General features: G+C 70.0%; 51 protein-coding genes (2 of these 51 cut by a window edge). 25 read left to right on the plus strand and 26 right to left on the minus strand.

Annotated elements, in window-relative coordinates; all coding sequences use genetic code 11:
- Positions 1–953: the 3' portion of a phage tail sheath subtilisin-like domain-containing protein gene (locus GA707_RS11700; RefSeq protein ID WP_152178598.1), read on the plus strand. It extends 541 nt beyond the left edge of the window; only the last 953 of its 1494 coding nucleotides appear in the window; its start codon lies beyond the left edge, outside the window; its stop codon occupies positions 951–953.
- 24 nt (positions 954–977) lie between these two features.
- Here GA707_RS11700 and GA707_RS11705 read toward each other — a convergent pair whose 3' ends face one another.
- Positions 978–1376: a PGPGW domain-containing protein gene (locus GA707_RS11705; protein ID WP_152178599.1), complete on the minus strand. Its 399-nt coding sequence runs from the start codon at positions 1374–1376 to the stop codon at positions 978–980.
- Positions 1377–1498: 122 nt separating this feature from the next.
- Here GA707_RS11705 and GA707_RS11710 point away from each other — a divergent pair, with 122 nt between their 5' ends.
- Positions 1499–1999, plus strand: coding sequence for a hypothetical protein (locus tag GA707_RS11710; protein WP_152178600.1), 501 nt, complete (start codon positions 1499–1501; stop codon positions 1997–1999).
- A 32-nt stretch (positions 2000–2031) separates the two neighbouring features.
- Here the strand turns inward: GA707_RS11710 and GA707_RS11715 are convergent, their stop codons facing one another.
- The 5 genes from GA707_RS11715 to GA707_RS11735 form a co-directional block, all read right to left on the minus strand.
- Positions 2032–2769, minus strand: a complete 738-nt coding sequence (locus GA707_RS11715; protein WP_152178601.1) for a maleylpyruvate isomerase family mycothiol-dependent enzyme — start codon at positions 2767–2769, stop codon at positions 2032–2034.
- A complete protein-coding gene (locus tag GA707_RS11720; protein WP_152178602.1) occupies positions 2766–3380 on the minus strand; it encodes a TetR/AcrR family transcriptional regulator in 615 nt (204 codons plus the stop codon). The genes GA707_RS11715 and GA707_RS11720 overlap by 4 nt, the downstream gene beginning before the upstream one ends.
- A 172-nt stretch (positions 3381–3552) precedes the next feature.
- Positions 3553–6588: a S8 family serine peptidase gene (locus GA707_RS11725; protein ID WP_193315303.1), complete on the minus strand. Its 3036-nt coding sequence runs from the start codon at positions 6586–6588 to the stop codon at positions 3553–3555.
- 261 nt (positions 6589–6849) lie between these two features.
- On the minus strand, positions 6850–7233 hold the full coding sequence (locus GA707_RS11730; protein WP_152178604.1) for a hypothetical protein: 384 nt from the start codon (positions 7231–7233) through the stop codon (positions 6850–6852).
- On the minus strand, positions 7233–8240 hold the full coding sequence (locus GA707_RS11735; RefSeq protein WP_152178605.1) for an NAD(P)-dependent alcohol dehydrogenase: 1008 nt from the start codon (positions 8238–8240) through the stop codon (positions 7233–7235). Before GA707_RS11735 ends, GA707_RS11730 begins: the two co-directional genes overlap by 1 nt.
- Positions 8241–8444: 204 nt before the next feature.
- Between GA707_RS11735 and GA707_RS11740 the strand changes: the two genes are divergently transcribed.
- The 6 genes from GA707_RS11740 to GA707_RS11765 all read left to right on the plus strand — a co-directional run bounded on the left by GA707_RS11740 (position 8445) and on the right by GA707_RS11765 (position 15487).
- Positions 8445–12548 carry a right-handed parallel beta-helix repeat-containing protein gene (locus GA707_RS11740; protein WP_193315304.1) on the plus strand — a complete coding sequence of 1368 codons (4104 nt, stop codon included), beginning with the start codon at positions 8445–8447 and terminating at the stop codon, positions 12546–12548.
- Between the two features lie 96 nt (positions 12549–12644).
- On the plus strand, positions 12645–13151 hold the full coding sequence (locus GA707_RS11745; protein ID WP_152178607.1) for a phage tail protein: 507 nt from the start codon (positions 12645–12647) through the stop codon (positions 13149–13151).
- 8 nt (positions 13152–13159) lie between these two features.
- Positions 13160–13681: a phage tail protein gene (locus GA707_RS11750; protein ID WP_152178608.1), complete on the plus strand. Its 522-nt coding sequence runs from the start codon at positions 13160–13162 to the stop codon at positions 13679–13681.
- Between the two features lie 25 nt (positions 13682–13706).
- Positions 13707–14225 (plus strand): phage tail protein, encoded by a 519-nt coding sequence (locus tag GA707_RS11755; RefSeq protein WP_152178609.1) that lies wholly within the window; start codon positions 13707–13709, stop codon positions 14223–14225.
- Positions 14222–14713: a GNAT family N-acetyltransferase gene (locus GA707_RS11760; RefSeq protein WP_152178610.1), complete on the plus strand. Its 492-nt coding sequence runs from the start codon at positions 14222–14224 to the stop codon at positions 14711–14713. The genes GA707_RS11755 and GA707_RS11760 overlap by 4 nt, the downstream gene beginning before the upstream one ends.
- 30 nt (positions 14714–14743) lie before the next feature.
- Positions 14744–15487, plus strand: a complete 744-nt coding sequence (locus GA707_RS11765) for a Pr6Pr family membrane protein (RefSeq protein ID WP_152178611.1) — start codon at positions 14744–14746, stop codon at positions 15485–15487.
- 24 nt (positions 15488–15511) lie between these two features.
- On the opposite strand, the gene GA707_RS11770 is transcribed toward GA707_RS11765, so the two are convergent.
- A complete protein-coding gene (locus tag GA707_RS11770) occupies positions 15512–16864 on the minus strand; it encodes an HNH endonuclease signature motif containing protein (RefSeq protein ID WP_152178612.1) in 1353 nt (450 codons plus the stop codon).
- 129 nt (positions 16865–16993) lie between these two features.
- On the opposite strand from GA707_RS11770, the gene GA707_RS11775 reads away from it, so the two are divergent.
- Positions 16994–17488 (plus strand): GNAT family N-acetyltransferase, encoded by a 495-nt coding sequence (locus tag GA707_RS11775; protein WP_193315305.1) that lies wholly within the window; start codon positions 16994–16996, stop codon positions 17486–17488.
- Between the two features lie 29 nt (positions 17489–17517).
- Positions 17518–17658 (plus strand): hypothetical protein, encoded by a 141-nt coding sequence (locus tag GA707_RS20875; RefSeq protein WP_193315306.1) that lies wholly within the window; start codon positions 17518–17520, stop codon positions 17656–17658.
- Positions 17659–17928: 270 nt separating this feature from the next.
- Here the strand turns inward: GA707_RS20875 and GA707_RS11780 are convergent, their stop codons facing one another.
- The 3 genes from GA707_RS11780 to GA707_RS11790 all read right to left on the minus strand — a co-directional run bounded on the left by GA707_RS11780 (position 17929) and on the right by GA707_RS11790 (position 21861).
- Positions 17929–19533 carry a cyclic nucleotide-binding domain-containing protein gene (locus GA707_RS11780; RefSeq protein ID WP_152178614.1) on the minus strand — a complete coding sequence of 535 codons (1605 nt, stop codon included), beginning with the start codon at positions 19531–19533 and terminating at the stop codon, positions 17929–17931.
- Between the two features lie 82 nt (positions 19534–19615).
- Entirely contained in the window at positions 19616–20260 is a 645-nt protein-coding gene (locus GA707_RS11785; RefSeq protein WP_152178615.1) for a response regulator transcription factor, read from the minus strand.
- Positions 20257–21861, minus strand: coding sequence for a sensor histidine kinase (locus GA707_RS11790; RefSeq protein ID WP_152178616.1), 1605 nt, complete (start codon positions 21859–21861; stop codon positions 20257–20259). Before GA707_RS11790 ends, GA707_RS11785 begins: the two co-directional genes overlap by 4 nt.
- Before the next feature lie 170 nt (positions 21862–22031).
- Here GA707_RS11790 and GA707_RS11795 point away from each other — a divergent pair, with 170 nt between their 5' ends.
- Entirely contained in the window at positions 22032–22664 is a 633-nt protein-coding gene (locus GA707_RS11795; RefSeq protein ID WP_152178617.1) for a hypothetical protein, read from the plus strand.
- Positions 22665–22734: 70 nt separating this feature from the next.
- Complete coding sequence (locus tag GA707_RS11800) at positions 22735–23121, plus strand: DUF488 domain-containing protein (protein WP_152178618.1); 387 nt, start codon at positions 22735–22737, stop codon at positions 23119–23121.
- A 3-nt stretch (positions 23122–23124) separates the two neighbouring features.
- Here the strand turns inward: GA707_RS11800 and GA707_RS11805 are convergent, their stop codons facing one another.
- Positions 23125–23520 carry a nuclear transport factor 2 family protein gene (locus GA707_RS11805; RefSeq protein ID WP_226963739.1) on the minus strand — a complete coding sequence of 132 codons (396 nt, stop codon included), beginning with the start codon at positions 23518–23520 and terminating at the stop codon, positions 23125–23127.
- Between the two features lie 293 nt (positions 23521–23813).
- Here GA707_RS11805 and GA707_RS11810 point away from each other — a divergent pair, with 293 nt between their 5' ends.
- Positions 23814–24905 (plus strand): TerC family protein, encoded by a 1092-nt coding sequence (locus tag GA707_RS11810; RefSeq protein WP_152178619.1) that lies wholly within the window; start codon positions 23814–23816, stop codon positions 24903–24905.
- A 57-nt stretch (positions 24906–24962) separates the two neighbouring features.
- Here the strand turns inward: GA707_RS11810 and GA707_RS11815 are convergent, their stop codons facing one another.
- Both GA707_RS11815 and GA707_RS11820 read right to left on the minus strand, forming a co-directional pair.
- Positions 24963–26525, minus strand: a complete 1563-nt coding sequence (locus GA707_RS11815) for a cell wall metabolism sensor histidine kinase WalK (RefSeq protein WP_152178620.1) — start codon at positions 26523–26525, stop codon at positions 24963–24965.
- Complete coding sequence (locus GA707_RS11820) at positions 26522–27277, minus strand: response regulator transcription factor (protein WP_152178786.1); 756 nt, start codon at positions 27275–27277, stop codon at positions 26522–26524. Before GA707_RS11820 ends, GA707_RS11815 begins: the two co-directional genes overlap by 4 nt.
- A gap of 199 nt (positions 27278–27476) precedes the next feature.
- Here GA707_RS11820 and GA707_RS11825 point away from each other — a divergent pair, with 199 nt between their 5' ends.
- Positions 27477–28211, plus strand: a complete 735-nt coding sequence (locus GA707_RS11825) for a hypothetical protein (RefSeq protein ID WP_152178621.1) — start codon at positions 27477–27479, stop codon at positions 28209–28211.
- Here the strand turns inward: GA707_RS11825 and GA707_RS11830 are convergent.
- Positions 28188–28436: a hypothetical protein gene (locus GA707_RS11830; RefSeq protein WP_152178622.1), complete on the minus strand. Its 249-nt coding sequence runs from the start codon at positions 28434–28436 to the stop codon at positions 28188–28190. The two genes, GA707_RS11825 and GA707_RS11830, sit on opposite strands and share 24 nt — an antisense overlap.
- Positions 28437–28581: 145 nt before the next feature.
- Complete coding sequence (locus GA707_RS11835) at positions 28582–28914, minus strand: hypothetical protein (RefSeq protein WP_152178623.1); 333 nt, start codon at positions 28912–28914, stop codon at positions 28582–28584.
- A gap of 410 nt (positions 28915–29324) precedes the next feature.
- Here GA707_RS11835 and GA707_RS20880 point away from each other — a divergent pair, with 410 nt between their 5' ends.
- From GA707_RS20880 to GA707_RS11850, 4 genes are read left to right on the plus strand one after another with little or no spacing between them, the layout of a single operon-like run.
- The gene (locus tag GA707_RS20880; RefSeq protein ID WP_193315307.1) at positions 29325–29492 is read left to right on the plus strand and encodes a hypothetical protein; all 168 of its coding nucleotides are present in this window, start codon (positions 29325–29327) and stop codon (positions 29490–29492) included.
- Positions 29489–34564, plus strand: a complete 5076-nt coding sequence (locus GA707_RS11840) for a 2-oxoacid:acceptor oxidoreductase family protein (protein WP_152178624.1) — start codon at positions 29489–29491, stop codon at positions 34562–34564. Before GA707_RS20880 ends, GA707_RS11840 begins: the two co-directional genes overlap by 4 nt.
- Positions 34561–37350, plus strand: a complete 2790-nt coding sequence (locus GA707_RS11845) for a sulfide/dihydroorotate dehydrogenase-like FAD/NAD-binding protein (protein ID WP_226963740.1) — start codon at positions 34561–34563, stop codon at positions 37348–37350. Before GA707_RS11840 ends, GA707_RS11845 begins: the two co-directional genes overlap by 4 nt.
- A gap of 7 nt (positions 37351–37357) precedes the next feature.
- Positions 37358–38092 (plus strand): VIT family protein, encoded by a 735-nt coding sequence (locus GA707_RS11850; protein WP_152178626.1) that lies wholly within the window; start codon positions 37358–37360, stop codon positions 38090–38092.
- Between the two features lie 42 nt (positions 38093–38134).
- On the opposite strand, the gene GA707_RS11855 is transcribed toward GA707_RS11850, so the two are convergent.
- Positions 38135–38815 carry a GTP pyrophosphokinase family protein gene (locus tag GA707_RS11855; RefSeq protein ID WP_152178627.1) on the minus strand — a complete coding sequence of 227 codons (681 nt, stop codon included), beginning with the start codon at positions 38813–38815 and terminating at the stop codon, positions 38135–38137.
- Between the two features lie 256 nt (positions 38816–39071).
- Between GA707_RS11855 and GA707_RS11860 the strand changes: the two genes are divergently transcribed.
- A complete protein-coding gene (locus tag GA707_RS11860) occupies positions 39072–39437 on the plus strand; it encodes a hypothetical protein (RefSeq protein WP_152178628.1) in 366 nt (121 codons plus the stop codon).
- Between the two features lie 122 nt (positions 39438–39559).
- Here the strand turns inward: GA707_RS11860 and lpdA are convergent, their stop codons facing one another.
- From lpdA to GA707_RS11875, 3 genes are read right to left on the minus strand one after another with little or no spacing between them, the layout of a single operon-like run.
- The gene (gene lpdA / locus GA707_RS11865) at positions 39560–40927 is read right to left on the minus strand and encodes a dihydrolipoyl dehydrogenase (protein WP_152178629.1); all 1368 of its coding nucleotides are present in this window, start codon (positions 40925–40927) and stop codon (positions 39560–39562) included.
- A 43-nt stretch (positions 40928–40970) separates the two neighbouring features.
- The gene (locus GA707_RS11870) at positions 40971–42227 is read right to left on the minus strand and encodes a dihydrolipoamide acetyltransferase family protein (RefSeq protein WP_152178630.1); all 1257 of its coding nucleotides are present in this window, start codon (positions 42225–42227) and stop codon (positions 40971–40973) included.
- A gap of 26 nt (positions 42228–42253) precedes the next feature.
- Entirely contained in the window at positions 42254–44434 is a 2181-nt protein-coding gene (locus tag GA707_RS11875) for a thiamine pyrophosphate-dependent enzyme (protein WP_152178631.1), read from the minus strand.
- 118 nt (positions 44435–44552) lie between these two features.
- Between GA707_RS11875 and GA707_RS11880 the strand changes: the two genes are divergently transcribed.
- On the plus strand, positions 44553–45065 hold the full coding sequence (locus GA707_RS11880) for a VOC family protein (RefSeq protein ID WP_152178632.1): 513 nt from the start codon (positions 44553–44555) through the stop codon (positions 45063–45065).
- A gap of 21 nt (positions 45066–45086) precedes the next feature.
- Positions 45087–45743 carry a GntR family transcriptional regulator gene (locus GA707_RS11885; protein ID WP_152178633.1) on the plus strand — a complete coding sequence of 219 codons (657 nt, stop codon included), beginning with the start codon at positions 45087–45089 and terminating at the stop codon, positions 45741–45743.
- Positions 45744–45775: 32 nt separating this feature from the next.
- Here GA707_RS11885 and GA707_RS11890 read toward each other — a convergent pair whose 3' ends face one another.
- The 7 genes from GA707_RS11890 to GA707_RS11920 form a co-directional block, all read right to left on the minus strand.
- Positions 45776–47209, minus strand: coding sequence for an NAD-dependent succinate-semialdehyde dehydrogenase (locus GA707_RS11890; protein WP_226963741.1), 1434 nt, complete (start codon positions 47207–47209; stop codon positions 45776–45778).
- 55 nt (positions 47210–47264) lie between these two features.
- Positions 47265–48068 carry an SDR family NAD(P)-dependent oxidoreductase gene (locus GA707_RS11895; protein WP_152178635.1) on the minus strand — a complete coding sequence of 268 codons (804 nt, stop codon included), beginning with the start codon at positions 48066–48068 and terminating at the stop codon, positions 47265–47267.
- Between the two features lie 79 nt (positions 48069–48147).
- Positions 48148–49434, minus strand: coding sequence for a Xaa-Pro peptidase family protein (locus tag GA707_RS11900; RefSeq protein ID WP_152178636.1), 1287 nt, complete (start codon positions 49432–49434; stop codon positions 48148–48150).
- A 111-nt stretch (positions 49435–49545) separates the two neighbouring features.
- Positions 49546–50538: a sugar ABC transporter substrate-binding protein gene (locus GA707_RS11905; RefSeq protein WP_152178637.1), complete on the minus strand. Its 993-nt coding sequence runs from the start codon at positions 50536–50538 to the stop codon at positions 49546–49548.
- Positions 50539–50588: 50 nt separating this feature from the next.
- The gene (locus GA707_RS11910) at positions 50589–51617 is read right to left on the minus strand and encodes an ABC transporter permease (RefSeq protein ID WP_152178638.1); all 1029 of its coding nucleotides are present in this window, start codon (positions 51615–51617) and stop codon (positions 50589–50591) included.
- Complete coding sequence (locus GA707_RS11915) at positions 51617–52630, minus strand: ABC transporter permease (protein WP_152178639.1); 1014 nt, start codon at positions 52628–52630, stop codon at positions 51617–51619. Before GA707_RS11915 ends, GA707_RS11910 begins: the two co-directional genes overlap by 1 nt.
- Entirely contained in the window at positions 52627–54156 is a 1530-nt protein-coding gene (locus GA707_RS11920; protein ID WP_152178640.1) for a sugar ABC transporter ATP-binding protein, read from the minus strand. Before GA707_RS11920 ends, GA707_RS11915 begins: the two co-directional genes overlap by 4 nt.
- A 440-nt stretch (positions 54157–54596) precedes the next feature.
- Between GA707_RS11920 and GA707_RS11925 the strand changes: the two genes are divergently transcribed.
- From GA707_RS11925 to GA707_RS11940, 4 genes are all read left to right on the plus strand, one after another.
- Positions 54597–55307 carry a helix-turn-helix domain-containing protein gene (locus GA707_RS11925; protein ID WP_226963742.1) on the plus strand — a complete coding sequence of 237 codons (711 nt, stop codon included), beginning with the start codon at positions 54597–54599 and terminating at the stop codon, positions 55305–55307.
- A 197-nt stretch (positions 55308–55504) separates the two neighbouring features.
- Positions 55505–56359 (plus strand): ABC transporter ATP-binding protein, encoded by an 855-nt coding sequence (locus GA707_RS11930; protein ID WP_152178642.1) that lies wholly within the window; start codon positions 55505–55507, stop codon positions 56357–56359.
- Positions 56356–57597, plus strand: a complete 1242-nt coding sequence (locus GA707_RS11935) for an ABC transporter permease (protein WP_152178643.1) — start codon at positions 56356–56358, stop codon at positions 57595–57597. The genes GA707_RS11930 and GA707_RS11935 overlap by 4 nt, the downstream gene beginning before the upstream one ends.
- Positions 57594–57671: the start of an ABC transporter permease gene (locus GA707_RS11940; protein ID WP_152178644.1), read on the plus strand. 987 nt of this gene lie beyond the right edge of the window; the window shows 78 of its 1065 coding nt (coding positions 1–78); the start codon lies at positions 57594–57596; its stop codon lies off the right edge, out of view. The genes GA707_RS11935 and GA707_RS11940 overlap by 4 nt, the downstream gene beginning before the upstream one ends.

Below are 57671 nucleotides of genomic sequence, written 5' to 3' on the forward strand. Positions count from 1 at the left end.
CGTTCCCGCTCGCCCGGCCGACGGCCGGGTCGTTCCCGGTGACCACCGCGGGGGCGGAGGGCACAACGCCGGGGAGCGACGCATACCTCTCGGAATCACATGGGATCCGGGCGCTCGACGCGGTCCCGACGGTCAACCTGCTCGTCCTGCCGCCGGTGACGCGCGACCAGTCACTGCCGGACGAGGTGTGGCCGGAGGCACTCGCCTATGTCCGCGAGCGCAGGGCGTTCCTCCTCGTCGACCCGCCGCCGTCTCTCGCCTGGGACGAGGTCGCCGGATGGCTGGCTGACGTGGGTCTGAGCGGAAGGGGTGGCCGGGACGCGGCCGTGTACTACCCGCGGCTGAACGGGACCGACCCGCTCGACGGCGCGGCCCGTGCGATCGCCCCCTCCGGTGCGGTCGCCGGGGTCTATGCGCGCACCGACGCGAGCCGCGGGGTGTGGAAGGCGCCGGCGGGCACCGACGCAGGCGTACGCGACGTCGCGGGGCCGGCGGCGGCGCTCGCCGACAGCCAGTCCGGCGTCCTGAACCCGTTGGGGATCAACGCGATCCGGTCGTTCCCGGGATTCGGCACCGTTGTGTGGGGAAGCCGCACGCTCGCGGGGTCGGACGCGCTCGGTGACGAGTACAAGTACGTCCCGGTGCGCCGGCTGGCCCTGCACATCGAGGAGTCGCTGCAGCGCGGTCTGGCCTGGGCGGTCTTCGAGCCCAACGACGAGCCGCTGTGGGCCCAGCTCCGGCTGTCAGTCGGAGCATTCCTGCACGACCTGTTCCGGCGGGGCGCATTCGCGGGACAGAGGGCCGAGGAGGCCTTCTTCGTCCGGTGCGACCGGTCGACGATGTCGCAGGTGGACATCGACTCGGGCTGGACCACGCTCCTCGTCGGATTCGCACCGCTCAAGCCGGCCGAGTTCGTCATCCTGCGCATCCGGCAGCGGACGGCCAGTCGATGAGCAGGCCGGTGCCGCGGCGGCTCGCTAGAGCAGAACCACCGTTCCGACGTAGCCGCTGATGGCGGCGGTGAGGAGCGTCGTGACCGCGACCGCCGCCCCGGCGGAGGCGACCCCGATGATCCGACGGAGACCGGACGCGTCAGGGGGAAGGACGGCGCGGCGGGCACGGCCGAGACTGCTGCCGATCAGGCCGAGCGAGGTGCGCGCCCACGGGTACTCGAGCGCGAGGAGCGCCACGCCGAGCGTGATGACGACGAGGCCCGGTCCCGGGAGCACGAGCATCGCGATCCCTGCCAGGACGACGAGCGGGCCGGCGATGCTGACGCACAGCTTGAGGACGACGGAGCGAACCCGGCCACGGCGGGCCCACGACTCGAGGCCGCTGATCAGCGCCTGTGCGCGGGGCGGGACGTGACGGCTCATCTGGCTCCTGCTCGAGCGGACGGACGTCTCAGTGTCCCGTCCCTTCCTGAGAGCATCCTGGGAACCTCCTGCGATATGAGCACACATCGAGCACGGGCGAGGGCAGGAGGAGAATGCCCGATGTGGATGAGACCGCGACGACGACCCGGCACGAGCGAGAACAGCTCCGCGAGGGCATCACGATGGCGCTCTACATCGGCTTCTCGCTGCTCGCCGTGCTGCTCGCGACGCCGACCGACTACGTCGACGACTCCCGAACTCGGGTCGCCACCACCGTCGCACTGACGGCGCTCGGCCTCGTCCTCGCGCATCAGGTCGCGTACCGGCTCTCGACCAGGCTGCTCAACCGGGGCGTGCTCGACGCGGAGAGCCTGGCGATCCTGCGGGCCCAGCTGCTCGGAGGCCTGCCCGTCGTGGCCGTCGCCGCTGTGCCGGTGCTGCTGTTCGGCGGGCGGACCGGCGTCCTGGTCGCCGAGCTGCTGCTGCTCGCGATCGTGGCGTCCGTCGGCTATCTCACCGCCCGGTCGGCAGGAGCCTCCTCACGCAGCGTCCTGCTCAACGTCGTCGGGGTGATGGTCGTCGTCGGAGCGGTCCTCGCCCTGAAGATCGCGGTCGGCCACTGACGAGGCGCCATCCTGCCGTCCGTCGCCCTCGGTCAGAACATCGCCGGCTCGGCGAGCAGCCCGGAGCCCACGGAGCGACCGGATATCGTCCGACAGAACTCGACGGCGTCCAGCTCGATGCGTTCGCCGAATGCTGGGCCGACGCCGAAAGCACCGCCTGCCGGTCCGGTGAGCTCGAGCTCGAACGGCCGGCCGTGCCGGCCCGCCCACTCGGCGACGACGTCGGCGACGAGGGCGCCGTCGTGATCCGAGGTGAGCACGAGGTCCCGTCCGGTGGCGCGGGAGATATCGACCCGGTGCATCCACACGTCGCGGGTCAGGACATAGGCGTAGAGGTCGACCAGAGGCATGGTCATACCCATCCCCTTGGCGGGGATCCGACGCATCGGCCGCGGCACGGAGAAGCGCGCCTCGACGACGCGCGGCGCCCACTCCTCGATGAACGAGATCAGCTGCGGCACTGGCAGGTCCGCGGTCTCGCGGATCTGCAGCTCATTGACCCCGTCGAGCGGCTCGCCGAGGCCGAGCCTGCGCGCGACCAGCCACCCGTTCAGCTGCGCGGCCAGGGTGCGGGTGACCGACGCATACATCTTGGCGGCGCCCGCCACGTGGTCGGCGACGGCGCGCACGTCCCAACGGTCGCAGTCGGTCGGGCGGGTCCAGTCCTGCGGGTCGAGGGCACGGAGCAGGTCCGTGAAGCGGGCGTACTCGGTCAGCGCGAGGAGGCGCGCCTGCTCGGTGCTCATCCGCGGTAGGGCTGACGTGGTCATGGGGTCCTCCTGGGTGCGTGGTCGAGGATGAGGTCGGCGGCCCGGTCGACGAGGCGGGTCCAGCGGTCACCGCCGGGGTCGTTGGCGAGCTGCTGTGCGGCCAGGCCGGCACCGACCGCGGTCGCGAGGTCGACGGCGGCCTGGTCGGTCACGCCGATCTCCGCCAGCGGTGCGCGGACGGCGAGCTCGTAGGCTTGCTCGGCCAGCGCATACGACTCCGGCGACGGCTCGAAGCCGGGGATGGCGCGCTGGAACAGCAACTGGTAGCGCGCCGGGTCGGCGACACAGAAGTCGACGAAACCGCGGAGGTATGCGCGGGCCCGCTCGTGCGTGTCCGCGGGCTGGTCGAGGGCCTCGAAGTGCGAGATGAGGGCCCGGTTGCCGGCGGCGAACATCGCGTCGTAGAGGTCGTGCTTGGAGGCGAAGTACGAGTAGAGGGACGGCGTGCGCAGACCGACCCGCGCGGCCACCTCCCGCAGCGACAGGCCCGCGATGCCATGGTCCGCGGCCACCTGCCAGGCGGCGTCGAGGATCTCCGTGCGGGTGCGTTCCTGGCGGCGAGCGACGCGTTCGGAGGTTGTCCGAACTGTCTTCGCATTCCCGAACGCCATTCGGACATTGTGCTGTGGCTGCGCGACGGCGTCAAGGGTCGTGGCCTGCGAGTGGTCCCGAGGCCACTGGCCGCCCGCGCCCGGCAGCGCATCCGGTCGATCGTGCTCCGAGGTACGACGGAGCGGGAGCCCCCTACTCGGGACTCCCGCTCGTCGTGGGTTTCAGCGGTTGTCAGCGCTGCAGGAGGAAGGTCTCCTCACCCTCCGGAGCACCACCGCGCACCATCACCATGGCGCCCTTGGTGAACCGGTTGTTGGCGAAGAGCCGGGCGTTGACGGTCTCGCCGGCGCCCAGCTCGAGGAACCGGACGGGCGTGTTGCCCACCCGCAGGGGCGGCTGCATGTTGCCCGCACCGAAGTCGAGCTCCACGCTGTCGCCGGGCCCACCGAAGTAGATGTCGGCTGCGAAGGCGACACCCACCTGGCGCTTCTTGATCGACTGGGCGTCGAGACCGATCTGCTCACCACAGGCGTTGAGCACCGTGTTGGCGCTGTTCGTCTCATGGTCGGTGTAGAAGAACACCGAGCCGGATCCGGTGGCGAGGTCCTGGGCGATGACGAGGTTGCGCCCGTCGCCCAGGGTGAGGGCCCCGCCGAGGAACGACTGGTCGACGTTGAAGACGGCGTAGTCGGGCGCGCCGTCGTTGTCCACGTCGAGGTTGAACTCGAAGAGCGCCGGTGCGACCGCGTGGGTCTGTCGCTCCCAGGTGTTCACCGCGAAGCTCGCCAGGAGCCCGCTCTCACAGAACTCGGTCGGCACCTCGGTGAAGGCCACACCCGCCGCCCGGAAGTCCGGGGTCGGAGCCTGACCGCCGCGACCACCCTCGGGGAGGTCCTCGCTGGTGGCGAGCAGGTTGTAGACCTCGAGTGACGCGGAGTTCACACTCTCGTTGCTCAGCGTGAACGCCTGGCCTCGGCCCTGCTCGACGTCGATGTCCGCCGCCTTGCGCGGCAGGACGTGCCACGGCAGGTGCAGGTCGGACGTCTCACCCGCACCGGTCAGGGTGACGTAGCCGTCGTACTCGAGCAGGTCGAGCCACGCCGGGTCCGCACCCGCGGCACCTGAGTTGGCGGTCCACTCGCGCAGCTTGGCCCCGTCGACCGTCAGGGTGACGTCGAAGGTGGCAGAGCCGCCCGCCGGGACGGTGAGCTGGTCGGTCGACAGGCTCGGAGTGACGGCACCGTTCGCCTCGTCGTCCGCGTACCGGAAGGACGCGGCGATCGAGTAGCTCGCGGCTTCATCGCCGTAGTTCTCGACCGTGACCGTCTTGGTCGCGGTCCAGGTGTCCGGCACGTCGGCGAAGCCGAAGGAGAGCGTGGGCGTGACGCCCTCGGTCTCCCACGCGGAGCCGCTGGCCGCGATGGCGCGGTCGACCCGCACCTCGCCGCCGCCGATTCGGGTGATCGGCGCCAGCCCGGCTCCGGGTTCGGTGTCGATGTCGGTCTCGGCCGTGTTGACGAGCTTGGCCTTGACCTGCGCCGGGACCAGCTCAGGGTCTTCGGCGAGCACGAGTGCGGCGGAACCGGCCACCATCGGAGCAGCACCGGAGGTGCCGCCGAACGGCGCGGTGTCGTCACCGGTTCCGGCGACGGCGGATACCGAGGCGCCGGGGGCGCCGATCTCGGGCTTGATCGCGTTGTTGAAGTTCATCGACGGGCCGCGCGACGAGGAGCCGACCACGGTGCCGACGAGCGCCAAGCCGTCGGTCGGGTCGATGACCACACGGAGTCCGTCGGGAATGCCCTCCTTGAGCTGGTTGCTGTCGGCCTGGCTGATCATGTAGCCGGGGATCTCCTGGCAGTCCAGCGAGCCGTCGCTGTCGGAGTCGCAGGCCACCGGGTCGTAGGCGCCGCTGAAGGGCGCCTCCGGGGTGACCAGTCCGATGATCCCGGCCACGCCGCCGGCGTTGGCGATCGTGGCGATCTTCTGGGTGAACGAGCAGGTCCCGCGGTCGACGAGGACGATCGTGCCGGGCGCGAAGTCCTGGGCGAACTCCTCGCAGCCCAAGAGGTTCCCGCCGTTGCCGTCGCCGTAGACGAGGTCACCCTCGACGACGTCGTCGGGCTCGGCCGACCACTCCTGGAACACCCCGTTGATGACGAGGGCGGTCTCGCCTGCGCCGTTGATCACGTTGAGCTGTGGAAGCACCGCGCCCGGAACCTGTGTCTGGGCGACGCTGAGCGCCGTCGGGGCGGCGGCAGGCGTGCCGGTGACGTAGGGCTTGTTGGAGCCGTTGCCCGCCGATGCCACGGTCAGAACGCCCTCCTCGGTGGCCGCGTCGGTCGCCGCGGCGAGGTCGTCGTCGAAGGCCTGGCCGTAGTTCGAGCCGAGCGACATGTTGATGATGTCGACGTCCTGGTCGACGGCGTACTCGATGCCGAGGATGAGTGCCTCACCGTTGCACGACGGCGAGACCGCAGAGCAAACCTTGACGCCGATGATCGAGGCACCGGGTGCGACGCCGAGCGCGCCGGCGATGATGTCGGCGACGTGCGTGCCGTGACCCTCGAAGTCGATCGGGTCGTCGTCCTCGGTGCGTGGGCCGTTCGGCCAGGTCTCGCCGACGAAGTCGAAACCTTCGACCACCTTGTCCGTCGGAAAGAGACCGTCGCGGGACTCCGGGTCGTCGTATGCGGCCTCGTAGTCGGCCACGGTTCCGCCACCGCCGAGCCCGACGTGCGTGTAGTCCACACCCGAGTCGAGCACGGCCACGGTGATGCCCTCGCCGGTGTTGCCGGACTCCTGCACCGCGGTCGCACCGATGTAGGGCACCGTCTCGCTCAGGTCGAGCTGGTAGTCGGCGACCTCCTTGACCGAGCGGATCACGCCGGTCTCGACGAGCCCGTCGACCTTCGCGCCGTCGATCGTCGCGAAGACGCCGTTCAGCACCCGGTCGACGGTGCTCGTGACGGTGCCGCCGGCGGCCTCGACCGCCGCGGTGACCGCGGCCTGCTCGGCGGCGATGGTGCCGGCGTCCCCGCCGACGGCGAGGGCGGGCTCGGTGAGTCGGATGCTCACCCGGACCTCGCCCTCGGTGCCGACCAGGCCGTCGTCGACGACGAGCTCGGCTGCATTCAGCGGCTCGTCGAGCCGCAGGTCGGACCAGCGGTCGAGATCAGGCCCGTCCCCTGGCGCGGCGGCGGCTCCACCGGCGCCGCCGACGGCGCCTGCCGCGGCGAGCGCAGCGGCGGCGAGCACCGCGGGCACGCGGCGTCTTCTCGGATGTGACATGTCGCTCCTCAGCGTTCGTGGACGGTAGCCCACTGCCCGCGCTCGCTGAGTTGTCACCCTGTGCGCCGCGGGCGTTGCGGATGTGAACAGGACCCCGCGACCGACGACTCACTCATGGTCATCCGAGGGTTGCACCCCTGGCCTGCGGCGATGTCCTGATGTTCATGCTTCGTCACATCAGGTCAGGCTTGAGCCAACACTTGTTCAAGTTTGCACAAGAGTTTTACGGAAGCCGGGTCAGCGGCTGCCGCTGCAGTCGTCCTGGTCTCGGGCCAGCCTCCAGAGACTGGCGGCCATCGCGGCCGCGACCGGTGTCCAGAAGAGCCGCTCCGGTCGGGATGGGGACACCGCGTTCATCACCGCGCCCACCCCGGCGAGGGCGGCGTATGCGGTGCGCACCCGAGTGACCGACGGCGAGGTGGAGGTGGTCGCGGAGGCGGCGAGGGCTCCGGCCCACGCGAGCGCCGACACCCCGCTCGCGGCCCGCAGTTGCGACGGTAGCTCGCGCTCGTGTCCGCCGCCCCAGGCGAGCCGACCCCACGGTGCTCCTGCGGCGAGCGCGAGCTGGAAGCCGACCAGCCCGGAGGTCGCGGCGACGGCGACGGCTCGAGCGGGTCGCACTACGAGGACCGCTCGCGCTGGGCGTGGCCGGCCGCCGGCGTCGTCGGCCGTTCCTGTGGTCGGACGACGATGTTGCCGACCTTGTGCCCGGAGTCGACCGTGCGGTGGGCCGCGACGATGTCGTTCAAGGGGACCGTGCTGTCTAGGAGAACCCGTAGCGAACCGTCGTCGACGAGGTCGAGCAGAGCGGTCATGTCCGCCGTGTCCTCGGCAGCCACCCCACCGCGGACGTTCCGAGCAGTCATCGCGCTGATCAGGCCCACCAGGTCACCGGCCACCAGAAGCAGGACGCCTTCGGGCTCGAGCAACCGCCTCCCGGTGGCTCTCCTCAGCGTTCCGACGGTGTCGACGACGAGGTCGTAGCGGTCGGGCAGCGCGGTGATGTCGGTGCTGCCGTAGTCGACGACCTCTGACGCGCCGAGACGGCGCACGAGGTCGGCGTTCGACGCGCTCGTGACCGCCGTGACGTGGGCGCCGGCGATCGCGGCGAGCTGCACCGCGTTGCTGCCCACCGCCCCCGAGCCGCCGACGACGAGCACCCGATCACCCTGGGAGACGGTGGACTTCACATGGAGGAACTGCCACGCCGTCGTGCCACCGAAGAGCACGCCCGCCGCGTCGTCGTGCGAGACACCTGTCGGCTTGCGGACCAGTCGGTCGGCGGAGACGACTGCCAGCTCGGCGTGGGTGCCCATCCTGGATCCGGCCATCCCGCATACCTCATCGTCGATGGCGAACTCCGCCACATCCGGACCGACCGACTCGACCACCCCCGAGAGGCACGACCCCAGGACGTGCCGTCGCGGCCGGGTCACCCCGAACGCGAGCCGCGCGGACGGCCCGAAGCCGCGGGGGAATCGAGCGGCCCGGATCCGGGCATCGGCCACCGTCACCGCGGTGGCATGCACACGGACGCGGACCTCGCCCTTGCCCGGCACGGGTGGCGGGACTTCCCGGACCGACACGACCTCCGGCGGTCCGTACCGCTCGTACACCGCTGCTCGCATGACTCATCTCCGTCGACTCTGGTTCATCGGCACCCATGCACCGTTTGTGACACCTTACACACGTAAGGTTGCGGAATCCAGCCGTTCGGCCCATGTCGCCCGGATCCGACGGGCGGGGCAGCCCATACCCAGTAGCGTGACCGGCATCACATTCAGCCGGGACGTCGCCGAACGGGACTCCGGCCCACGGTCATGAGGTGCCCGATGAGGCGCGCGATCCCTGTTGGTCTCCTCGGCTGCGGACTCATCGTCGGGGCTCTGGCCGGCGGTCCCGCGCAGGCCGTCGTCGACTCCGGCACCTCTCGCGTCGTGAGTGCGGCAGCCATCAGTGATGTGCTCAACGGTCAGGGTACGAAGCCAACCAAGCCGCCCAAGCCGCCCAAGGGCGGACCCGGCGTCCCGCGAGTGGTCGACGATGCCGTCACCACCGACGAGGACTCACCGACCACGCTCCCGGCCCCGGGAGTCCTGCGCAACGACGGTCCTGGCGGCTCGCCTCGCAGTGTCGCCGCGATCGATGGTTCGGCCTCGGCCGTGGGCGCGCCTGTCGCGCTGCCCTCCGGTGCCGTCCTGCAGGTCGATGCCGACGGTGCGGTCTCGCTCGACCCGGACATGGCTCTACAGCATCTACCGGCGGGCGAACGGTCCACCGAGACGGTCGCGATCACTGTGCAGCACGCCTCGGGAGCCACGGCGACCTCCACGCTCACCCTCCACATCGACGGGCTCAACGACGCCCCCGCCATCGACCAGGACGACCCGGTCGAGGTGGAGACCCGCAGCGACGCGGTCGCCGGAGACCTCGCCCTGCAGCTCACTGCGACCGACATCGACGACGGGGACGTCCTCACGTGGTCGATCCGGACCCAGGCCATGGACGGCGTGGCTTCGGTCGACGCGACGACGGGACTCGTGGACTACCTGCCCGATACCGGCTTCGCCGGACTCGACGAGTTCGTGGTGGGGGTGAGCGACGGCAACGGCGGGACCGACGCCGTGACCGTCCTCGTGGACGTCCTGTCGGCCGGCCCGGTCGCGGTCGACGACATCCTGTCCACCGACGAGGACACCGTGCTCCTCGAGCCGGCCCCTGGCATCCTCGGCAACGACCTCGTGGGCCTCGACGGTCCGCTGTCGGTCGTGGCCGTCAACGGCGTCGAGCCCGACGTCGGCACGCCTGTCGAGCTCCCCTCCGGTCTCATCGTCACCGTCGGTGCCGATGGTGCCGTCACCGTCGATCCGAGCGGGCAGTTCGAGTCGCTCGCGCCGGGTGGGTCGGCCACCGACAGCCTGACCGCGACGATCGAGAACGCGATCGGAGTCCAGGACACCTCAGCCATCGACGTGGAGATCACCGGGGTGAACGACCTGCCGGTGATCGACCAGGGCGCGACCATCCCCGTCCAGACGCTCACCACGGCTGCTCCCGGAGAGCTCGGTCTCGTCCTGACCGCGACCGACCCCGACGTCCCCGACACCCTGACCTGGTCGATCGACACCGCCGCCTCGAACGGCACGGCGAGCGTCGACCCGGTCAGTGGCGCCGTCGACTATCTGCCCGACGCCGGCCTCGACGGCGAGGACTCGTTCGTCGTCGCAGTGGACGACCTCTACGGAGGTCAGGACACGACCACCGTGACCGTCACCGTCGTGCCACCGAACAGCCCCCCGGTCATCGACCAAGGCCCCACGACGACGGTGACGATGAGCGAGGACGGCACCCCGACCGGCTTCGCTCTGACCCTCAGCGCCACCGACGTCAACGGAGACGACCTCACCTGGGCGATCACGACCGACCCCGCGGTCGGCGCCGCCGCGATCACGCCGCCGACGAGCGCCGACTCTGTAGCGCTGACCTTCGCGCCACCGCCGGACTACAACGGCTCGACGACCTTCGTCGTCACCGTGACCGACACCGCGGCGACGTCCGACACGATCACTGTCACGGTGGTCGTCGAGGCCGTCAACGACCCGCCGACGGTCACCGCGCCAGGTCCGTTCAGCGTTATCGGCAACGTCGGCATCACGGTGCCGGACGGCGCCGACGACCTCCTCGCCGGTGCCGCCGACGCCGCGGACGGGCCTGCAGGACTGCCTCTCGCGGTCACCCCCGGCGCCGGCGCCACGACGCAGGACGGTGCGGTGGCGGTCGCCGCTGACGGCACCTTCAGCTACCGACCCGCACCGGGCTTCTCGGGGAGTGACTCCTTCACCTACGAGGTCTGCGACAGTGGGGTGCCCGGCTCGGCATGCACCTCCGCGACGGTGAACCTCACCGTCGACGCCCCGATCTGGTTCATCGACAACAGCGCACCCGCCGGCGGGACCGGGACGCTCTTCTCACCGTTCCCGTCGACGGAGGCCTTCGCTGCCGCCGCCGGCACGACCACCGGTGACGTCTACGTCGCCGAGACGGGCACCGACTACCCGACCGGTCTCTCACTCGGGGCGAACCAGAGCCTCGTCGGCGAAGGCGCCTCCGGCACCAGCCTCGCGACGGTCCTCGGCCGGACCGTCCCGGCCCACTCCAACCCCCTTCCGCCGATCGGTGGCCCCAACCCGGACATCACCCCCAGCAGCGGCAACGGCATCACACTGGGCAGCGGAAACCGGGTCCTCGGGGTCGATGTCGAGGTCACCGGGGCCGGTGCCGGCATCCGCGGCGCGTCGCTGGGCACGGTCACCATCGACGACGTCGGCGTCGTCTCCTCCGCGCAGGGTCCGGCCCTGGACCTGGCCGGCGGCGGCGGAACGATCGACGTCGGTGCCGTCTCGACCAGCGCGCGCACCGGCCCCGGCGTCATCCTCACGAACCTCACCGGATCCGTCGGCATCGCCTCCGCCGCGATCCCCAACCCGTCGTCCGCCGTCGGCAACGCCGTGCACGTCACGGGCGGCTCGGCGGCGATCACGATCGGGACCGCCACCATCGCCAACACGATCGTCGGCGCGGCGACGACGTTCGACGCGACCCGCGGTCTGCCGACGAGCGACGGCAACGGTGACGGCATCTTCATCAAGGACCTCACCGGGAGCTTCACGCTGAGCGGCGGCAGCATCACCTCGTTCGGCGACAACGGAGTCGACATCCGCAACAGCCGCAACGTCACGCTCTCGGGTGTGACCATCGACGGCAACTTCGCGGGCAACAGCGGGGTGCAGGCGCACATCGCCCAGAACCTCTCGATCGTCAACTCGACGATCCGCGAGATCGACGACGTCGACGCGGCTGCCCTGGTCACGGACTCGGGTCTGCGGTTGACCGATATCGAGGGCACCCTCGCCATCACCGGGTCGACGATCAGCCTCTCCGAGGGGTACGCCCTGCGCAACTTCATCGTCGGCAGCGCCCAGCGAGCCGTTGAGCTCGACAACCGGCAGGGATGCACCCACGACGGGACCGCCGACTGCGCGCTCACGGTCACCGTCTCGACGTCCACGTTCTCGCAGTGGGACTTCCAGGGTCTCTCGCTGCGCCACGTCGGCGGCACGATGGCCGTCTCGGTCACCGGCAGCACGTTCAGTCTCATCAACGGAGCCGCCGTCAGCACGGGCCCGGCATCCGCCGCGAGCACCCAGACCCACACCAGCACCCTCACCAACTCCACCCTGACCCAGGTCGGCATCGCTGCCGAGGTCTTCGGCAGTCGCGGCGGCAACACCACAACGACGATCCAGAACAACGTCGTCACGACGACGACGAGCGACGCCGTGCGGCTCGTTGGCTTCAACCAGCCCGGAGCCGGGAGCACCGGCATCTACCGCGGCACGGTCAGCGGCAACACCATCACCGGCGTGGCGGGCCAGCTGCACGGCAGCGGCGGCGGTTCCGGGGTGTTCGTGGCAGCAGAGGACTCGGCGGTCGTGCGCGCCGCCATCCAGAACAACGTCATCAGGGGGCACACGGTCACGGACGGCAACACCGTCGAAGTGCTGCGCACGCAGAACCAGCGCAACGGCGACCTCGACCTGACGTTCCACGACAACACGACGTCGGACTTCGCCACGAACTTCTTCGGAGCCGTCTTCATCGGCAACGACAACGACACGAACGCCGGTGACGGAGTGACCGACACCTGCGTCGACCTCGGCAACAACAGCTACGCGAACGCCGCCGGTCTCTTCGCCAACACCCACGCCTTCGACACGCTCGGGATCGCGACCATCCGGTTGCCCGGCTACACCGGCACCACCGACAACGCCCTCACGGCCTACCTGACCGGCCGCGGAGAGTCCGGCGCTGTCGCCCTCACCTTCGGCAACCAGCCCGTCAACGTCGCGTCCTGCCTCCTCCCGACCACGCCCTGACCACGGCGCCACCGCCGCATCCGCCACCGCATCCACTGGGCGCCCCGCCCCTCGACCTCCACCCACATGCCCCGATCCGCGAGCAGGGAGACCCACATGTCCGATCCGTTCCTCGGCGAGATCAAGGCCTTCGCCTCCGCCGTCATCCCACGGGGGTGGTCGCCCTGCGACGGCCGCATCCTGCCGATCAACCAGAACCAGGCGCTCTTCTCGCTCCTGGGGACCACCTATGGCGGGGACGGCCGGACGACCTTCGCCCTGCCCGACCTGCGCGGCCGCGTGCCGATTCACACCGGAGCGACACAACCGCAGGGCACCGTCGGCGGAAGCGAGACCGTGGCGCTTCGCAGCGAGCAGCTTCCCGCGCATACCCACACCTGGGTGGCGTCCTCGACGCCCGGGGACACAGCCACGCCCGCGGACAACCTGCTCGCGGCCTCCTCGGCGACGAACCCGGCCTGGGCTGCACCCGGAACGCCGGTTGCGATGGCACCCGAGACGGTCGCGACCGCCGGAGGCGGCGCCCCGCACGAGAACATGCAGCCCTGGCTCGCCGTGCAGTACTGCATCGCCGTCCAGGGGATCTTCCCCTCCCGGAACTAGGAGTCACCATGTCCGATCCGTACATCGGCGAGATCCGGCTGTTCGCCGGCAACTTCGCACCTCAGGGCTGGGCGTTCTGCGACGGTGCGTTGGTGTCGATCCAGGACAACGACGCCCTCTTCTCGCTCATCGGGACCACCTACGGCGGGGACGGTCAGACGACGTTCGGCCTACCCGACCTGCGCGGACGTGTTCCGGTCAGCGCCGGAGCGGGACCGGGTCTGAGCTCGCGTGCCCTCGGTGAGTCCGGCGGTGTGGAGACGGTGACCTTGACCACCAGCACGATGGCGAGCCACACCCACCAGGCCTTCGCTGCCGACGACACGTCGCTCAGTCCCGACCCAACCGGTCGGGTTCTCGGACATCCGGTGACGAACACCTATCGGGCGCCCTACGCGGCGCCGAGCGTCGCGATGTCGTCGCAGGGGGTCTGGCCCGTCGGGGGCAACCAGCCGCACGAGAACGTCGCGCCGTCTCTCGTGATCAGCTTCATCATCAGCCTCTACGGCGTCTACCCCAGCCCGTCCTGACCGAGCCCAGCCTGCGGAGGCAACCATGTCCGATCCCTTCATCGGCGAGATCCGTCCATTCGCCTTCACCTTCGCCCCCCGCGGGTGGGCCGAGTGCAACGGCCAGCTCATGCCCATCTCGCAGAACACGGCGTTGTTCGCGCTGATCGGCACCTACTACGGAGGTGACGGCAAGAGCACCTTCGCCCTGCCGGACCTCCAGGGCAGCGCGCCGATGGGTCAGGGCCAGGGTCCGGGACTGAGCACCCGTTTCGTCGGAGAGGTCACCGGCTCCGAGACGGTCACCCTGCTGACGACGGAGATCCCCGCACATGGACACTCGGTCACCGCGCTCGGCCCGGCGAACACCAACACACCTGCCGGCGCCGCGCCCGCGACGGCGCCGACTGTTCGTCAGTACCAGGACGAGGCGGTGGGGAGCGTTGCTCTGGCACCGAACGCACTCGGCATGAGTGGCGGTGGCCAGCCGCACAGCAACCTCCAGCCGTATGCGACGGTCCGCTACTGCATCGCCCTCCAGGGAATCTTCCCGCCGCGGTCATGACCACACAGGCGCCCTACCGGCACCGTCAGCGCGCCGCACTCACCTCCGACGCGTCGTTCCTCCAGCGGTTGTTCACCGACGACCGCAGGCCGATGCTCACGGCCGCCGGGCTCACCCGGGCGACACTGGATGGCCTGCTGGCCATGCAGTGGCGGGCCCAGCGCGCGTCCCACGCACGCATGCATCCGCAACCACTGGACAGCATCATCGAAGTCGGCGGACGAGCCGTGGGCCGGGTCCTGATCGACCGTGCAGCCGACCGCACCCATCTCGTCGACATCGCCCTGTTACCCGAGTGGAGAGGCCGCGGCATCGGGACCGCAGTGGTGCAGGACCTGATCTCCGACGCGCGCTCCCGCGGGGACGCCGTGACCCTGTCCGTCGCGAGGGACAACGACCGAGCCGTCCGGCTGTACCGGCGGCTCGGTTTCGTCGACGACGAGGCGTGCACACCGTCGGCCACATACACGGCCCTGCGCTGCACGTAGCACGGGCGCGCGCAGCCGTACGATCAGCGCGTGCTCGACCCTCGGCTCCTCATCGGCTACCGGATCGCCATCGCCCTGCTCCGCTTCAGCGCGATCGTCACCGAGATCGCGACACTCGTCGAGCGAGGCGTGTTCACGCCGGCGAACTTCTTCAGCTTCTTCACGATCCAGAGCAACATCCTCGTCGTCGTCACCCTGCTCCTCAGCGCGGTCGCACTGGCCGCGGGCGAGCGCGACAGGTTCTCCACTCTGCGCGCGGCCGTGACGGTGTACATCCTCGTCGTCGGGATCGGCTTCTCCCTGCTGCTGTCCAACCTCCAGGGCGTCGACCTGACGGCGGTGCCGTGGGACAACACGGTGCTGCACTACATCGTGCCGGTGGCGATGCTCGCCGACTATCTCCTCGACCGACCAGACCGACGGCTGTCGTTCCGGGCCTCCCTGCTGTGGTTGATCTACCCACTCGCCTACGCCGCGTACAGCCTGATCCGCGGCGACATCGTGGGCTGGTACCCCTACCCGTTCCTCAACCCCGAGACCAACGGAGCCGCAGCGGTGGCCGTCACCATCCTCGGACTCATCGTCCTCGGGGTCGGGCTGATCTGGGTGGTCACGCGCCTCTCCGGTGGCGGCGCCGGCGGCACGGCCGACAGCACCCCACCCACCGACCTCGAGGCGAACCTCGCCTCAGGCTCGCGCGCCGACAGCGACGCCACACCGGACCCGGAAACGCTCAGCAACACGCCTCAGCCGGACATGCCTCAGCGCCCGTGACCGCACGACCACGGGCTCGGGGCATCACCGCTGTCGGAGCCGGACGGTCTTGACTCCCGCGCCATCGGTGCTGACCCGCGCGACGAAGCCCGGATCGTGCATCCGGCGGTGGTGGTAGCCGCACAGTGGCACCGCAACGTCCAAGTCGGTCTGCCCGCCCGCGGACCAGGGATCCTCGTGGTGCAGCTCGCACCAGGAGTACGGCCGGTCGCACCCGACGGCGGCGCACTCGGTGTAGACGGTCGCGAGCGCAACCCGCTGCGCCTCGGTGAAGAACCGGTCCGCCCGACCGAGGTCCAACGGCAGCGATGAGCCACCCAGGACGACGGGCAGGATCCCGGCGTTGCAGGCGAGCCTGCGAGCTTGTCCAGCCGACACGACGTCTCCGGTGTCGAGCTGAGCCGCCCCGATACCCGCTCGCAACGCCTCAAGGTCGACCGTCGCGACGACCGTGGCCGCCACCTTGCCGTGCAGCCGGTCGGTCGGCAGGTGTTCGAGGATCTCGAGCAGCGCCAGCCCGTAGCGGTGCGCCCAGTCGGTCGCGCCGTACGTCGTCGTGGCGTCCTCGGATCCCTCGCATGGCTCGCCTCGGGCCTGACGCGCCCGGTCCCGGCGCGGAGAGGCGATCTGCTGAATCAGCTTGCGCAGCATGGAACACGCGTGCGTGGGCACCGTGAAGTGGCCGCTCGACGTCCCGTCGCCGTTGTCGCGCATCGTGAGCCGGGTGCGCGCCAGGGCACGCCTCTCCTCGTCGCGCAGCTGCTCGTCCTCGTCGTCGTCGATCTCCCTGAGCGACCGTTCCGCCGCTTCGAGGGCGCGCCTGGCCACCTTGCGAAGCTGACTCGGCACGAGGTGCCGGGCCTGTCCGACGAGATGCATTTCGATCGCATCCCGGTGCTCCTGGCTCAGCTCCTCCGGGAGCCGGCGCATCGTCGCCGCGATGATCCGCGCGTGGTCAGAGGAGATCACTCCCTCGGCGAGCGCGCGGCCGACCTCCCCCAGCCCCTCGTCGATGTCCGTCGCCAGCCGCGACTGCGCGAACCCCTCGCCCCCTCCGCACTTCGTCTGTGCCGACGCCCAGGACCCCGTTCCGGTGTGGCCCGCACGCTCGCCGACCCGCGCCCTGTCGGCGGAGGCGAGCACCGCGAGCAGCGCCGAGTCCAGCCGCCGCTTGGCCCGCTCGAGGTCGCGCAGCACCGCCGCGTGCTCCCCCTCGCCGAGATCGGACACGTCCAGCCGGTCGATGGCGCGGTGCACGCCGGAGACCCGCCGTGCCCCATCAACATCGACCGACCGGGCAGCATCGGCCGCCACGGCAGCAGCATCGGGCAGCGGCGTCACCGTCGCGTCCGTGTCGCTCTCCGCCGTCGAGGTCATACAGCCACGCTAGGCACCGCCACCCCCACCGCGAAGCGCCTCCCCACCACCCGTGGATGACACTCCCGACCGCCAGCCGGTTGTGGATTGCCGCGGTGGGTACGACCATGGGGAGGAGAAAAGGACGAGGTGAGAGTCGTGCGACAGGACAGCACACAGATCGAGGGGGCCTTGTCCTCGCTCATCCGGATCCGCCGGGCAGCGGACAGTGACGTTGCCGAGGTGGCCGATCTGTACTGGTTTGCCCGGCAGGCCGCTGCGCCGGCCATCCCTCCGCCCGTCCACACCCGCGAGGAGATCGCCGACTGGATCCGCAGGGGCATGCTGACCGAACGACGCACCTGGGTGGCGACCGACGACGAACGGGTCGTCGGCGTGCTGGCCATGGAGGACCCGGACTGGATCGACCAGCTCTACGTCGACCCGGCGCACCAGGGAGGCGGCATCGGCACCGAGCTCCTCGCGCTCGCTCTCGGCCAGACCGGCGGACACGCCCGCGCCTGGTGCTTCCAGTCCAACACCGCCGCACGCCGCTTCTACGAACGGCACGGCTTCGTGCCGACCACCGAGACCGACGGCGACAACGAGGAGGGCGTGCCCGACGTCCTCTACGAACGCTTCTGAGAACGGCCAACCACCCGCAGCGGTATGCGGTGCTCACCTGCGCGGGGAGCGCCTTCACCGAGGAGGGCGCGTGCGCGACGACCTCGTGGTGGCTGCCCCAAGGACTTGCCCGCCCGACCGCGGTGGCGACCCGCGCATACCTCGCCTCTCCCGGGCTCGCCCTCCCCTGAGCGGAGCCGACAGCATCGGCATGCCGAGCGCGTGACATGCCGCGCCTTTGACCTGCCGGTGCCTCAGCGTCGCGACGGGGGCATGCCGAGCGCGTCACATGCCACGCCTTTGGCATGCCGGTGCCTCAGCGTCGCGACGGGGGCATGCCGAGCGCGTCACATGCCACGCCTTTGGCATGCCGGTGCCTCAGCGTCGCGACGGGGGCATGCCAACCGCGCCGCACCCAAGCCGCCGACCGTCCCACCTCACGTCTCGGTTCCACCAGCCGTTCAGCCCGCCTCGTCCCGAGCCAACCGGGCCGCCGCGAGCGCCTCCGCCGAGCCGGAGCTGCCCCGGATCGCGGTGAGGAAGTCCTCGCGCCACAGGGTGTAGACCGCCAAGCCAGCGCCGCCCGCGACGACGGTGGCCGTCCGCGGCGAGTCGTGCAGCAACGCGATCTCGCCGAACGTCTCACCCGGCCCCAGGTCCGGCCGGGCCACACCGCGCACCGACACCTCGGCCGCCCCCTCCTCGACGACATACAGGCAGTCCCCCTGCTCGCCCTCGGTGATGACCGTCTCGCCCCCCGCATACTCGCGCCGACCGAGCCGACTCGCGAGGTGCTCGACAGTCACCAGTGGAAGCGGCTCGAAGATCTTCGCTCCCGAGAGGAGCTCGGCCGGCGCCGCGCTCTGCACCTCGGCTCGGTCGAGCCGCGCGAGCGGTCGGACGTAGATGGCGACGAGGACCAGGACGGCCAGCGCGATGACGAGGATCGCGGGGCGCACGTCCAGCGCCGCGGCCAGCCCCGGGGCCGCCGCCGAGCCGAGGGCCATGCCCGTGCAGACGATGATCTCGACCGCGCCGAGCGCCTGGGCCGCCAGCCCGCGGGGCGCGAGCCGCGCCACCGAGGTGAAGAGGCCCGGGTCCTCGAGAGCGTTGCCGATCCCGATGACCACCATCCCCGTCACGACCACCCACGGTCCGGAGCCGAGCGCGATCACCGCGAGCCCGACCCCCCACAACGCCACGCCGAGGACGAAGAAGCGCAGCAACCGGGTGACTCGCAGGACGACCCTGCCGATCGCCGCGCCGACCAGTCCTCCGGCGCCCATCGCCGCCCACAGCCAGCCGACCACATCCTCGCCCACCCTGAGCTCCTCGATCACGAGGATGACGAGGAGCACGCTGAGCGCACCGCGCGCGAACGTCTGCGCCAGGACCAGCGTGGCCATGGCTCCGCCTCGGCCGATGCGGAAGAGGACCAACAGCCCGGCGAGATAGGACCCCCGGGTGACCGGCCCCACCACCCGCGTGGCGTAGGCCGCCGGCATCCGGATGGCCGTCATCGGGACGAGCGCGAGGACGATGCACGCCGCGCCGATCGCGAGCGCCCGGTCAGGGGTGGTCGCAAGCAGCGCCGCTCCCGCGAGGGCCGGTCCGGCCAGGGCGGCGCCGCTCTCGATCGCGGCCGCGGAGACGTTGGCGGCGGCAAGGTCGCGAGGCGTACGCACGAGCCACGGCAACAGAGACGCCTGCAGCGGCCGGTACGTCGCCAGCAGTCCGCAGGCCAGCGTGCCGAATCCGAGCGAGACCAGGAGCGGCCCGTCGAGCACCGCCGCGACCGTGGACAGCACAAGCAGGACGCCAGCGGTCGCGACCATCGAGATGATCACCCACCCGAGATGCCGCCGGTCCCCGAGCCGCCCGATCACCGCCGACATGACCGCACCGACGACGGCGAGCGCGACCGAGGTCGCCGCGAGTGCGCCAGGCCCGCCCCGCTGGTAGGCCAGCACGAGCAGGGCCACCGGAGCGAAGAGCCTGCCGGTGGTCGTCAGGGCCCACCCGGCCTGCAGGCCGATCCGGGGGGTCAGTCGGGCGCCTCCGACCATCCCGTCATTGTGCCCGCCCCTCCCCTCCGGGGCGACCGCACAGCCTCACCTCCCGCCCCCACGGCTGCCGCGCAATACATTCTCAGACCAGCCCGGCCCGGTGCGCGAGGATCACCGCCTGCACCCGGTCCCGCACCCCCAGCTTGGCGAGGATGTGCGCGACGTGGGTGCGGACGGTGTTCTCCGTGAGGAACAGCTCGGCCCCGATCTCGGCGTTCGACAGCCCCCGCGCCATCACTCCCAGCACGTCGCGTTCGCGTTCGGTCAGCCGCTCCAGCTCGGCGGCCGCCTCGGGCGCCCCCTCAACGCCGACATACGAGGCTACGAGACGTCGCACGACGGTCGGTCCGAGCGCGGATCCGCCTGCGGCGCAGTCCTTCACGGCACGGATCAGGTCGCGCGGCGGAGTCGTCTTGAGGAGGAACCCCGCCGCCCCGGCGCGCAGTGCACCGAGCACGTAGTCGTCGACGTCGAACGTCGTCAGCACCAGGCACCGCGCCGACGGCGCCACCCGCGCCAGCTGCCCGATCGCGGTCACGCCGTCGACGCCCGGCATCTCGACATCCATGAGCACGACGTCGGGTGTGAGCCGCCGTGCCTGCGACACGGCCGCCGCCCCGTCCCCGGCCTCGCCCACCACCTCGATCTCCGGATCAGAGCCGAGGACGCTTGCCAGCCCCGCGCGCATCATCGCGTGGTCGTCGACGAGGAGCACCCGGACGGTCACGGCACCCGCACCCAGGCCCGGTCGTGCGGCAGCACCGCGCTCACGCTGAAGCCGCTGCGCTCGCCCGGCCCCACCCGCAGCGTCCCCCCGACGGCGGCCACGCGGTCCCCGAGCCCGACGAGCCCGTAGCCGTCCGCCCCCCTCACCCGCCCGGGTCCGTCGTCGGTCACCTCCACCCGCGTGCGTGCACCCTCGCTGCTGACGATGACGTATGCGGTGGCCCCCTCCGCATGCTTGAGCACGTTGGTCAGCGCCTCCTGGACGAGTCGGTGGACGACCGGCATGAGCGGAGCCGGAGGGTGCCCCTGTGTCGCTACCCGCACGTCCAGGCCGGCGCGCCGCAGTCGCTCGACGGTGCGCTCGACATCGCTCCACACCGGCGCGGGGCCGACACCCCACGGGCGGGCGTCGAGCTCGGCCAGCGCGGTCGTGACAGTCTCGTCGATGGCGTGCAGACCGGCCCGGGTCGCGTCCGGGTCCTGCGGCCAGGCGAGCTCGGCGGCGCCCGCCTGCACGGCGACAAGGCTCACCGCGTGGGAGACGACGTCGTGGAGCTCGCGGGCGACCTCACGCCGGGTCGTCCGCGCCGCGACCGCACCGGCTTCGGCGAGAGCGGCCTGGTGTGCCCGGGCCCGTTCCTCCGCCCGGGTCCGGCTGCGGCGGGTCCGGCCGACGACGACGGCGGCGACCGAGACGACCGACAGCACGACGATCGTGATCGGTGCGTTGTCCGGGTCGTGGGCGAACCGGGTGGTGACGGCGCACGCATACAGGGTCACCGCCGACCCGATCGTCACCGAGGTCTGCCTCGGCTCCAGGAGGCTCCACAACAGCAACCCGACGACGACCGGGTAGAACACGCCGTCCCCGACGGGGGCGTCCACGACCGCGCCCAGGAGGAGGATCGAGGCACAGGCGAGCGCGGCCGCGACAGGCGCGACCCGGCGGACAAGAACGGTCAGGGCCATGACCGCACTCATCGGCCACGACCCGCTCTGCCCGGGCAGGAGGAGCATCTCGAGCGACGTGAGGGCGACAACGGCCGCCGCGAGCACCGCGTCGCGCCGGCCGATCGCACCCCCGGACGCGTCCTGCCCGTCACCTGGGCCGAGCCCCGGCCCCTCGACCGGACGCCCCGCGCCGTTCGCCCCCGACCCGTGGTCGACCTCGTCACTCCCACCGAGAAGCCCGAGCTGACGCCGCAGCTCGGCCATCGCGGACCGGCTCTCCCGCTGCATCGCCTCAAGAGCCGAGCGTGGGTCGTCCGCAGCCTCGGCGACGACCACGAGATCACGGACCGCGACCAGCGAGCGCCTCACCGACCGATCGATCTCGACCGACAGCCGCGCCCGTTCGTCCTCGACCGCCCGACGGGACGCCTCACCCGGCCCGACAGCGGCGACCCTCCGCGCGTGGCGGCGCGCCCCTCGAGACCGAGCCACCGAGCCCAGCACGCCGTGGGTCAGCAGCAACAGGAAGGACAGCAGCACGCCCACGAAGACGAGGTCCACCGACGGCCAGTCCTCCCGCACCGCGACGGCCGTCGCGACAGCGAAGGCGACGACGACCAGGCCGGTCTGCGCCGCGGGTGAGGACCGCATACCGGACAGCGTGCCACCGACCCGCTGGGGCGCGCGTCGTCCGCACGGACGAGATGAGGTCGTCCGTGCGGCGCCCTGACTCGTCGGCAGGGGTGACGCCGTCTCGCGACCCGGCGGGGACCGTGGTCACAGCGGGCTCGACGGGAGCCCCGAGGACCTAGGAGGGTCTCATGTCACAACCAGTCACGATCGCCGCGCTCGGCGGAGCGGCCGCCCTCTCGGCCATCGCGCTGAGCGACGCGGTCACCTTCGCACTGACGGGGCAGCACACGAGGTTCAGCGACGACTTCGGCGTGAACCCTGCGTTCGTCCTGGGGGGCATCATCCACTCGCTCGCCTACCTCGCCTTCGCCGGCGTGCTGTGGAGCAGGCGGTCCCAGGTCGACGGCGGCAGCGGGTTCCGTCGGGCGGTGCGGCGGATCCTCACCGGTGCCCTGCTCTTCCTCGCCGTCGGGATGTCCGTCCACGCGGTGCTGTCCGTCGCGTCGGGCGAGGTCAACGACGACGCGGTCTTCGGCGCGGTCGCCGGCATCGCCCTTCTCCTCATGATCGTCGGCAGTGTCACGCTCGGGTTGTCCCTCATGCGCCGCCGTGACATGCGACTGGCGGCCTGGACGCTGAGCGGCATCCTGCCCGCGATCGGTCTGACGATCGTCCTCGGCGCGACCGGCAGCCCCTGGGCGCACCCGGCATATGCGGAGGCGCTCGTCAGCTTCGGCCTCGCCTTCATCGGTCTCGCGCCGCAGCGGGAGCCGATCGAGTCGACCCGCCGAGAGGCGACGCTGTCACCCGCACGCGGGTAGCCCCCATCCAGGATGCCGAACCGCCTCGACGGGCGACCGCAGACACCGCCGACCGGGCACCATGGTGCCCATGGCACTGCGAGTGGTGCGGCTGGGCGGCCCGCGCGAGCCCGGCGAAGGTCTGCGCATCGGCACGGTGCGCAGACCGCCGCGCGGCGTCCCGAAGGCGGAGTTCGCGAGCCGCGACTTCTACGACGTGTGGCTGCCCGAGCTGAGCCCGAGCCAGGAGCTCGTCAGCGCCGCCCAGCGCGCGACGACGGAGCGCGAGTGGGCCGGCTTCGTGCGCGCCTACCGCGCCCAGATGGCCACCCCGGCCGCCCGCCACCTCATCGACCTGCTGGCCGCGCTGAGCCACCGGGCCGACATCAGCGTGGGCTGCTACTGCGAGGACGAGAACCGTTGCCACCGAGGCGTTCTCGCACAGCTACTCGCCGACGCGGGCGCCGAGATCGCCTGACGATCACCCCTCGCTCGACCCCTCCCCGGAGCCCCGCTCGACCGGCGTGTCCTGGCTGAACGTGTTGACGAGCGACCCGTCCGGCTCGCGCCGCCAGATCGAGCTCACCATCCACTCGAGCGGCTCGCCGTCCGCGGTGGGCCGGAACCGCACCCGGTATGCGATGAGCGCGCTGTCCTGCCCCGTCGCCATCGTGCGGGTCTCGAGGATGTCGAACTCGGCGACGATCGGCCCCTCGTCGAGTTCGGCCACGTGGTCGTCGCGGTCGACGAACCCGGTCGGGTAGACGCCGAGGAAGTCCGGCGCGAGCAGCGCCCGGTCGGCCGCCCGGTCGCCGGCCCGCAGCGCCTCCCAGACCGCCGTCTCCGCGGCGAGCAGCTCGGCCTCGGTCGGGGTCACGCTGGCGATGCTAGCCCCACCCCGCTCCATACCCGCCCCGTTCCGGCCCCACAACGAAGCGGAGCCGGTATGCGGTCCGCACCACCGCATACCGGCTCCACTCCGGCGCGGCTTGACACAGTCTGTGCAGCCTCCTCATCATTCTCACGTGCGGGTCCGCCCGCACCGAAGGGGAGTACCCCCTCACGCTGTGTCGTCACTTCGGGCCTCCGGCTCCGGCGCAGCGGGCCACCCTCGCGGTGTGCCGGGAGAGACCTTCGTTCCACTCAGGTGAAACGAAAGGTTCCCTCCTCATGGACGTCCCCCTCTGGGCTTGGCTCGCCGTGCTCGGCGTCATCCTCGCCATGCTGGCCCTCGACCTGTTCATGCACCGCGACGCGCACGTCATCTCCGTCCGGGAGGCGGCCGCGTGGTCCGGCGTCTGGGTCGCGCTCGGTGTCGCCTTCGGCGGCGTGCTCTGGTCGGTGTACGGCGCCGAGATCGGCCAGCAGTACTTCGCCGGCTACCTCATCGAGAAGTCGCTCGCCGTCGACAACGTCTTCGTCTGGGCGATCATCTTCACCTTCTTCGCGGTGCCCCGCGAGTACCAGCACAAGGTGCTCTTCTACGGCGTGCTCGGGGCGCTCGTCTTCCGCGGTGTCTTCATCGCGGCCGGGTCGGCGCTCATCGCGAGCTTCTCGTGGATCCTCTACGTCTTCGCGGCGTTCCTGCTCGTCACGGGCTGGAAGATGCTCCGCCAGCGGGACAGCCACATCGACCCCTCGCAGTCCCGCACCCTGGCGCTGTTCCGGCGCGTCGTGCCGATGGTCGAGGAGTACCGCGGCCAGCGCTTCTGGATCCGGCGCGGCGGCGTGCTCGTGGCGACCCCGCTCCTCGCGGTCCTCGTCCTCGTCGAGGTCACCGACATCATCTTCGCCGTCGACTCGATCCCCGCGATCTTCGCCGTGACCGATGAGGTGTTCGTCGTCTTCACCGCCAACGCCTTCGCGATCCTCGGCCTGCGCGCGATGTACTTCCTCCTCGCCGACCTGATCCACCGCTTCGTCTACCTCAAGGCCGGTCTCGCGCTCGTCCTCATGTGGGTGGGCGTCAAGATGCTCCTCAAGATCGACGTGTACTACATCCCGACGACGGTCAGCCTCGCCATCGTCGCGACGATCATCGCGACCTCGATCGGCCTGTCGCTGCTCCGCACCCGCGGCCAGGAGAGGCACGCGCCGGACGTCGAGAGCCGCCCGTTCCGGGTCCGCGACGAGGAGGGCGGCCTGCTGCCGGGCCACGAGGCGGAGTACGGCGATGACACCCCGGCCCGCATCGTCGGCGGCACCGCGGCCCAGCGCCGCCGGCTCGGGCTCGCGGACGAGCCGGTCCGGTCGAGCGGCTGACCGCTCCACGGGGGCGGGAACAGCGCCGGTATGCGGTCCTCGCCCCCGCGCGTCGGCTCACCGCAGGCGTTGGTCGCCCTGCGGACGGCCGACCGGGACGAGGTCCGGGGTCCGGACTCTCCCGATGGGCAGGTCGACGACCAGCTCGGTTCGGCCGGGGACCGAGCTCGCGGCCACCGCGCCGCCATGCGCCTGCACGACCGCGGCGACGATCGCCAGACCCAGACCGCTGCTGCCCGCCGTCCGCGAGCGCGAGGTGTCGCCCCGGCGGAAGCGCTCGAACACGTGCGGCAGCAGCTCCCCGGGGATGCCGGGCCCGTCGTCGCTCACCGTGAGACGGACGCCGACCCCGCCGGGGACGGCAGCCGGCTCCAGCCCCGCGGTGACGGTCGTCCCCGGAGGCGTGTGCACGCGGGCGTTGGCGAGCAGGTTGGCGACGACCTGGTGCAGCCGGCCCCGGTCCCCGATCACGACGACCGGATCGGAGGGCAGGGCCAGCCGCCACCGGTGCTCCGGACCGGCCACCCGGGCGTCGCCGACTGCGTCGACGAGCAGGGCGGACAGGTCGACCTCCTCCTCGCGCAGGCCGGTGACTCCGCCCTCGGAGTCCAGGCGTGCCAGGAGGAGCAGGTCCTCCACCAGGCGGGACATCCGGGTCGCCTCGGACTCGACCCGGTCGAGGGCATGGGCGACGTCCGCGGGGACGGGCTCGGGCACCCGGTGAGCGAGCTCGGCGTAGCCGCGGATCGCGGCGAGCGGGGTGCGTAGTTCGTGGCTGGCGTCCGCGACGAACTGGCGCACCTGCCGCTCGCTCGCCTCCCGAGCGTTCAGCGCCGCGGCGACGTGCCCGAGCAGGCGGTTCAGTGCCGCGCCGACCTGGCCCACTTCGGTGTTCGGGTCGGTGTCCTCCTCAGGGACCCGGTCGCGCAGCACGACCTCGCCGGTGTCCAGTGGCAGCTCGGCGACCCGCGAGGCGGTGGCCGCGATCCGATCGAGCGGCTGCAGGGCGCGCCGCAACAGAACCGTCCCGACCACCGCGACGAAGGTCAGCCCGACGAGAGCGATCAGGAACATCGCCCGGGTCAGGCGGGCGACGGTCTCCTGGACCCCGTCCAGCGACAGGCCGGTGACGATCACCCGCTCGCCGGCACCCGGGACGGCGACCACCCGGTAGGCGCCCAGCTCTGCTCCCAGGTCGACCGTTGTCACGCCGCCGTCCGCGGGGACGTCCGCCAGCACGGCCGCGTCCGCGGTGTCGACGGGCTGTCCGACCCCCGTCTCCGCGAGCACCCCGGCCCGCTCGACCGCACCGTCGACGACGAGCGCGGCGAGGGTGTCCACGGGTTGGCCCGGGATGGCGAGGAAGACCGGCACCCGTCCTCCTCGACCTCCCTCCGGTCCGCGTTCGCCTCCGACATCGGGTATGCGGTCGGCCGCCCGCTCCGCTCGCTCCACGGCGGCGATGAGCTGGGTGTCGAGGCGTTGGGTGAGCACTCGGTGGACCGAGGCCACGCCGAGAACGGCGATGACGGTCGCCACCAGCGCGAGGAGGGCCAGGACGGCGACGAGGACGCGGCGGCGCAGGCTCCATCGAGACGCCGCGCCGCGGGAGCCGCTCACGGCGGCGGCTTGAGGACGTAGCCGGCACCGCGCATGGTGTGGATCATCGGCTCGCGGCCGGCGTCGATCTTCTTGCGCAGGTAGGAGATGTACAGCTCGACGATGTTCGCCTGACCCCCGAAGTCATAGCGCCACACCCGGTCGAGGATCTGCGCCTTGCTGAGCACCCGGCGCGGGTTGCGCATGAGGAACCGCAGGAGCTCGAACTCCGTCGCGGTGAGCTCAACGGCGTCGCCGTCGCGCCAGACCTCGCGGCTGTCCTCGTCGAGGACGAGCGGACCGACGACCAACCGTGGGTCCGGGGCGGCCGCGACGACCGCGTGGGTGCGACGGACCAGCCCGCGCAAGCGGGCGATGACCTCCTCGAGGCTGAACGGTTTGGTGACGTAGTCGTCCCCACCGGCGGTCAGACCCGCGATCCGGTCCTCGACCGCGTCCTTGGCGGTGAGGAAGAGGACCGGGACGTCGTCGCCCTGACCGCGCAGCCGGTGCAGGACCGACAGGCCGTCGAGGTCCGGAAGCATGACGTCGAGGACGACGACGTCGGGACCGAACTCGCGGATCTGGTGCAGTGCGGCCTGACCCGTGCCCGCCGTGCGCACGTCCCACCCCTCGTAGCGGAGCGCCATCCGCAGCAGGTCGGCGAGGACGGGCTCGTCGTCGACGACGAGGACCCTGACCGCGGAGCCGTCCGGGCGGGTCAGTCGGCTCAGCCGAGGTGACGGTGCGGGTGGCGTGGTCGACGGCGACATGGTCACCTACTCACTCTGACCACCTCCGCTGTACTCCGTCTTGGCGCTTCCTGTGAAGACCCTGTGCGTCGGGCTCGGACTCTCACGCCGAACACTGTGCCGATCGACAGCCCCGGCACAGCCCCGGCACAGGATCGATGAGCACGGTCGTGAGTGGAGCCGGGAAGGCCCCGGATCGTCACGAAAGGGAGAACCACTCATGAGCATGAGACGCAGACTCGCCGCGGGCGGAACCGCCGCCGCATTGGCGCTGACCGGTATCGCCGTCACGACGGCTGGTGCGGCCTGGGCTGTCGCCACCGACACCTCCACCAGCGACACGACCGACACGACCGACGAGAACGACGGCACTGGTGACACCTCCACCGAGCGTCCGTCCATCGTCGAGCGCATCGCCGAGGCGCTGGCCGGACTCGTCGACGACGGCACGATCACCGAGGACCAGGCAGCGGCGGTCGCCGAGGAGCTGGCATCCTCCGAGGAGCTCCGTGGGGGCCCGATGGGCCACGGACCCCACGGCTGGATCGGCGGCATGGAGCGCCCCGGCCTCGAAGCCGCCGCCGAGACGTTGAACCTCACCGAGGACGAGCTGCGCTCAGCCCTGCGCGACGGCAGCTCCCTCGCTGAGATCGCCGAGGAGCAGGGCGTCGCGGTCGATGACCTCGTCGACGCCCTCGTCGCCGCGGCCGAGGATCGGCTCGCCCAGGCGGTCGAGGACGGGCGGATCACCCAGGAGCGCGCCGACGAGATCGCCGCGACGCTGCCCGAGCGGGTGGCCGAGGCGCTCGAGCGCACCTGGGAGCCACGCGGGCCGGGTCACCGCGGTCACCGTGGCGGCATGCACTCCGACGACGGCACGACCGAGGACGGCACAGCCCCCGACGAGAGCACGGACGGCAGCACCGAGGGATCATCGCTCGACCGGAGCGCCTGACGGGTGAGCCGGTATGCGGTGGTCGCCACCGCATACCGGCGCGCCACAGGTCGCGAGGTCGTAGGCGTGGACCCGGTCCACCTGCTCCTGGTTCCAGATCTCCTCGTCCTGCAGACCCTCGGGGACCAGCCACTTCGGCGAGTCTTCGGTCGGCCAGCACGGTGGCGCAGTACTCCGCGGCCTCGGATGGCGGGTCGCAGCGGTGTCGTCGGTTGACTGTCGCATGGGTCGGTCCCTCTCGGCGGCGACCGGCCAGGAGCCGGGCTGTCACTGGACTGGACCTGTCGACAGTGCAGATGACCGGCGGAGCTCCGGTATTCGGTCATCCACACCGATCACCGGGCGGCAACGCCTGCAGCGGATGAGAGCCTCAGCGGCGTCGGCTTCTCGAGCCCGCCCCGGCGCCACTGCCGGAGAAGAAGATCGAGATGCCGAAGATGTAGCCGAAGTCGTACCAGGCGCCGTTGTTGTCGACCTCGTAGATCCCGACGGAGTCGTTGAACAGCGACACGATGAACGCGATCGGCGCGATGAACCCCTGCCACAGGCCGAGCCAGAAGCCGGCGTCGTTCGCCGAGTCCGCCGCCTCGTTGGCGCTGGCAGCGCAGCCCGCGAGCAGGACGACGAGCAGTGCGACTCCGGCGATCACCCGGATCCCAGGTCGACGCGACCGTGCAGTGGTGCGAGTTGTGGACGATGTCATGACCCACCTCCTCCCACCACGGTCCCACCGATCCGCCCACGACGGACGGCGAACCGGTGGTTTCGAGGCCGAATGGCCATCGCTCGACCGTTCGCCGTTTCGGTCCTATGTGGGAGAAGTGGCGGGCGACCGTTCGCCGTTTCGGTCCTATGTGGGAGAAGTGGCGGGCGACCGTTCGCCGTTTCGGTCCTATGTGGGAGAAGTGGCGCGCAGGGCAAGGGCAGGCAAGGCTGGCCTTGCGAGACAGGCTTCACACCGCCCGGCGCTGGCTCCCACCGACGCCGCGAGCGCAGACTGGAAGGGTCCACAGCGAGGCCATGCACCCTGGCCTCCGGACGACTCGAACGTGTCGCCCGAACAGGTCGAGGACCTGACCCCGCTCACCGTGGCCGAGACCAGCGGAGAGCGCCATGAGCACCGAGTCCAGCACCCCGGACGTACCCGTCGACGAGTCGACCGCGCTCGACCCACCGGGCACCGAGGACGAGTTCCCCTTCGAGTCTCCGGAGTTCGGCGTCGGCGGATTCCTCCCGCACCTCGACCCACCCAACCTCACCGACGGCGGTGAGACCCGATGACGGCGACCCCCCAGACCCCCACGCCTCCCGCCTACCCCGGCATCCCGGCCGTCATCCACGGCAACGGCGCCGTTGCCCACGTCATGAGCCACGTCTGCGGCGGGGTGATCGGATACCCGATCACGCCGTCGACGGAGATCGCCGAGCTCTTCGAGGCGGCGCGGGCCGAGGGCCGGGTCAACGTCTGGGGCAAGCACCCGTTCTTCTTCGAGCCCGAGGGCGAGCACTCGGCCCAGAGCGGCGCGCTCGGCGCCGCGCTCACCGGCGGCCAGTACGTCTCGAACGCCTCCTCGTCCCAGGGCATCCTCTACGCGATGGAGTCGCACTACGTGACCGTCGGCAAGAAGGTCGGCGGTTTCGTCCTCCAGGTCGCCGCCCGCGTGGTCTCCAAGCACTCGCTCAACGTCATGGCCGGCCACGACGACATCTACGCCCTGCTCTCCTCCGGCTACACGATCATCGTCGGCTCCAACCCGCAGGAGGCGGCCGACCTCGCGGCGATCTCCTACCGCACCGCCGCGCTCTCCCTCATCCCGGTCGCCAACGCGATGGACGGCTTCTCGACCAGCCATATGCTCAGCGAGGCGCGCCTGCCCGAGCCCGAGCTGCTGCGCGACTACCTCGGCGACCCTGCCGGTCGCATCCCCTGCCCGACCGTCGCCCAGGAGATCCTCTTCGGCGCCAAGGGCCGCGTCTTCCAGCTGCGCGGATTCCTGGAGCGGCACCGCCGCGACGTCCTCGACAGCGACATCGCGGATCTGCACGCCTTCCTCGACGCCCGAGCCGACGACGTCGAGCGGGACACCGCCGGCGAGCTCGTCGACCTCACCCTCGCCTGGGTCCCCGAGGAGCTCCACGGGCCCTGGCGCCGTCAGTGGGTCAACGCGCACACCAAGGGCACCCGCCAGCTCGTCCCCGCGCTCGTCGACGTCCACAACCCCGGCCTGACCGGCCCGGTCCAGAACCAGCCCGACTTCCAGGCCGGCGCGGTCGACCACCGCACCCACTTCGCCTCCGCCGTCCCGTCCCTGGTCCGACAGGCGATGACCGAGTATGCGGTGCTCACCGGCCGCGAGTACGCCCCGGTCCTCGCGTACGACTGCGACGACGCCGACGTGGTCATGGTCGGCCTCGGCTCGGTCGGCGACGACGTGCGCGCCGTCCTGCCGCACCTGCGCGCCAACGGGATCAAGGCCGGCCTGGCGTCGGTCAAGCTGCTCCAGCCGTTCCCCGAGGCGGAGCTCGTCGACGCGGTCAAGGGCGCTAAGGCCCTCATCGTCCTCGAGCGCAGCGACCAGACCGCGCTGACCCAGGTCGTCACGACCGCGCTCTTCAAGGCGCGCGAGAACGCCGCGGTCGGCGAACAACGCCACCCCGGCATCCCGCCCCTGACCGACACCCCGCGCCTGACCACCGCGATCTTCGGCCTCGGCGGCCACGACCTCCAGCCGCGCCACCTCATCGCCGCCTTCGAGCAGGCCCACGCCGACACCCTGCCCCCGCTCGTCTACCTCGGCTCACAGTTCTTCACCGACGACCCCGGCAGCGAGTCCCTGGCGAGCTTGCAGGAGCGGCTGCGCACCGCATACCCGGAGACGCAGCTCATGGGTCTGCGGACCGGACCGAACCCGCGGCTGCTGCCCGAGGACGCCCTGCGGATCCGCTTCCACTCGGTCGGCGGCTACGGCACGATCGCGACCGGCAAGCTGCTCACCGACATCCTCGCCGGCGTGCTCGGCATGCACTCCAAGTCGGCCCCGAAGTACGGCTCGGAGAAGTCCGGCGCCCCGACGAACTACTACATCACCCTCAGCCCGGAGCCGATCCTCCTGACCAACGCCGAGCTCGAGGAGGTCGAGGTCGTCATCGCGCCCGACCACAAGGCGTTCGTCCACACCAACCCGCTCAAGGGCCTCGTCGACGGCGGCACCTTCATCCTGCAGACGAACCTCTCCCCCGAGCAGCTCTGGCGGGAGCTGCCCAGGTATGCGCGGCGCACCATCCGCGACAAGCACATCCGGTTCTTCACGATCGACGCCTTCGAGGTCGCGCGACGGCACGCGCCGACACCCGACCTCGAGACGCGGATGATGGGAATCGCCTTCATCGGCTCGGTGGCGGCGAACGTCGACCGGGTGGCGCACGGCGCGCCCCGCGAGGACATTCTCGAGAAGGTCCGGGCCCAGCTCGAGAAGAAGTTCGGCCGCAAGGGCGCCGATGTCGTCGCGAGCAACATGGCCGTCGTCGCCGACGGGATCGAGGCGACCGTGCGGGTCGACTACGACGCTCCGGCGATCGTCGCGATCGACGAGGGCCCGGCCGAGCGCACCCAGCTGCTCACCGTCGCGATGTCGGCGTCGATGTGCCCGAGCACGACGGCCGAGCGCACGAGCGGGCTGTTCGACCCGGCGTACTACGAGGACCTCATGGCGCGCCCGTTCCGGGAGGGCACGATCGCGGAGGCTCCCGTGCTCCCAGGAGCCGGCCTCTTCATGCCCCCCGGGACGGGTGCCGCCAAGGACAAGGGCCTGTTCCGGCGCACCGTGCCGCAGTTCGACCCGTCGATCTGCACCGGCTGCCTCGACTGCGCCCTCGTCTGCCCGGACGCGGCGATCCCGAACACGGTGCACGAGGTGCACGATCTGATCCTCGCCGCGATCGAGAAGACCGAGGCGACGGCCGGCCAGAAGGACAGCCTGCGTGCTGCCGTCTACGGCATCGCCGAGCGCACCCGCGAAGCTCTGCGGCGCCGGGTCGACCAGCCGTTCCACGAGATCGTCGCGACCGCGGCGGCCCCTGCCGCGACCGACGCCGTCATGGCGAAGGTCGTCGAGCGGCTCGTCGCGACCCTCGCGACATACCCGGTCGCCCGCACGCGCCCGTTCTTCGACTCGCCCGAGAAGGACGAGCCCGGCACCGGCGGCCTGTTCGCCGCGACCGTCGACCCGTGGAAGTGCACCGGGTGTCTCGAGTGCGTCGAGGTCTGCGGGCCGGGCGCGCTCACCTCGATCGACCAGGACGCCGACATCCTGAGCGGCCTGCAGGAGCGCTTCGCCTTCATGACGGCGCTGCCGAACACCCCGGACCGGTTCGTCGAGGGCTCGGACGAGCCGGACGGCGACATCAAGCGCCTCATGCTCGACCACGACAACTTCTATGCGACGACCGGCGGCCACGGCGGCTGCCGCGGCTGCGGCGAGGTCACCGCGATCCGGCTCGTCATGTCGACCTCGCACGCCCTCGGCGAGCGCAGGCGCCGCGCCCAGCTGAGCGAGCTCATGGCTCTCGTCGACCGGCTCTACGCCAAGCGCGCGACCGTCGACGACGAGGATCGCAAGACCCGGATCTCCGGCGCGATCACGGCGCTCGAGCGCCGGCTCTACCTCCTCGAGGGCGGCCCGACCGGCAACGGCCCGGCGTCGACGATCATCGCCAACTCGACCGGCTGCAGCAGCGTCTACGCCTCGACGATGCCGTTCACCAACTACCTCGACCCGTGGGTCAACAGCCTCTTCCAGGACGCCCAGCCACTGGCCAAGGGCATCTTCGAGGGCCTCGCCGCCCAGCACGTCGACGACGTCCGTGCCCTCCGGACGGCCGAGCTCGAGCTGAGCGACGCATACGACCCGGACGTCCACGACCGGCAGCTCACCCGGCTCGGCTGGGGCGACTTCACCGACACCGAGATGCGGCTTCTGCCCACCGTGTTGACGATCGGCGGCGACGGCGCGAGCTACGACATCGGCTTCGGCGCCATGTCGCGCATCCTCGCCAGCGACACCCCGATCAAGGTGCTCGTCCTCAACTCCGGCGCCTACTCCAACACCGGCGGCCAGACGTCGACGGCGAGCCTCACGGCGCAGGACTCCGACCTCGCGCGCTTCGGCTCGGCGCACGACGGCAAGCACGAGTCGCGCAAGGAGCTCGGCCTCATCGCCTCGTTCCACCCCAACGTCTACGTCGCGGCGACGAGCACGGCCATCCAGGGGCACTTCCTCAAGACCGCGATGGAGTTCCTCCAGTTCCAGGAGGCGGCGGCGGTGCTCGACGTCTACACCCCCTGCGGCTCCGAGCACGGCATCTCCGAGGACGCCTCGGCCAACCGGGCCCGCCTCGCCGTCGAGAGCCGGATGAACCCCGTCTTCGTCCACGACCCGCGCCGCGGCTCGACGCTGCACGACTGGTTCGTCCTCGACGGCAACCCCGAGCCCAAGGAGACGTGGGCCAAGACCGACCTCGCCTACCGCGACGAGGCCGGCGACCTGCAGCTCATGCGGCTGCCGGTCACGCCGGCTGAGTTCGCCCTCGGCGAGACCCGCTTCCGCAAGCAGTTCCACCGGCTCCCCATCGAGTTCGAGGACGTCGCCGTCCCCATGGACGAGTACGTCGAGCTGAGCCTCGAAGAGCAGGCCGCGAAGGTGCCGTTCATCTACGCCACCGACGCCGACCAGCACCTCCTCAAGGTGCGCTGCTCCGGCGCGATCGTCGCCCTGGTCAAGGAGCGCCGGCGCTACTGGCAGACGCTGCAGTGGCTCGCCGGCGTCCACGAGGCCTCGCTCACCGCGCTGCACCGCAGCGACCTCGAGGACCTGCGGGCCAAGTACGAGCAGGCGCTGCGCGACCGCGAGGCCTCCATCGACGACATCGCCAACGCGATGTCCTCGCTCGCGACGTCGAGCCGCGCGCCCGCCGGGCTCGGGTCGGCGGTCCCCGTCCGGACCGCGGGAGGTATGCGCGGCGCACCAACCACCGCCACCTCACCCCCGGGGGGGGTGGGGGCCGCCGGTGCCGCCACCGCGGCGGCCGAGCCAATGGTCGGCGCGACGGGAGCCGCCCCTGCGGGCGCACCGGTCTGGCTCGCCGAGAGCGACATCCCCAAGTGCAACGACTGCGGCACGTGCTACCAGGAGCTCCCGCAGCTCTTCGAGTCGACGACGATGGTCATCGACGGGGCCGCCCAGAAGGTCGCCCGGATGATCCCCGGGGCGCTGGAGAGCGTCGAGCTGACGCCCGAGCTCCTCAAACGGGTCGACCGGGTCAAGAAGACGTGCGACGCGGAGATCATCCAGTGACGACCTCGACCACCGGCTCACCGGCGCCCGCGAGCGCGACGGGGCCACCGCATACCGACTCCCTCGCCGACCGACAGGTCGAGCTGCTCCGGCGGCGTCTGGAGGCCCAACCGGAGGCGTTCCGAGAGCTGTTCATCGAGGACGGCATGGCCGCCGTCGTCTGGGAGTTCACCCAGCCGGAGCTGAGCGAGGAGTTCACCCGCGCCTTCTGGGAGGTGCTCCTGCGCGAGGACGACGCGAGCAGGGTGCTCATGCGCTTCGCCTGGGGGCTGCCGCTGAGCCGCAAGCGCAAGTTCATCCGGGCGATCGACGCCTACCTCTCCGACCGTTACCCGATGTTCAGAGGTCTGTCCGACGGCTGGCCGGCGGGCAGTTCCATCCCGCCCTACATCCGCGGGCCGGAGGAGCGGGGGCACGACTTCGAACTCGTCAACCAGGGCTACCTGGGCTACCTGAACACCGGGCTCACCCGCGGCGAGGTCGACCTGCTCGTCTGGCTCGAGGCGCTGCGCGACAAGCAGTGCGAGGAGAAGCCGTGCGAGGTGGGCATCGTCATCGCCGGGCGCCCCGAGCCCAAGGGCGGCTGCCCGGTCAAGATCCACATCCCGCAGGTGCTCGAGCTCGTGGGGACGGGGAGGTTCCACGAGGCACTCGAGCTCATCGAGGCGGCCAACCCGCTGCCCGACGTCACGGGCCGGGTGTGCCCGCAGGAGCTGCAGTGCCAGAGCGGCTGCATCTTCAAGCGGACCCCCGTCGCCTTCGGCCAGGTCGAGTGGTTCCTGCCCGAGCGGGAGAAGCTCGTCGACCCGAACGCCGCCGCGGTCCGCTTCGGCGGCCGACCCGACCCGTGGGAGGTGGCGGCCAAGCCGCCGGTGGCGATCATAGGCTCCGGGCCGTCGGGCCTGATCAACGCGTATCTCCTTGCGGCTGAAGGATTCCCCGTCACGGTGTTCGAGGCGTTCCACGCCCTGGGCGGGGTGCTGCGGTACGGGATCCCCGAGTTCCGGCTGCCGAACGAGCTCATCGACGACGTCGTGGGCAAGGTCAGGCTGCTCGGCGGGCGGTTCGTGCCGAACTTCGTCGTCGGCAAGACGGCGACGATCGATGATCTGCGGGGGGCCGGATTCTGGCGTGTCTTCGTCGGAACGGGTGCCGGCCTCCCGCGCTTCATGAACGTGCCCGGTGAGCACTACCTGAACGTCATGTCGGCGAACGAGTTCCTCACCCGGGTCAACCTCATGCAGGGCCTGCGCGAGGACTACGAGACGCCGCTGCCCGAGACGAAGGGCAAGGAGGTGCTCGTCATCGGCGGCGGCAACACCGCGATGGACGCAGCCCGCACCGCCCACCGGCTCGGCGGGCATGTGACGATCGTCTACCGCCGCACCCAGGCCGAGATGCCGGCCCGGGTCGAGGAGCTCGAGCACGCACTCGAAGAGGGCATCGCGCTCAAGGTGCTCGCCTCGCCGCGCGAGTTCCACGGCGACGACGCGACCGGCTTCGTCTCCGCGACGACGCTCGACGTGATGGAGCTCGGCGAGCCGGACTCCTCGGGGCGCAGGCGGCCGGTGCCGACCGGGCGGACCGAGACGATGCAGGCGGACCTCGTGATCATGGCTTTGGGGAATGCGCCGAACCCCATCATCAAGGACTCCGAGCCCGAGCTGCACACGACGACGTGGGGCACGATCGACCTCGAGCAGGCCGGGTCGCAGGAGACCTCGCTCCAGGGTGTCTACTCCGGCGGCGACGCCGCCCGGGGCGGCTCGACCGCGATCAACGCCGCCGGCGACGGCCAGGCGGCAGCGCGCGAGATCATCGGCCACGTCGACGTGGCCGCCGCGGAGGTCGTGTCGATGGTGCGGTCGGCGAAGGAGTTCACCGAGCGCGCCTCCACCGCGCAGACGATCCTCGCCAAGGCGCACCTCGCCGACGGCATCGAGGAGATCACCGTCCACTCACCGGTCATCGCGGCCGCGGCCAGGGCCGGCCAGTTCGTCCGCGTGCTGCCGTGGGAGGGCGGCGAGCTCATCCCGCTGACTCTGGCGGACTGGGACGCCGAGGCCGGCACCATCTGCCTCGTCGTCCAAGGGGTGGGGACGAGCAGCATCGAGATCAACAGGATGGCCGTCGGGGACGCCTTCGCCGGCATCGCCGGCCCGCTCGGCCGGCCGAGCGAGATCACCCGGTATGTGGTGGACCAGACCGTCGTCTTCACCGCCGGCGGCCTCGGGTTGCCGCCGGTCTTCCCGATCGCGCGCGAGCACCTCCGTGCCGGGAACCACGTCACCCTCATCGCCGGCTTCCGCAGCGCCGGGCTGCTGTTCTGGACCGGCGAGGACGAGCGCGTCGCCGGTCTGCAGCGCGAGTACGGCGACCGGATCGACGTCGTCTACACGACCAACGACGGCACGTTCGGCATCGAGGGGTTCGTCACCACGCCCCTCGAGGCGATGCTGGAGTCCGCTGCCGCCGGAACCGGGCGCGCGGTGGCCGAGGTCGTCGCCATCGGCCCACCGGTCATGATGCGCGCCGTCTCCGACCTGACCCGCCGCTTCGGCGTGCACACGATGGCGAGCCTGAACTCGATCATGGTCGACGCCACCGGCATGTGCGGCGCCTGCATGGTCCCCGTCACCATCGACGGCAAAGTGATCCGCAAACACGCCTGCATCGACGGCCCCGAGATCGACGCCCACATCATCGACTGGGACAAGTTCCTCCCCCGCTTCGGCCAGTTCCGCACCCAGGAGCAGGCCAGCCGCATCCGCCACGACCTGGCGTGAGGGCCACATGAGCGACACCCCGACCCCGCCTCCCGCCCCACACGCGGGAGAGCCGCACCGTCCGGGCGCGGCGGCCAGGCTCAACTGGCTTCGCGCGGGAGTCCTGGGCGCCAACGACGGCATCGTCTCCACCGCCGGACTGGTCGTCGGCGTCGCCGGTGCCACGTCGGCCAGGGGTCCGATCCTCACGGCCGGGGTCGCGGGGCTGGTGGCCGGCGCGGTGTCGATGGCGCTCGGCGAGTACGTGTCGGTGAGCAGTCAACGCGACAGCGAGCGCGCGACACTGGCCCGCGAGGCGACCGAGCTGGCCGAGGACCCCGAGGCGGAGCTCGAGGAGCTCGTCGGGCTCTACCGGGCCAAGGGTCTGACGCCCACGACGGCTCGGCTGGTGGCCGAGGAGCTGACAGCCCATGACGTCTTCGCCGCCCACGTCGACGCCGAGCTGGGGATCGACCCGGACGAGCTCACCAACCCGTTGCACGCCGCGATCTCGTCTGCCGCCTCGTTCACGATCGGGGCGCTGCTCCCCCTCCTGGCGATCGTGCTGGCCCCACCATCGGTGCGGATCCCGGCGACCTTCGCCCTGGTCATCCTGGCTCTCGCCCTGACAGGCTCGGTCAGCGCCCGCCTCGGTGGCGCCCGGTCCGGACGGGCGGTGGCCCGGCTCGTCATCGGCGGGGCGCTGGCGATGGCGGTCACGTATGCGGTGGGCACGGCGCTCGGCACAACGGTCGGCCTCTGACCGTCCTGCCCATGTCGGGACCGTTGCGGACGGCCGCAGAGATCAGGTCTCGTCGGAGCGGATGCCATGCACCTCGCGATGCACCCGCAGCATCCGCGCATCGAGGTCTGCAGCGGCCTGCGCGACGTCACGGAGCTCGGCGCGGACGCGGTCGGGGACCTCCCCGTCGAACTTGTAGTGGATCTTGTGCTCCAGGCTGGCCCAGAAGTCCATCGCGACGGTGCGGAACTGGATCTCGACCGGGATGCGGACGTGCCCCGTCGACAGCAGCACCGGGGTCTCGACGACGGCGTGCAGGCTCTTGTAGCCGCTGGGCTTGGGCTGGGCGATGTAGTCCTTGACCTGCAGCACCGTGATGTCGCGGTGCCGGGTGAGCAGGTCGAACAGCCGATATGCGTCGTCGACGAAGCTGCAGGTCACCCGGATTCCGGCGATGTCGGTGATGGATGCACGGACGACGTCGAGGTCCGGCAGCGTCCCGGGCGGCGCGAGGCCCTTGCGGGCGACCTTGGCGATGATGCTGTCGGCCGACTTCACCCGACCGGACACATGCTCGATGGGGTTGTAGTCGTGCATGTGCGCGAACTCGTCACTGAGGATGCCGACGATGGTCTCGACCTCTCGAAGTGCGAACTCGTACTCGAGCATGAACTTCTCGAGGCGGCGCTGCATCAGCCGCTGTTCGTCGGGGGTGGGGCCCGTGACCGATTCGTGCACGGTCATCGGCGACACACCTCCTCCTGCGCACGTCGCGGTATGCACGTCCGCCCCCTGAGCCGGCCGTACGTGAGCGCTGGGCGGGCGGCCGACGTCGGCGGGGTGAGCGGCTGACTCGGGACAGGTCGACGGTCAGGCACGAGGCCACGTATACCACCTCGACCTTCGAAGGTCCGGGGGGTGAGCGCGGTCCAAGCACGGGCCCGACCGGACCTCACAGCCGATTCCCAGCCGCGGCTGAGGTGGTCTCCAGGGGGCGGCGGTGGACTCGATTGACAGCGACTTACAGGTGGTCATCGATCAGCAGTGGCTCATCGCGATGACCGAGCCCGATTCGACCTGCAGTCCGATCCAGTCCGACCCACCGACCGAGGACCTCATGGACCAGCGCTCCCGCTCTCGCACCATCGCCGCACTGGCGGCCGCAGCGGCTCTCTCGCTCACCGCATACGCTCCCGGTGCGCAGGCCTTGGAGCTCCTGGACGTCGTCGGACAGGTCGAAGAGCGGGCGGCCCACCCCGCTCCCCTGGCGGAGAGCAGGGTCAGCACGGAGAGCTCGGCCACCCTCGTCTCCGGCGTGCCGACGGAGCCTCGCCACGACGCCGCGGGAACCGGCGACAAGAGGTGACACGAGGGGGCGTTTCAGCGGTGCAGTCGTCCAGCCCGAGGCGGGGGCTATAGGCGAACACCGCGCGCTGCCGGCGCTGCGCCGAGCCCGGCCGCCGCTTCGCGTGCTGTGGATTCCGGCACTCAGGCGTGGGCGTGGAGCGGCTGTCCGGCCAGCGCCAGTGCTGCCTCGCCGAGGGACTCGTTCTGGGTCGGATGAGCATGGACGAACCGGGCCACGTCCTCGGGGAACGCCTCCCAGCCGACCATGAGCGTCGCCTCGCCGATCTGCTCACCCATCCGGTCGCCGATCAGGTGGACACCGATGATCGGACCATCCAGTTCTCGGATCACCTTCACGAATCCGGCGGTGTCGAGGATCTGGCTCTTGCCGTTGCCACCGAGGTTGTACTGATAGACCTGCACCTCGCCGAACCGTTCGCGGGCCTCCGGCTCGGTCAGGCCGACCGAGGCGATCTCCGGGTGGCAGTAGGTCACTCGCGGAATGCGGGAGTCGTCGATGGGCTCAGGAGACAGGCCTGCGATCTCCTCGGCGACGAAGATGCCGTGTGCGAACCCGCGGTGCGCGAGTTGCAGCCCTGGCACCAGGTCGCCGACCGCGTAGACGTGGGGGACGCTGGTCTGCAGCCGCTCGTCGGTCGTTACCCAGCCTCGGTCGAGCCGGACACCGTGATCCTCGAGACCGAGGCCCGAGGATGACGGCCCGCGGCCGACGGCGACGAGCACGAGATCGGCGACGACGGCGTTGCCACCCTCGAGGTTGACCTGCACCTCGCCGTCGAGATCTGTGATGCTCTCGAAGCGGGTCGCCGTCCGCACGTCGATTCCGCGCTGGCGGAACACACGTTCCAGGTGCTTACCCAGGGACGGGTCCTCCAAGGGGACCAGACTCGGCATCGCCTCGATGACGGTGACGTCGGCGCCGAACGAGCGCCAGACCGAAGCGAACTCCACCCCGATGACGCTGCCGCCGACGATGACCGCCCGCTCGGGCACGTCGGTCAGCGTGAGCGCCCCGTCGCTGGTCATCACCCGCTCTCCGATCTCCACGCCGGGAAGGGTGCGGGCGTAGGAGCCCGTCGCCAGGACCAGGTCGCCACCGACATAGGCCACGCCGTCGACCTCGACGGTGGTTGCGTCGACGAGGTGCCCCTCACCCTCGACGTGGGTGATACCGGCAGAGGTGATCAGACCCTGCAGCCCCTGATGGAGCCGCGTCACGACTCGGTCCTTGAACGCGTTGACGCCGGCCATGTCGACTCCGTCGAAACGGGACCGGATGCCGTACGCCGCACCGTCCCGCGCACCGTCGGCGAGCTCGGCGCTGTGCAGCAGGGCCTTCGTCGGCACACAGCCGCTGTGCAGGCAGGTGCCCCCGACGCGGTCGCGCTCGATCAGGGCGACCGACATGCCGAGCTGAGCGGCTCGCAACGCGCAGGCATAGCCGCCGCTGCCGGCGCCGAGGATGACGATGTCGAACTCGTGGGTCATGGTCTCTCCTTCGCCTGATGACGTGCGCGCTCGTGTCCGGCTGTCAGAGGACGAGACGGAGCGGGTTCTCGAGAACTGTGACCAGCGCGGCCATCCAGCGGGCCGCCAGCGCACCGTCGATGGCGCGGTGGTCGACGGAGAGAACCAGCTTGACCGTCGTGACCGCGATGACCGCGCCGTCGACCACGCAGGGGGTCGGCGTTCCCGCCCCGACCGCGAGGATGGCCGACTGCGGAGGGTTGATGATCGCGGAGAACTCCTCGACGCCGAACATGCCCAGGTTGGTCACGCTGATCGAGCCGCCCTCGAGGTCCTTCTGCTGGAGGCGGCCCGCGTCGGCCTGCTCGACGAAGGCTTTCACCGAGGCCGAGATGGCGCTCAGGGAGCGTGACTCGACCCCGCGCAGCACTGGAGTGACAAGCCCACGCTCGGAGGCGATCGCGACCGAGATGTCGACACTGTCGAACCGTCGCATCGCCTCGTCGGTCCAGATGACGTTCGCCTCCGGCACCTCGCGGTGCGCGACGGCGACCGCGCGAATGATGAAGTCGTTGACCGAGATCTTCGCCGGCGCGTGCTCGTTGAGCTGGGTTCGCAGCGCGAGCAGCTCGTCGATCGCGGCGGAGCGCCTGAGGTAGAAGTGCGGGATCTCCTGCTTGCTCTGGGTCAGCCTGGTCGCGACCGCCCGTCGCAGCCGGGTGTGTGGAACGTCGGTCCAGTCGGCGACCTCGGTCGCGGGGGCGGCGTGCTGCTGATCCGGCTGATCGGCGTTTCGCCGGTGAGGGGGCACGTCGTCGGCACCGGCGCTGGCCGAGCCGGCCGTGGCGATCGCGGTCTCGACGTCGCGACGCACGATCCGCCCGTTCGGTCCGGTGCCCGTGATGCCGTCGGGGGTCAGGCCGGCATCCCGGAGGCGCTTGCGTGCGATGGGGCTGATGAACCGCCGCTCCGTCGGCGCGGCGTCCGGCTCGGGCACCTCCCGCCGAGGGGGCGCGGACGTCTGGTCGGGTGCGGACGCGCCGAGCCCCGCCAGCAGTGACTCCAGGTCGAGCCCGACCTCTTCCGATGTCCCCAGGAGTGCCATGGGCGAGCCGACGTCGATCTGGCTGCCGCCGGAGACGAGGACCTTCAACAGGGTGGCGCTGGTCTCGGCCTCGACCTCGACGACCGCCTTCTCGGTCTCGATGACGGCCAGTGGTTCCCCGGCCGTGAACTCCTGGCCGGGTTGGACCAGCCATTCGGAGATGACGACTTCGGTGGCGCCCGCGGCGACCTCGGGCACGAGCAGTAACTCAGCCATGACGTGCTCCTCGTATCTGTTCTGGGTCAGGCGGCGGCGATGACGCGCAGCGCGGCCACCACCTCGTCGGTCTTGGCTATGGCGGCCCGCTCCAGAACCTTGCTGATGCTGGGCGAGGCTTCGGCGCCGGTGACCCGCTCGATGGGCGCGTCGAGCCAGTCGAAGAGGCGGCGCTGGATCTCATCGGCCAGCCAGCCGCCGTAGGAGGTGCCTGTGGCCCCCTGCTCGACGATGAGGACGCGGTTGGTCTTCTTCACGCTGGCCTCGATGGTCTCCCAGTCCAGCGACGCACGGTCCAGCCAGCGGAGGTCGATCAGATCCGCGGAGACCTCGGGGACCTGGTCCAGCGCCTCCAGGCAGTGTCCGACCATGCTCAGGTAGGAGATCACGGTCAGGTCCGACCCCTCGCGGCGCACGGCTGCTCTACCCACCGGGATCAGGTAGTCGAGGTCGTCCACGGGAGCGGCCCCCTTGGTGGTGTAGAGATCCACGTGCTCGAGGACGACGACCGGGTCGGCGCACGCCAGGGCGGTGTTCATGAGACCGACGTAGTCGAAGGGTGTCGAGGGGGCCACGACGCGCAGACCGGGCGCGGTCGCGAGTATCCCCGCCGGGTCCATGGAGTGCTGGGAGCCATAACCGGTGCCCGCGGCGAGTTTCTGGCGCAGGACGAACGGGACAGCGCTCTCGCCTCCGAACATGTGCCGCGCCTTGGCGACCTGGTTGAAGAGCTGGTCGGCGGCGACCCACATGAAGTCGGCGTACATGAACTCGACCACCGGCTTGAACCGACCGTCGAGCGCCATCCCGCCGCCGAGGCCGGCGAAGGCGTTCTCGCTGATGGGTGTGCCGAGGACCCGCTCGGGGAACAGTTCGAGAGCCTTCTTGGTGGCACCGTTGGTGCCACCTTTCAGACCGTCGACGTCCTCACCCATCACCACGACCGAGTCGTCGGTCTCCATCCGACGCGCCATGACGTCGCTGACGAGATCGATGAACCGGCGGTCCGCGAGTTCACCGGTGAAGGAGTCGACGTCCTCGTACCGCGAGCCATCGAGTTCGGAGAGGTCACCGCGGATGCCGACGTCGACGAAGCTCGTGTCAGGCCACAGGTCGGCGATGATGCGGCGCTCGTTGGGCTTGCCGCCTGGGACGGGCTCCAGGAGCGTGTCACCGATCTCCCGCATCACCGAGTCCACCTCGGCCACCGAGGCCTCGATCTCATCCTCGGTGAGGAGCTCACGAGCGATCACCTGCCGGCGCAGCTGTGCGATCGGGTCGCGCTCACGCCACGCCGCCTCCTCGGCCTTGTCGCGGTAGCCGAAGGCAGAGCCGGGGAACGCGCCGTTCTGGTGGTAGAAGCGGTACAGGTCCGCCTCGATGATCGTGGGTCCGTTGCCCACCCGCATGTGCGCGAGTGCTTCGTTCATCGCGGCGTGGACCGCCAGGGCGTCCATGCCATCCACACGCCAGCTGGGGATGTTGAAGCCCAGCCCGCGGGCCGAGAGCCGCGGCTCGGCGGTGGACTTCGACACGGGAGTGGAGACGGCGTACTGGTTGTTCTCGATGAAGAAGCAGACCGGGAGCCTCCATGCGGCCGCGAGGTTGAAGGTCTCTAGCACAGACCCGATGTTGACGGCGCCGTCGCCGAAGTAGGTCACCGACACAGCGTCCGTGCCCGCCTGCCGCTGGTTGAAGGCGAAGCCCGCCGCCTGGGGCACCCCGCCACCGACGATGGCATTGGTTCCCATGGCTCCGGCTTCGCGCCACTGAAGGTGCATGGAGCCACCGCGACCACGGCAGAACCCGTCGGCCAGGCCGCAGATCTCGCTCAGGGTCCGGCGAAGGACCTCGTGCACCTGCGGCGTCAGCTCAGGCAGCGCGCCGGCCTTGGGGACGACCACATGGCCGAACGCCTTGGCCAGGAACTGGTGATGCCCGCGGTGGGACCCGTTGACGAAGTCGTCGGACCGCAGCGGTAGCACCGACCCCACCGCGCCTCCCTCTTGGCCCACGCTCGAGTGAGCGGGGCCGTGGATGAGCGACTGTCCGGCGAGCTCGAGGACGTACTCCTCGAAGGATCGGATCCACTGGGCCCGACCGAGCAGCTGGAGCAGGACGTCAGGATCGGCGGATGCCCAGTCCGCGTCATCCGTCGTCAGCTGCACCCAGGAGGAGGCGGCTGTGAGATCGCGGTGGCTCGGCATCTGATCCTCCAACTATCAGGAAGTGATTGTATCCCGTGAGGCACACCCAAGAAGAAGCGCGAGCATGCAGTACTCTCACTCTAGGGTCGTAATGGATACATTGCAAGGAGGAGACGAGATGACGGTCACACGACTTCCCGGGGTCCGCGGGGTGGACCACATCGGGATCACGGTCCCGGACCTGGCCGCTGCGCACGAGTTCTTCGTCGGCGTCCTGGGGTGTGAGTACCTCTACCGGCTAGGGCCGTACCAGGACCCGACGGGGCACTGGATGAGCGAGCACCTCGGCGTCGAGGACGCCGCCGTGATGGAGCGTCTGCACTTCTACCGACTCGGTGGACAGGCGGTCTTCGAGGTCTTCCAGTACCGCGCTCCGGGCCAGGTGCTGGCGCCGCCGCGCAACAGTGACGTCGGTGGGCACCATGTCGCCATCTACGTCGAAGACCTCGACTCGGCGCTGGCCGCCCTGCATGCGAACGGGCTCACCGTGCTGGGAGAACCCACCGCGAGCAGGGGCCCGAGTGCGGGGCAGCGCTGGGTCTACTTCCTCAGCCCGTGGGGTATGCAGTTCGAGCTAGTCTCCTACCCCGGAGGCAAGGCGTTCGACCACGACCCGTCTGCCTTCGAGTGACGGAGCACCTCTGGAGATCCCATGCCCCCCAGCCCCCCTTCCCCGGTCGCCAGTCAGCGGATCGCGGAAGTCCTCGCTCAACGGATCCTGGCCGGCGAGCTGGCGCCGGGTGCCCGGATCAAGCAGGATGAGCTCGCCGACGAGCTGAACACGAGCCGGATCCCTGTCCGGGAGGCGTTGCGGATCCTCGAGTCCCGGGGCCTGGTCACACTTCGGGCCAACTCCGGCGCGTGGGTCGCGACGATGAGCCTGCACGACCTCGCCCTGACGTACCAGATCCGGGAGCAGATCGAGCCCCTTCTGCTGCGCGAGAGCCTGCCCCATCTTGCCGAGAGTGACCTCGACCGGATGCGCGGGACTCAGGCTGAGATCGAGGCCACCAGCGACGTCGAGGAGTTCATGGTCCTCGATCGCGAGTTCCACTGGTCCTCCTATGCGGGCGCCCAGGCACCGCAGCTGTGCCTCATGGTCGAGCGCCTCTGGGACACCACCCAGCACTACCGCCGTGCCTTCGCCCGAATGGCCGGGACGGAGCGGGCGTGGATCATCAACGCCGAGCACCGGCTGCTGATCGAGGCGGCGGCCGCGCGGGACCTCGACAACGCCTCGACCGTGCTGACCATGCACATCCGGCGCACTCGGCTCGAGCTGAGCCGGCATCCGGAACTGATGTCCTGAACAGTCAGTTGTCCTGAAGAGTCGGTGGATCTCTAGAGGTCCACGGCGAAGTACTGGGTCTCCAGGAACTCGTGGATGCCGGCGAAGCCGCCCTCGCGGCCGAGGCCGGACTCCTTCATGCCGCCGAAGGGGGCGGCCGGGTCCGAGGCCACGCCCCGGTTGACCGCGACCATCCCGGACTCGAGCCGACGGGCCACCTCGATGCCCTGCCCGTTGTCTCGGGCGAACACGTAGGAGATCAGGCCGTACTCGGTGTCGTTGGCCATCCGGACGGCCTCGTCGGTGTCGCTGAACGTGACGATCGGTGCCACGGGTCCGAAGATCTCCGATCGGGTCAGGACCGATCCGTGTTCGACACCGCGCACCACCCGGGGAGCCAGGAAGGCACCCGAGACCGGGGCCTGCGAGACCGCCACGGCCTGCGCGCCCTCACCCTCGGCCGCGGCCACCAGGTCCAGGACCTTGTCCCGCTCCTTCAGACTCACCATCGCTCCGAGGTCGTTGGTCCGGTCGATGCCGGGCCCGATGCGCAGCGAGGCCAGCGCAGTCTGCAGCTGCTCCGAGAAGTTCTCGGCCACGGACTCGTGGACGTACATGCGGTTCGCAGCAGTACAGGCACTCCCGCCGTTGCGCATCTTGGCCACCATCGCGCCCTCGACCGCCCGGCCGACGTCGGTGCCTTCGAGGACGATCAGCGGGGCGTTGCCGCCGAGCTCCATCGAGGAGGGCAGCACCCGCCGAGCGGTCTGGCCGAGCAACAGCTTGCCGACGTACGTCGATCCCGTGAAGGACAGGGTCGCCGTCCTCGGATCGGCGAGCACCGCTTCGGAGACGGGTCCGGCCTGCGAGGTGGTGACCACGTTGACCACACCGGCCGGAGCCCCCGCTCGTTGCACCACGTCGGCGACCCACAGCGCGGTCAACGGGGTCTCGGCCGCGGGTTTGAGCACGGCGGTGCATCCTGCGGCCAGCGCCGGGGCGAGCTTGCGGGTCGCCATGGCTGCGGGGAAGTTCCACGGTGTGATCATGTAGGCCACGCCCATCGGGCGGTGGTCGACGATGATGGTCTTGTCACCGTTGGGGGCGTATCGGAAGTCACCGGCGATGCGGCAAGCTTCCTCCGAGAACCAGCGGAAGAACTCGGCGGCATACGTGGCCTCCCCGAGAGCGTCGCCCCACGCCTTGCCGTTCTCGAGGCAGATCAGCCGTGCGCAGTCCTCGATCTCGGCGGTCATGATCTCGAACGACCGGCGGAGGATCTCGGCCCGCTGCCGGGCGGAGGTCTGCGACCAGGAGCCGAAGGCGTCGTGGGCGGCGCCGACCGCTTGCAGGGCCTCCTGTGCTGTCGCGTCGGCGATGTCGGCGAGGACCTCCCCGGTCGCCGGGTCGTGCACCTCGAGACGGCCGGTGGTGCGGACCCACTCCCCGCCGATGAGCAGCTCGCGGCGAGCCTGGAGAATTGCCATGTCGGTACCCCTCATTCGAACGAGTGCGTGCAGGAGGACCGGGGTCGGGTCACGGTCACTGGATGACCATGCCTCCGTCGATCATGATGAGCTGACCGGTCATGTAGTCACTGTCGGCGCTGGCCAGGAAGGAGGCGGTGCCCACCACGTCCTCCGGATAGGAGTAGCGCTTCATCAGGATCATGTTCTCGGCCAGGCTGTCCATCGACTCACCGGGCTTGTCGAACTTGCCGATCGCCACGAGGTCTTTGTCCAGCTGCTCCCACAGCTCGGTGCGCACCACACCCGGGCCGTAGCCGTTGACGGTGATGTTGTGCTCGATCAGCGCCTTGGCGCCGCCCTTGATCATCGCCAGGACCGCGTGTTTGCTGGCCGAGTAGACGACCACGTCGTCGAAGGCCTCACGGGACAGGATCGACCCGACGTTGATGATCTTGTAGGGATAGTCCTGCTTGCCCTGCTCCTTCATCTGGCGCGCCGCCGCCTGCATGCAGTTCAACGTGCCCCAGGCGTTGATGTCCATGATCCGCTGCCAGTTGTCCCGCGTGATGTCGAGGAAGAACAGCGGCTTGTTGATGCCGGCGTTGTTGACGAGCACGTTGATGCTGCCGAACTCGGCAACGGTGTGAGCCACGGCGGCGGCCGCGTCCTCCTCGCTGCTGACGTCGAGCCTGACATGGGTGGCGGTGCCTCCGTCATCGCGGATCTGCTGGGCGACCGCGGCCGCACCCTCGACGTTGATGTCGCCGAGGCAGACCTTGGCTCCCTGCGCGGCATACTCGACGGCTACTGCCGCTCCCATGCCCTGGGCCGCGCCGGTGATGAGGATGTTCTTCCCGGAGAGTCGGGTGGTGTCCATGACGAATGTCCTTTCGGATGGTGATCTCGTGTCGGTCGAGGCGCCGCGAACGGCGGCACCCGGCGATGGGGTTTGCTGACTAGTACGGGTTGGCGACGAAGAGCTCTTGTGCTGGGAAGCGAGTCAACACCTCGGCGCCCTTGGCTGTGACGACGACCTCTTCCTCGATCCTGGCAGCGGATACGCCGTCGGTGGCGGGGCAGTAGGTCTCCAGGGCGAACACCATGCCCGACTTGATCTCGACGGGGTGCGAGAGGCTGTTGAGCCGGGAGATGATCGGCCGCTCGTGGAGGCCGAGACCGAGACCGTGGCCGAACTGGAGGCCGAAGGCGTCCATCTCGCTGGCGAACCCCAAGTCGGTCGCTCTGGGCCAGAGTCCGGCAACCTCGTCGGTGCCGACCCCGTCGGCCACCGTGTTGATCGCGGCGTCCATCCACTCACGCGCCTTCGCATAGGCATCGTGTTGCGGCTGGGTGGACATCCCCACCGAGAAGGTGCGGTAGTAGCAGGTGCGGTAGCCGTTGAACGAGTGGATGATGTCGAAGAAGGCCTGGTCTCCGGGCCGGATGAGCCGGTCGGTGAAGTTGTGCGGGTGCGGGTTGCACCGTTCACCGGAGACCGCATTGATCGCCTCGACCTGGTCCGAGCCCATCTCGTAGAGCCGCTTGCTGGCCAGCGCGACGATCTCGTTCTCGCGGATGCCGGGCTTGAGCACGTCGACGATGTCCTGGTACACCCCGTCGACCATCGCCGCGGCCTGGCTGAGCAGCATGATCTCGTCGACGGACTTGATCGAGCGGGCATCGAGCATGTGCTGCTGGATGTCCACGACGTGCAGACCCTGGGCCTGCATCTCGAACAAGAACGCCGGCTCCACGATGTCGACACCTATCGGAGCGCCCTCCACCCCGGCATCGGCGAGCAGGCCCTTGATGGTCGTGACAGCCTCTTTCATCAGCCCCACCTCGGGACTGATCGCACCTCGAAGACCGAGCATGCCGGCCCGGCACCGGTCCTCGTCGAGCCACGGCGAGAAGAGCCGGTGATGCTTGGCCGCCGAGCCGAAGTCCCAGAGATGGGGGTTGCCGTCTTCGGTGAGGAGCGCGTAGCGCGACATCTTGTCGCCGAGCGCGCCACCGATCCACGTCTGGGTCGTGTAGCGGATGTTGTAGAAGTCGAAGAGCAGGAAGGCTCCGCATCCGCTGCTCCGCAACGCTTCCATGGCCCGGCCGAGCCGGTACTCCCTGAGCCGGTGGAAGTCGACACGGGACTCGTAGTCCACACCCATGTGCCCATGGGCGGGGATCATCCTGGCGTCGAAGTCCAGAGCGGGAGCTGACCGGGTCAGCTGGGTCGTGCTGGTCATGGTCGCTTCTCCAAAGACTGATCAGGTGGGGTCAGGTCGGGCGGGACTGAGGGACATGCCCCGCCCGACCTGTGGGTGAGGCCTCGGCTGCTCCGAGATCGGGGCGGCTCGTCACCACTCCGGCGCGACCTCGGGGTCGTCGGCGTTCTCCTGGGTGACCTTGACCGACGGCATGAACAGGTCCTCCTCGACCGTCTCGCCTGCGAGCACCTGGCTGGCCACGAGCACAGCGTTCTGGCCGTCCCACGAGGAGGACTGGAAGATGGTGCCGTCGAGGTCACCGGACTTCACCAAGGGGTTGCCCAGCTCGGTGTTGCCGATGGAGGTGATGAGCAGCGGCTGGGGATCGATGCCCTGCGCCCTCAGTGCGTCGATGGCTCCGGCCACCATGGTGTCGTCGGCGGCGAAGATGCCGTCGACGTTCTCGGCTCCGACCGAGGTGAGCATCTCGGAGGTGACGGTCTGGGAGTCGTCCTTGTTCCAGTTGCCCGGCTGCTCGGCCAGGATCTCGACGTTGGGGCATTCCGCCTCGATGGTCTCGACGAAGCCATCGCGACGGTTGATCGCCGTGGAGTTGCCGGTGAGACCGTTGACCATGAGGATGTTGGTCGGATTGCCCTCGGCCAGCTCACACATGATCTCCGCCGAGGCGGCGCCCTGGCCGTAGGTGTCGGGGCCGGAGTACCCCGCGGTCAGGTCCTTGTCGCCGGGGTTGACGTCGGAGTTCGTGACGGTCACCGGGATGTCGGCCGCCTGCGCCGCGGCCAGGCACGGTCTGACGGTGTCACCCACGGCCGGCCACAGGATGATCAGGTCCGGCCGGGCGGCGACCGCCACCCTGCAGTCGCTCGCCTGCCTGTCCGCGTCATACTGCGAGTTCGTGATCGTCAGGTTGATGCCGTTCTTCGCCGCCTCTTCCTCCATTGCGGGCAGATACGTCGTGCCGTACGGCTGGTCGGTGCCCTGCGGCAGAAGGGCGTAGACCTCGTACTCGCCGCTGGCATCCGATGAAGATTCTTCGGAGCCGGAGCTGGAGGAACAGGCCGATACCAGTCCGATGGCGATCAGGCTGGCCGCTCCGGTCATGATGCGGATGTTGCGCATGGTGTTCTCCTCTGTGTGTTGAACAGCTCACCGGAGTCGGTGAGCGCACCTCAGACGGCGGTCTGGGATTTTCGGGACTGCAGGAACGTGACGACACTCCCTGCGGCTGCACGAAGACTGGCGGGGTCGGTGATCACCGCGATGAAGAGCACCGAGCCGATGAAGATCTGCTGAATATCGACCTGCACTCCGGCGAGGGTCAGCCCGACGCCCAGGATGCCGAGCGAGAGTGCACCGAGGAGCGTGCCCACGATGGAGCCACGTCCACCGGTGAGGGCGACGCCGCCGATGATGGCGGCGGCGAAGCTCGCCAGCAGGGCCGTGGACCCGGCAGTGGGATCCGCCGCGATGAGCTCGAGGGTGTTGATCACACCGGCCAGAGCGGCGACGAAACCCGAGATCATGAAGCCGGTGAACAGCCGACGAGAGACGGGGATCCCGGCGTCGTAGGCAGCCTGTCGGTTGCCACCGACCGCGTAGAACTCCCGTCCGGCCCGGACCCGGGTCACGAAGACGTGCAGCGCGATGAACACGAGCACGAACAGGACGATTCGGGGAGTGATGGGTCCGATCAGCGGCATTCCGAAGCTGATGCCGGCCTCGATGTCGGTCAGCGGCACGGGCTCGGCGTCCGAGAGGACGAAGGCGAGGCCCCGAAGCGCGAACAGCATCCCGAGGGTCGCGATGAACGAGTTGATCCCGACCTTGACGACGAAGAACGCGTTGACGGCTCCGATCACCAACCCGGTGAGCAACGCCAGCGTCACGCCCAGGAAGATGTTCGGGACCATGGCCATCACCACGCCCGAGACGGCGAGCGTGCTCGCGACGCTGAGATCGAGCTCCCCCATGAGAATGACCGCGGTCAGGCCAAGGGCGATCAACCCGATGAGGGCCACGAAGCCCAGGGTCACCTGGTAGGCGGTGAAGACCGTGGGGGCGAAGATCAGCGCGCCCACCACGACCAGCACGAGCAAGATGATGGCGCGCCACTCGGTACGTCGCCCGAGGGCGGCCCGAAGCCTGGCCGAGAAACCCGTGGTGGCCTCGCCGAGGCTCATGGTCTGGGACGTGGTCATCACTGAGCCGCCCTTCTGGCTAGCGCGTCGACGGACACCGCGGCGGCGATCAACGCTCCGATCGCGATCTGCTGCCAACCGAAGCTGATATTGGAGAGCACGAGGATGTTGGTCAGGACGCTGACGAAGACGACCCCCAAGAGCGTGCGCAGGATGCTGCCCCGGCCACCGAAGACGCTGGTGCCGCCGATGATGATGGCTGCGAGGGCGCGGAACTCGAAGCCGCTGGACATCGTCGACACCGCGGTATTGGAGAAGGCGGCGAGGACGAAGCCGGCGATCATGGCAGCGAGGGCGGTGATCACGAACGCGCCGAGCACCACACGTGGCGTCGAGACTCCCGCGAGCCGGGTCGCCTCCTTGTTCGAACCGACGCAGCGCACCATGAACCCGAAGGTGGTCCGGTTCAGCACGAAGGCCAATACCAACGCCATCACGATCAGGACGATCATGGAGAGCGGGAGGGGGCCGATCCTGATCTGACCCATGGCCCTGATCGGACCATCGGGCGGGCCGAAGAAGATGCTGCCGCCCGAGAGCCACCGCAGCAGGCCCAGGCCAACATAGGTGGTGGCCAGTGTCACGATGACGGCATTCGCCTTGAAGTACCCGACGGCCACGCCGTTGACGGCGCCGTAGAGCAGCGCGACGAGCACCGCGAGTCCCACGGCGAGCGGGATGCCGTACAGGTTGCTGACGCCGATGAAGATGACGGCGGAGGTGGCGACCTGCGCCACCACGGACAGGTCGAGGTAGTTGCCGCTGATGACGACGAACGTCATTCCGACGGCGACGATGCCGATGGGTGCCGCTCGGTGGAAGACGTCGGTGATGTTGACGGTCGAGGCGAAGCCGTCGACGAAGATGGCGGCGAAGACGATCAGGAGCGCGGTGAACACGAAGATCCCGCGTTCGGCGATCCACTGGAGGAGCGCCGCCCGACGTTGCGATGGGCCGGTCTCGGAAGGTGCCTGCCGCGTCGGCGTTTCGCGGGGCGTGGCTGTCTCGGTCATGATGCCTCCACCAGACGTCCTCCGGCAGCGAGGGTCATGACGGACTTCTCGTCCGCCTCAGCGCCGCTGAGGGTCCCGGCGATCCGGCCGTCTCGGATGACGTGAACGACATCGGAGAGATCCAGAAGCTCTGGAAGGTCGGAGCTGACAACGAGGACCGCGGCCCCGCGATCAGCCAGGTCGCGGATGAGCCGGTGGATCTCGGTCTTGGCGCCGACATCGACGCCGCGCGTCGGCTCGTCGAGCACGATCACCCGTGGCTCTCGTCCGAGCCACTTGGCGATCACCACCTTCTGCTGGTTGCCGCCGCTGTACTCACCGGCATCGCGGCGAATGTCCGGTGGCCGCAAACCCACGGAGTCAGCGAGATTCGTCGCGAACTCCGCGATCATCTTCGGCTTGAGGACGCTTCCGGTGGACAGACGGGCCCGGTTCGGGAGCGCGATGTTGTCCGCGACCGACATGTTCAGCGCGAGCCCGTCCGTGCGGCGCTCCTCGGGGATGTAGGCGACCCCGTTGCGAACCGCTGCCCTGTACGTCGCGATCTTCGTGGACCGACCGTCGGTGGTGACCGTCACCGTGCCGGCGGTCTTGGGGTCGACCCCCAGAGCGGCGCGGACGAACTCGGTTCGACCCGCTCCAACGAGACCACCGAGTCCGACGATCTCCCCGGCCCGCACGTCGAGATCGATGCCGTCGACGCCCGGCGCGTGGATACCGCGGGCTGAGAACACCACGTCACCCGGGTTGCTCTCGCGGTGGATCTGGAGGTCGAGCTTCAGGTCGCGGCCGACCATCTTGTCGACGAGGTCGTCGGGGGTGGTCTCACCGATGTCCATCATCTCGATGAGGTTCCCGTCCCTCAGGACCGCGACGCGATCACAGATCGAGAAGATCTCGGGAATGCGGTGGGAGATATAGACGATCGAGAGGCCCTTGGCGGCGAGACGCTGGAGCATCGCCAGGAGGTGGTCCGTCTCGGCCGGCGTCAACGTGGCCGTCGGCTCGTCGAGAATGAGCACCTTGGGCTTGCGCGCGACGGCCCGCGCGATCTCGACGAACTGGCGTAGCGCGACCGAGAGCCGCACGATCGGCTCGTCCAGGTCGATCTGCACGCCGATCTCTTCGATGGCGTCGGCCGCGATCTTCTTCATGTCCGCGGACCGGATGAAGCCGGCTGTGGTGGGGAACGAGCCCAGCATGATGTTCTCGGCGCCGGTCATCTCCGGGACCAGGCTCAACTCCTGGTGCACGAGCGCGATGCCCGCTTCCAGAGCCGCCTTCGCGCCGCCGTGGAGCGCCTTCCCCTCGACACGGACCTCACCCTCATCCGGCCTCAGAATCCCGGCGAGGATGCGCATCAGCGTCGACTTTCCCGCACCGTTCTCGCCGACCAGCCCATAGATCTCACCGGCGCGCACGGAGATGCTCACGTCGTTGACGGCGACCGCTCCGCCGAAGCGTTTCACGATCGATTCCGCCTCGATGACAACCGGGCCGGCCGGCTCAGATGTGGAGCGATTCATCGCTTCTGCCTCTCGCATCGTGACCGCCAACGTTGCCGGTCTCGTCATGAACAAAACATTGTGTGAGTGAACACCACCGAGCCCAACTGTAAAGTATGACAGCACAGATGTGCCACCCGTCACACCGACTTATTTCGGATCGCATGCCAGATGCCACCCTCCACGGGCCCAGCGGCGGCCGTTGGCCCCCTACCCTCGTGGCCCTGGACTGTGGCGCGAAAATCTTTGTGCGACAGATGGTTTGCTGGCCATTGCGCGTGGCGGTGCCAGTGGTCCTGCTGGCTTCGGACTGCGCGACCAATCCGCTGCACCACTCGCGCCATCGCCGTTGGGCGGTTTCCGCCCCGCACCCACACCAGTCGTCACCTATCCACCCGATGGCGGACGCCGTAGACTGCGGGGATGCTTGTTCTGTCAGAGAGAACACGGGGGAGGCTCAGGTGAGCACACACCCATCGCCGAACGAGTGGGTGGGCATCGGCAACCGCATTCGCGTAGCCCGCACTGACGCCCGCATGAGCGTGCGGGAGCTCGCTCGCCGCATCGACGTCTCGCCCAGCCACGTGTCGCAGGTGGAGCTCGGGCGCGCGTCGTTCAGTGTCCGCGCGCTCTACAACGTGGTCAGCGTGCTGGGCATCAGTATGGACAGTCTCTTCGACGAGACCGACAGCCGTCGAGAACTGCCCGACAGCGGTCCTCCCGCCTCGGCCGACGTCGTATGGAGTCCGTTGGACGACGCGCTCGTGGTGCTGCGGGCGGAGGCACGTCCCGCGATCCCACTCCCCGGGGGGACCCGCTGGGAGCGGCTGACGCCGAAGCCCGAGGTGGGTGCGGAGTTCCTCGAGGTCGTCTACCCCCCCGCCCTGGACGCCTCCGGGCCTCCGCAGGACTTCATCCAGCACTCCAGCCGCGAATACGGACTGGTCACGCAAGGGTCACTGACGGTGCAGGTCGGCTTCGACCAGGCCGTGCTCCGGCCGGGAGACTCGATCGCATTCGACTCACGCATCCCGCATCGCTTCTGGAACGCGACCGCAGAGGAGGTCAGGGCGGTCTGGTTCATCTGGGATCGCGAGACCTCGGACGGCGCGCTGAGCCGTCCGTATGCGCACGCGGGCAAGGAGACAACCTCGCCCACAACCGATCACTGACCCAGTCTCGCCTCCCGTCGGACCCGGCCGCGTCGGTGAGCACCGCATACAGAGTGGGGTTGTCTGTATGCGCGGGCCGGGCCAGTCACGCAACACCACCACCCGCGCTGTGAACCCTGCCACCCAGCCCGCGATCCACGCCCGCCGGTGCCAAGATGGAAGCGAGGCCGCGTGGCCGCGGCCGGAAAGGGCGCGCGATGGCCGCGATCGAGGTCGAGGACCTGCGGTACTCCTACGGGGACGTGGAGGCGGTCAAGGGCATCTCGTTCGAGGTCGCCCCGGGCGAGGTCCTCGGGTTCCTCGGGCCGAACGGGGCCGGGAAGTCCACCACCATCAAGATGCTCACCGGGCAGCTGCGGCCCAAGGGCGGTCGCGCCACGGTCCTCGGCTTCGACGTCACCGCCGACGACCCGCAGATGCAGGCCCGGATCGGTGTCTGCTTCGAGGAGAAGAACCTCTACCTCAACATGACCGGCAAGGAGAACCTCGAGTTCTTCGCCAGCCTCTACGGCATCAAGGACCCGGACGCCCTCGGCGTTCTACGCCGGGTGGGCCTCGCCGACCGCGCGAAGGACCGGGTCGGGCAGTACTCGAAGGGCATGCGCCAGCGGATGATGATCTCGAGGGCCTTCATCAACACCCCCGACGTGCTGTTCCTCGACGAGCCCACGGACGGCCTCGACCCCGTCACCTCCGCGGCGATCCGCACCACCATCCGCGAGGAGGCCGACCGCGGGGCGGCCGTCCTGCTCACCACCCACGACATGTTCGAGGCCGACCAGCTCTCGGACCGCGTCGCGTTCATCAACGACGGGGAGATCGCGGCCCTCGACACCGCCGAGAACCTCAAGCTGCGCTACGGCACACGCTCGGTCAAGCTGCGCCTCCGGGACGGCGACGGGGTGCGCGAGGAGGTCCTCCCCCTCGACCACGCCTCCTCCGCCCGCCTCGCCGACCTCGCCGGCTCCCCCGACCTGCTCACCATCCACACCGAGGAGGCCTCGCTCGAGACGGTGTTCATCCAGCTCACCGGGAGGGGGTTGGCGGGATGAGCCGCCGGGTCAGCCGACCCACGATCATCGGTGCGCTCCTGCGCAAGGAGCTCACCGCATACTCCCGGGATCTGGTCTATCTCGGGCTCACCATCGCGCTGCTCATCCTCGTGCCCCTGCTGTTCCGCTTCCTGCCGGACTCGGTCGACGAGACGATCACGCTCGCCGTGTCCCCCTCGTTGGAGACGCTCGTCGCGGACGCCCGTACGGAGCTCGAGGCCGGCGGCGCGACCCCCGAGCAACTGGCGGCATTGGACGAGCTGGACCTGTCCTCCGGGGAGGGCCTCGCTCTCATCGAGATCGGCGACGCCGACCAGCTCGCCGGTGTCGTCGAGGGCAGCCTGGAGGTGTGGCGCACGAGCGAGGGTGAGGTGATCATCCGGGATCCCGAGGGCGAGCCGGAGCCGCCGGACGCCGAGCTGGTGAGCGCCGGCATCGGGATCGCCTTCCCCGAGGGCTTCATCACCGACGTGATGGCGGGGGAGCCGGGCGTCGCCGTGACGGTCTACACCGACGCCGGCGTGCCGGCGGAGGTGCGGGGCGCGATGACGAGCTTCGTCCGCGAACTGGCGAACCAGTTCGCGGGGCGCGAGCTGCCGGTCGGGCTGCCCGCAGAGGACGAGATCGTCCTGGGCGAGGACCGAGCCGGTGACCAGGTCACGCTGCGCGAGCGTATGCGCCCACTGCTGCTCTTCATGATCCTGCTCATGGAGACCTTCTCGTTGGCCTCGCTGGTGTCGACGGAGGTGCTCCAGCGCACGGTGACGGCGGTGCTCGTGACACCTGCCCGGGTCGTCGACTTCCTCGTGGCGAAGGCGACGTTCGGCACCGTGCTCTCGCTCGGCCAGGCGCTCGTCGTGCTAGCGCTCATCGGGGGCGTGACGGCCCAGAACTGGTCCCTCCTGCTGGCGACCCTCCTCGTGGGGGCGTTGATGTTCACCGGGGTGGCCATGTTCGTCGGGTCGGCGGGCAAGGACTTCATGACCCAGCTGTTCCTCGCCATGCTCGTCACGGTCCCCCTCCTCATCCCCGCCTTCGCGGTCCTGCTGCCGGGCTCGGCCGCGCCGTGGGTGCAGGCCATCCCGACCTATCCGGTCATCGACGTCCTCGTCGGTGCGACCGTCTATGGCGCGACCTGGTCCGAGTCGGCTGGATCCCTGGCCGTGGCGACGGCCTGGCTCGTCGTCCTGTTCGGCCTCGGCTGGGTCACCCTCAAGCGGAAGGTCGAGTCGCTGTGAACCTCAGACTCGTGGGCAGGATGCTGCGCAAGGACCTGGCGCTCGGGCCCCGCTCCCCGATCTTCCTCTGGGCG

It is taken from the genome of Nostocoides sp. F2B08, assembly GCF_009184895.1.
Classification (GTDB): domain Bacteria; phylum Actinomycetota; class Actinomycetes; order Actinomycetales; family Dermatophilaceae; genus F2B08.

Coding starts and splice junctions, on each gene's coding strand:
- GA707_RS11740 (WP_193315304.1), top strand. CDS start 8,445: ATGAGGCGCGCGATCCCTGTTGGTCTCCTCGGCTGCGGACTCATCGTC.
- GA707_RS11920 (WP_152178640.1), bottom strand. CDS start 54,156: ATGAATCGCTCCACATCTGAGCCGGCCGGCCCGGTTGTCATCGAGGCG.
- GA707_RS11720 (WP_152178602.1), bottom strand. CDS start 3,380: ATGGCGTTCGGGAATGCGAAGACAGTTCGGACAACCTCCGAACGCGTC.
- GA707_RS11745 (WP_152178607.1), top strand. CDS start 12,645: ATGTCCGATCCGTTCCTCGGCGAGATCAAGGCCTTCGCCTCCGCCGTC.
- lpdA (WP_152178629.1), bottom strand. CDS start 40,927: ATGACCCACGAGTTCGACATCGTCATCCTCGGCGCCGGCAGCGGCGGC.
- GA707_RS20880 (WP_193315307.1), top strand. CDS start 29,325: ATGAGCACCGAGTCCAGCACCCCGGACGTACCCGTCGACGAGTCGACC.
- GA707_RS11835 (WP_152178623.1), bottom strand. CDS start 28,914: ATGACATCGTCCACAACTCGCACCACTGCACGGTCGCGTCGACCTGGG.
- GA707_RS11840 (WP_152178624.1), top strand. CDS start 29,489: ATGACGGCGACCCCCCAGACCCCCACGCCTCCCGCCTACCCCGGCATC.
- GA707_RS11910 (WP_152178638.1), bottom strand. CDS start 51,617: ATGACCACGTCCCAGACCATGAGCCTCGGCGAGGCCACCACGGGTTTC.
- GA707_RS11790 (WP_152178616.1), bottom strand. CDS start 21,861: ATGCGGTCCTCACCCGCGGCGCAGACCGGCCTGGTCGTCGTCGCCTTC.
- GA707_RS11880 (WP_152178632.1), top strand. CDS start 44,553: ATGACGGTCACACGACTTCCCGGGGTCCGCGGGGTGGACCACATCGGG.
- GA707_RS11770 (WP_152178612.1), bottom strand. CDS start 16,864: ATGACCTCGACGGCGGAGAGCGACACGGACGCGACGGTGACGCCGCTG.
- GA707_RS11930 (WP_152178642.1), top strand. CDS start 55,505: ATGGCCGCGATCGAGGTCGAGGACCTGCGGTACTCCTACGGGGACGTG.
- GA707_RS11810 (WP_152178619.1), top strand. CDS start 23,814: ATGGACGTCCCCCTCTGGGCTTGGCTCGCCGTGCTCGGCGTCATCCTC.
- GA707_RS11900 (WP_152178636.1), bottom strand. CDS start 49,434: ATGACCAGCACGACCCAGCTGACCCGGTCAGCTCCCGCTCTGGACTTC.
- GA707_RS11875 (WP_152178631.1), bottom strand. CDS start 44,434: ATGCCGAGCCACCGCGATCTCACAGCCGCCTCCTCCTGGGTGCAGCTG.
- GA707_RS11890 (WP_226963741.1), bottom strand. CDS start 47,209: ATGGCAATTCTCCAGGCTCGCCGCGAGCTGCTCATCGGCGGGGAGTGG.
- GA707_RS11870 (WP_152178630.1), bottom strand. CDS start 42,227: ATGGCTGAGTTACTGCTCGTGCCCGAGGTCGCCGCGGGCGCCACCGAA.
- GA707_RS11850 (WP_152178626.1), top strand. CDS start 37,358: ATGAGCGACACCCCGACCCCGCCTCCCGCCCCACACGCGGGAGAGCCG.
- GA707_RS11830 (WP_152178622.1), bottom strand. CDS start 28,436: ATGCGACAGTCAACCGACGACACCGCTGCGACCCGCCATCCGAGGCCG.
- GA707_RS11905 (WP_152178637.1), bottom strand. CDS start 50,538: ATGCGCAACATCCGCATCATGACCGGAGCGGCCAGCCTGATCGCCATC.
- GA707_RS11820 (WP_152178786.1), bottom strand. CDS start 27,277: ATGTCGCCGTCGACCACGCCACCCGCACCGTCACCTCGGCTGAGCCGA.
- GA707_RS11780 (WP_152178614.1), bottom strand. CDS start 19,533: ATGGTCGGAGGCGCCCGACTGACCCCCCGGATCGGCCTGCAGGCCGGG.
- GA707_RS11735 (WP_152178605.1), bottom strand. CDS start 8,240: ATGCGAGCAGCGGTGTACGAGCGGTACGGACCGCCGGAGGTCGTGTCG.
- GA707_RS11800 (WP_152178618.1), top strand. CDS start 22,735: ATGGCACTGCGAGTGGTGCGGCTGGGCGGCCCGCGCGAGCCCGGCGAA.
- GA707_RS11760 (WP_152178610.1), top strand. CDS start 14,222: ATGACCACACAGGCGCCCTACCGGCACCGTCAGCGCGCCGCACTCACC.
- GA707_RS11935 (WP_152178643.1), top strand. CDS start 56,356: ATGAGCCGCCGGGTCAGCCGACCCACGATCATCGGTGCGCTCCTGCGC.
- GA707_RS11885 (WP_152178633.1), top strand. CDS start 45,087: ATGCCCCCCAGCCCCCCTTCCCCGGTCGCCAGTCAGCGGATCGCGGAA.
- GA707_RS11855 (WP_152178627.1), bottom strand. CDS start 38,815: ATGACCGTGCACGAATCGGTCACGGGCCCCACCCCCGACGAACAGCGG.
- GA707_RS11915 (WP_152178639.1), bottom strand. CDS start 52,630: ATGACCGAGACAGCCACGCCCCGCGAAACGCCGACGCGGCAGGCACCT.
- GA707_RS11825 (WP_152178621.1), top strand. CDS start 27,477: ATGAGCATGAGACGCAGACTCGCCGCGGGCGGAACCGCCGCCGCATTG.
- GA707_RS11895 (WP_152178635.1), bottom strand. CDS start 48,068: ATGGACACCACCCGACTCTCCGGGAAGAACATCCTCATCACCGGCGCG.
- GA707_RS11795 (WP_152178617.1), top strand. CDS start 22,032: ATGTCACAACCAGTCACGATCGCCGCGCTCGGCGGAGCGGCCGCCCTC.
- GA707_RS11755 (WP_152178609.1), top strand. CDS start 13,707: ATGTCCGATCCCTTCATCGGCGAGATCCGTCCATTCGCCTTCACCTTC.
- GA707_RS11715 (WP_152178601.1), bottom strand. CDS start 2,769: ATGACCACGTCAGCCCTACCGCGGATGAGCACCGAGCAGGCGCGCCTC.
- GA707_RS11750 (WP_152178608.1), top strand. CDS start 13,160: ATGTCCGATCCGTACATCGGCGAGATCCGGCTGTTCGCCGGCAACTTC.
- GA707_RS11705 (WP_152178599.1), bottom strand. CDS start 1,376: ATGAGCCGTCACGTCCCGCCCCGCGCACAGGCGCTGATCAGCGGCCTC.